The following is a 57,671-nucleotide window of genomic DNA, read 5'->3' as shown; positions in this document are numbered from 1 at the left end:
CCTGCGATAAGCCGTAACGCGAAAGCGACCGGGTTTGTTCCAGATGCGGCAAACCCGCCATAACGGTTTCGATGGGATAAGTAATCCGCTGTTCGGTTTCCAAAGGCGAATAACCCGGTGCCGTGGTATTGATTTGTACCTGAACGTTAGTGATGTCCGGCACGGCGTCAATGGGCAGAATCGAGTAATTAAAGATACCGAGCCCAGCCATACCGAGGATGGCCAGGATAACCAGCCAGCGATGCTCGATCGCTAAACGAATGATTCGTTCAAACATGATGCGAACTCCTGGAGATCAATGGGAATGCTCGGCACTACTTTTGCCTTGCTCGGATTTAAGGACGAAGCTGCCATTGGCAGCGTATTCGGTACCGGGCATGAGTCCTTTCACGATCTCGGTGACTTTGCCATCCGTTAGTCCGGTGGTCACCGGTTGAGCAATAAAGCCGCCGGGTACGCGAATAAAAATCGTCGGCTTGTTTTTGATCATCTGAATGGCATCGGCTGCAACCGCGACCGGCACTTCACTTTCCTTGGTGGGCAACTCTACCGTGATAAACAATCCAGGTCGCCAGGCCATCTGCGGATTGTCCAGCGTCACGCGAGCCGTAGCGGTGCGGGTTTGTTCGCCCATCAATGCGCCCACATAAGACAGCGTACCGGTTGCCGAAGAATCGAACGCCGTGGCCTTGATGTTGACCTGTTTGCCGACTTGCACGACATTGAGATCCTTCGCCGAGACGATAATTTCGGCCCATACGGAGGATAAATCAGTAATGGTGAAGATACTGGCATCTTCCTTGACCGCTTCTCCCATGGCGATGTGCTTCTCGACCACTATGCCATCGAACGGTGCGCGAATTTCGTAGCGGTTGAGTGCGTCGTTGCGGGCTGATACTGTCGGACTTGCGCCAAGTGCTATCAATTTCTGCTGGGCATTTTGAACGGCGATTTCCATTTCCCGCATCGCCTGTTGGGCTTGCAGGTAATCTTGCTCCGCAGAGATTTTCGCTTCCCACAAATGTTTTTCCCGAGCAAAAGTGGCACGCGCTAATTCCAAGCGCTTTTGTGCCGACAGTAACTCGCTACGCTGTTCGGACAGTGCGGTACTGGCAATCACCGCGATAACCTGACCTTGTTTGACTTGCTGGCCCAGGTTGGCGGAAATGTTCTCCACCACACCGGCTAAACGCGGTACCACATGAGACGTCTTATCTTCATTGAAGCGAATTTCACCCGGCAGGGTGACTGAGCTTATGATGCGCGCTACGTCTGCGCTCTGAATCGAGATACCGGTTTCGGCGATTTGCTGATCGGTCAAGGCTACTTTTCCTTCTGCTTTACTGAAAGAAAACTGAAACGTTTGACCATCATGCCTTGCCGTCACGTTCGCATCAAAGACATGGGGCTCGTCGATAGCCTGGATACTCTGCCAATAGGCTTTTTCAGGCTCGAACTCGATGCGCTGTTGCTCGCCGCTTGGGCGCTTCAGTTGCACGGAGAGTTGATTGGCATCTGGCTGAAGCGGTTTATCCTGATTGAATGGATAAACGCGAAAGTGCGGCTCACCACCTTCCTCGCTGAGCAGGATTTCCAATTTAAAGTCACCGGCGCTGTAAACATCGCCGCCGTGCGGGCCTTGGGCCTGCTTGGCTTCATTGGTATGTTTAGGGTCATCCTCGTCTTCAGCGCTATCGACTTTAGCCGCCGCATGGCTTTCTTCGCCATGTTCCTCGCCTTCGGGCATCGATTTATCGATGCTCAGAATAAATAAGCTGAGCAATAGGCCGATCACGATAATTGCAGCGATAGCGGTCCATTGTTTTTTGTTAATCGTGCTCATGGTGATACCTCGGGTTGGCTGTCCGCCACTGTCTCGTTCATATTACTGCCGACCAAACGTTCCACGCTGGCCACGGACTTGTGATATTCGGCCAAAGCCAGTAAATACTGATTTTTAGCGCCGAACAGGGTGCGCTGCGCATCCAGTACATCCAGAAAGCCGAACTTGCCCAGACGATAGCCTTCGCGAGCGGCGTCATAAGCACTTTGGGCGCCCGGTAAAATGTCTTGCTGCAAGGTGATAATTTCGGAATAAGCGGTATCCAGGGCTTGATAGGCAGTGTTCAATGCCGTGGTGATGCGTACCTCGGTGCTGCGCAATTCCTCTTCCGCTTTGGTCAACCGATGCTCGGCTTCTTGAATACGGCCTTGATTGCGGTCAAACACCGGCAATGGCACTGAAAATCCAACCACTAAGGCGTAATCATTGGGCATCAGATATTTACTGGCACCTACGGTCGCGGTGACATCCGGGATGGCTTTGGATTTTTCCATCGTAATGAGTGCCTGGCGTTGGGTAATTTCGGTGGCCCAACGGGCTAAATCCGGATTTTTGGAGAGGCGTTGCATCAATGAGTCCAGGGAAGCCGGTGCTTGTATGCTTTCCAAATTACCGCTCACCGCCTCAAAGCGCGGTGTTGTGCTGCCCCAGCCAGCGGCTAAACGCTTGCGAGCGGCTTCCAGTTCTTTCTGGGCACGCATCAGCTCAATTTGCACCGAAGCGCGAGCAACTTTAGCCTTGGTTTCTTCAACGGGCGATACTTTGCCGACCTGCACTCGCGCAGAGGTCGTGACCGTTGTCTGATTGGCTAATTCATGAATTTGCTGTGTTAGCGCCAAGCGCTGTTGGGCGGCTAGCACGTCAATGAAAGCCTGCGTAACTTGAGTGAGTACATCGGCTCGTTTGGTTTCGTAATCCCAATCGGCTAATTGCTTGGTCAGAGATGCCGCTTCCATGCGGGCGGTACGTTTACCGCCCAATTCAATCAATTGGCTGAGCTCCAAGGTAACGACATCGCCATCGAAGCCCTTGATGACCTGATTACCAAAGTTTGCTGCATTGGCATTGAAAGTGGGATTGGGAAACAAGCCCGCTTGGAGGGTGGCCGCTTCCTGTGCACGGCTCTCCCAGGAAAAGGCGGACAGTTCTGGGTTTTGGGTTAACGCTAAGGCCAAGGCTTGAGACAAAACCAGGGAGCCGGTCGGTTCCTCAGGAACTGACCGATTAGGATCGTTTGGAGTCAACTCGCTTAGCTGAGTGAGCGATAGCGTGCTGTTTGGCGGACTCGCGTCGACCTGACTGGTTGTGATCAATAAACACAGTGCAACGCCAAGTGGCCGCACATAATTTGAGAACATGGAAAATTTCTCCGTAGCATAGAAATAACGTCAGCACAGACACAAGTGAGTTTGTGCCATCGGCTAGTGAATTGCGGCTAGGAGAGGTGGCTAAATTAGTAAAACGGTACTGCGCAGGGCGAGCAGTCGGGAATCGGTAAACGGCGGGTCAAAAAATGCCGGCTGCCGAATAACGACTTTGGCATAAAGGACTAGCAGTGAGAGCAGGAAAAATACCGGCAAAAGTCCAATATCAATCGCTATTTTTGACAAATTTGTCAATTGTAGGGGAATGTGATCATCGCCATCGATAGGAATGTCAGTGCAAGGCGACGAGCAGGGATCAGCGTCATTGCTTGTAAAAGCATTGGTCTCATCGTTGAAACGAGTGACAGTATTTACGCTAGCGAATTGGTCTTTTCCGGTTTTCTCTACAGCAATATGACCATCAGCCCCAAAACACAGCACAAAGGCCGACACATCTCGATGGCCCAGACCAAAATGACCGAGCACAGCGAGTATCAGCACAATAGAAAGCCAAGTTTTAAAGCGGAGTAGGGTAACCATTCCTTATAAAGGATACTCGCCATCCAAAATAATTCAAGCATTTAGGAACAAACACCAGCGAGCATGACCTTGAAAGGCTGCTTGATTGTTTTAGCCGGACAGTTCTGTCGGGTTATTTCATTATTTATGGCATTAGTTTTTCAATAATTTGGCACACTTTTCATTTTTTATGTCACCCGACATGAGCCGGACTCTGAAAATGACACCACCTATATTAAATGGTAGCAAAAGTTGTGCAGTAGTCTTCTGACATTGGTGTCCAAAATCGACCGGTTTCGGACAGGGCTTAAAAAATATGTACTAAAGTAGTCAAAACGGATTTCGTACATGTGTTATAATTCGTACATCCCTTTCGGACGGAATTAGCGCATGTCACGCGTCTTTGCTTACTGCCGAGTGTCGACCACAGACCAGACTACCCAAAATCAAAGCTTGGAAATTCAATCCGCCGGTTTCGCCATTCAGTCGCATCGTTTGATTGAAGAAAGCATCAGTGGTTCAGTCGCGGCTAAAGAACGACCAGGTTTTAATAAACTGATCGAGCGGCTGGAAGCGGGCGATGTGTTGGTGGTGACCAAACTGGATCGACTCGGTCGTAACGCTATGGATGTCCGAGCCACGGTCGAGCACCTTTCTGATTCCGGAGTGCGGGTTCATTGTCTGGCGTTAGGTGGGGTTGATCTGACCAGTTCTGCCGGCAAGATGACCATGCAGGTGATCGCAGCGGTCGCTGAATTTGAGCGTGACCTGTTAATTGAGCGAACCCAAGCAGGCATTAGTCGCGCGAAGGCGGCGGGTAAACAGTTTGGTCGGCCGCCGGCACTTAATGCGGAAGCGCGTGCTGACGTTGTCAAACGCTTGGCCGCTGGCAGCAACGTCTCGGAATTGGCTCGGGAATTCAAAACCACTCGGCAAACCATTATGCGTATCCGGGAAGCGGCTTTGAAATCACCGCAATCTGAAAATACGGTCCACTCGCCTGGGGAGTAAGTAATGAATCATGTGTATTTGGAACGGCATGATGACAAAGACAACCTGCATCGTTTTTATCAGATATTTGTGGCACCCGGTCTATTTGACGATTAGTCGCTGATCAATGAGTGGGGCGGGGTGGTTCTCCGGGTACGGTGAAGAAGAAATGGTTCGATACCTGTTATAACCTGCAATCATCCAAATCGACTCAGCAATATTGGTCGCGCGTTCTGACAAAGCAGCTTAAACTACACGCTTGACTGATTCACCTTCACAGGAGTCTCTAGATGTCTCTGCCCATGTATCGCTTGCTTAATAGCACATTTCGAATGTCTAGATTCTCCGCTTTTATAATCGGAGCTACTAGTTAACTTTGAACAGATGCCAGACAAGGAAATCCATTGCAATTTCGATTAATCCCTGCATTTCTTGTCTTTCTGGGCTCTTACTTTCCGCTGGCCATCATTCTTGGTTTGCAGGACATAAAGCAAGAGTTTTGGGAAAAAGAGCTTTGCCATAGCTGGCGTAACTGCGTTCTTCCCTCTAGCAATCACCCTTATTTGTCGTTATCGACTATTGCAGTAACACTGCTATGCCTTGCTCTTACGATCATGATATTGCGCCGTTTACGGTACAAGTATCCGCTTACCGTCATTGAATCCAAGCCTATTCCAAGTGAGCTTATAAGCTATAGCTTTCCTTACATTGTTTCCTTCATGGGTGTCGATTATGGATCGGCAGGAAAGATTGCAGGATTGGCGGTTTTTTTGATTTGGCTTTTTCTGATTACTTATCGGGCGGGCCAAATCATAATGAATCCTATCCTTTTGGTCATGGGGTGGAATTTATATGAAGCCAAAGTTTCGATTAATCATCACGAAAGGATAATAAAGCTGTTAAGCACGGAGTCTCCGACTCCAGGCACATATTTTTGTCAAGAGGTTCAGGGGAGTTACATAAGTATGGGGAAAAGAAAGGAATGACTGATTTTTTAGATTGGAAGCAGTTCGATTACGACAACTCGACCGTTCAGCTTTGGGTTTTTAAGAAAAGCTCGACAGCAGTGAAGTTTCGGGCTTGGCACGTAAGAACCGACGAGCAGGTTGAAGACCTTTTTCGTAGCGCGATTAAATCGGCAACTTCGAGAATTTCTGAAACCGTGACTTACACCCACTTATCGCAAAATAACGAAAACAGTTGCTTGACGCATGCACTAGAAGAAAGCGATGGATTAATCGCGTTACTGCAAGTTGTAGATGTTCCCGAAGCCGAAAACACCGACGCGGCACTTAAGCAACTGAAAGGAGCAGTTGGCTATTTGGTCAAATTCCAGAATGGTGATGATACAGTTTACGCCATTAGAAAAACTGCTCCGACATGGCGACCCCGTGTTCGCAACACGATGATTAACGCCATTTTTGTAAACGGCGAGCTGTCTGTTGTACCCGAGGAAACTTTTACTTTCGATTCGTATTTTGACTTTTACTGTTTAAACGAGACGATTTTTGTAGCCTCAAAAAAAGCATATGAAAGCACCGTTTCAGATAAGGCTGTGTACAAAAAGAGCTTTGACGATCTAACTGTGGATCCACAATTTCTTTCACTGTTCAGCGACATTGAGCCCCTGAAACAATTTGTGGGTCAAAATGCGATACAACTCAGGAGAATGACGGTTATCCAACAAAAGGCACTGTATACTCGTCCAGATTTCCCTGAAAGCCTAAGGAGAGTAAACACAGGACGCAATTGGGGCATCAATTTCGATGGAAATGGAAAAATTGTTGTTTGCAATCAAACGGCAAGGGTTCTTATGCAAGTGCTGTTAGATCACCGTTTGTTAAGCGAAGTAACCGAAACCATTTATGATGTTCCTGATGCGGAAATTGTGTAGCCAGCATAGATGCATTAGGATCATAGAATGCGCTATCGCGTACCTTTTATGGTACTTGTAATATCAGAATTTAATTATCAGCAAAAAGAGAAAGAAAAATGCCACTTATAAATAAATCTGAACTCAATTACAGATATAGCTGGACTGCTATTCCTGGTGACAACCCTAAAGTTACTGGTGAACCTGACAGTACACGATTTAGCCGTAATGAGGGATACGAAGTACTTTATTTAATTAATAAACTTGCCGAAATATGGGACTTTAAAAAATTGGCTTCTGCACACAAAATCGAAAAAATGATTAAAAACGAACTTCCTTCTGATATTCAAACACAAAAAGGTGTTAAAGATTGGATCAAGGCAAATTGGTAAACAAGAATGGAACTGTGCATCACTGAAATTGTTGATGATGGATATTCTATCGATAAAGAGGTGGTATGGCTGAAATGCCGAACCTCTTCAAATAATATGGTCGCATTCTGGGGCGAGCTAGGCGGACCGAATCGAAACATAGGGTCGTTAAGGCATCAACAACTGCCAGTTTATTTGGAAATCTCGGCTCCGGAGGACTGTATTCCTACGCCATGGGAGAAGTCTGAATTTAATCTATCCCTGAGTGTCCCATCAAATGTCGGGATTTATATCGACCCCGAGCGCTAAACGCCCAGCCCGCGTGAGATGTCTGAATTTTAATTACATTTCATGAACCACTGGCTGGATGCATCGCAACGTAACCTCGTTCCGCTGAGTAAGTCTACGTCGTTTACTGAGGCGTTACGGGAGTGGCTCTTTACCGGAAACGTGTTTGACTACGATGACGAAGACATCGAGTGCGAGCTTTGCGAGCATCCCGATCTTTCACACCACTTCGAGATTCGTAATACTTTGAACGACAATCGTCTGCTTGTCGGTTCGAGCTGCATTCTCAAGTTTTCGGAAATCAATATTCACGACGCTCTTGGGCAAGAAGTTACGGACCCTGACGAACGTAAGTTCTATTTGGAGGATGCGCTTCGAAAAAAGTTGACGGAAATCATGCTTGAACCGCTGCGAGAGCTTTGGCTCAAGGATAAGGAGTACCGCGGGAATATTGAGTCGAAGGCAAGGTACCTGAAGGCCGGAAGCGGTATTTCGCCGCGAGAACTCCTGTTTCTCTTTCGGCGCATGGAGTTCTATAACATTCCTTACACAGCCAAGCGGTATAAAGTCTCCTTGCGTTCTTATTCTGAGCAAAGAGAGCTTCATCAAATGTCGCAGGAGGATCTGCATAAGATCAAACCAGCGTTATCGGCTACCCAAGTAAAGAAGTATGCGCATATCTTAGGGGCGTAGAACGCGTTGAGCGAAAGCGATAAGCATTAAACGAGAAAGATGCGATTCGTACCACATCTTATCCTTCGAAACACACCTAGTTGACAAAATCGCGATTTTGCACAATCATTAGGTTGACAAAATTGGAAATTTGCACAAAAGGTGCCCGATGAAACTTCCTATACACTATAAACCCGACTTAACCAACGAACGCCTTAATATCATTGCCGGCATTCTGTTAGAGGAATACAACAAAACGCTGGACGATCTTAATTCCGACTATGATGGTCCTTATACCTGGGGCTGCACTGCATTTGGCCGTCAGAGGAAGAGAATTATCGATTTAGTTATATCGCAGAAATATACTTGGTTGGAGCTTTCAAACAGCGCAAACGATCTGGTTTTTAAGATCGGCTCTGTTCCGTGCCGCTTTAGCACTGATAATCCTAATAATCCCAAAAAGAACGCAACGCTGATTCCTAACCGTTATCAACAATCGATGATTGATGAAACGGCAAACGACGAGCCGTGCCGGTTCTGTTTTATTTTAGACAAAGGTTATAACGACGACCAGGAACCCAGAGTGGTCTTTTTGGGTTTCGATGCGGCCGATGTCATTAAATGTGAATGGAAATCTGATATTGTCACTACGTTGCATAGCGTTGCTCCGGTTGTTACGCCGAATGCGGTTGAAATCGGTAAGCCTGCCGTTACGCCTAAACGTCCATCGACCGATGGCGATGTCGATCAGGCCGGGGAGAAATGAGCGCGGAGTTTTTGTCTCAAAACCTTCGGCTGGCTAGGCTATTCAATGAACTTTCGTTACAGGAATTGGCTGATGCGGTCGGTAAATCCCGACAATATTTGAGTCGGTTAGAGTCCGGAATTGAACAGCCGACTGAAGGTCTGGCACTGGGCTTAGCGGAAGCTTTGGATGTATTGCCGGGCTTTTTTACGGCGTTGGATGCAATGCCGATTGCCGACGAACAGTGCCATTTTCGTAAGCAACTGACAACGAAGGTGGCTTTACGGCAGGTTGCCCGTGCAAAAGGCGAGATGTTTAAGCGGCTGGTATCTGTCTTAGACCGGAATCTGGATTTTCCTACCTACGGCTTTCTGCATGAGGAGCCTGCTACTCCGGAAGACATCGAGAAAGTTGCCGATGCGTGCCGTGCCAAGTGGGGATTAGGGCTAGGGCCCATTGCTAATATGATCAGGGTGGCTGAGAATGCCGGCGCAGTGTTGATGCATATGGACGGGTTGTCCAACGAAATCGATGCGATTTCTTTTGCAACGCGAAGGCCGGTGATTACGCTGAATGCGGAAGGCAAATCGGCTTGCAGAATCCGGTTCGGCATCGCTCACGAGATTGGGCATTTAACGATGCATGTCGGTGTTCAAACCGGCGACCGTTTGACAGAAAGCCAAGCTAACCGGTTTGCGAGTGCTTTTTTAATGCCAAGAGCTTACTTCATTAAAGAATGTCAGCAGGCGTTTAGGGGCAGTCGTTTTAGCTGGTCTGCGATGTCCGATATCAAGCTAAAGTGGAAGGTTTCCAAAGCTGCCATTTTGTACCGAGGTCGGCAATTGGGTGTGTTTTCCGAAGATCAATACAGGTCTGGTGTTATTTATTTACGCCGGCACAGTCAGGCAATTAAGGAAGATGAAGATGATGCAATTGTTCCGGAGGTACCTGAGATTGTTTACGATGGTTTACTAGTGCTTGAACAGCAATGTGGTATGCCGCGTAGCGCCATTGCACGGGAAATGTTCATAAAACCAAAATTGCTTGATCAATTGTTAGGCGTACAGGAAACGGTGAGTGCGGAGAACGTTGTTAATCTTTTTGGCCAAATAGCTGGCAAAGCTAAACAACATTGTGAATCGTAAGTATCAAAATGTTAATTTTCTCGGCCTCAATCGTGAGGCAGAAAATCTACATGCGGTAGCCAAGTAGGGTATGCAATTCGTGGCCTACTTTATTTAAATAACAACCATTCTGCAAAACGGCATAAAAAATTTACCATTAAAATCGGCCATGTTTGCCAGTGTTAGCATTGCGTATGAATAGCTGGCACGCATTATTTTGTATTGTGGCTGGCAAAACACAGGCTCACAGTGGAAAAGTTGTAAGCTGTTTTGCAAGCTCGGCATCAGACTCAGCTTTTTGTTCATTGGCGCATGACCCTTCAAGCTACGACCGAACGATAGGAGCGGTATGAGTCGAGAGATTCACATGTCGTTGCGTGAGAGCGTGTGATTCCCACGCTCTACTCGACCACCTAGGCGACCCTTAACCGAAGGCTTGCTTTGCTATAGCCTTTCAGAACAGAGAAATATCAAAGGACTCTGTTGATGGATTCCCGTAATTCCGCTATTCTATATTTCAGGATTTTTATAAATTGATGCGCCGCCATATCGAATACCAGGAGACGACCTTGTTGAATAAAGTTTCAACTGACGAAAGCTCGGATACACCGGAAAACAGTCCAACTCAGGCATTGGTGGATTCTGAAAATACAGACGGACGCCAACCGCTTGTACCACTCAGTTTCAAAGTAACGAAAGAATTCAAAAAAAGATACCAGCAGGCAGCATTGAATGCTGATATGAAACTGATAGAGCTTTTATCGGAAATGTTGGATGACTGGGAAAAAAAGGGGAAAACAACACAATGAAGCAGTCATGATTTCAGGGATGGCTCTGAACTTCACAGATTTTGGAGCAGGCGCAATTTCACCACTCAGGGAAATGGGCGCTTATGAAGCGCTGTGGGATGAGAAAGGCGCAACCTTCAAAACTATTTCTGAGAAATTCTCAGCAGCTCCCGGCGCTGTGCCTTCAGATTTTGTCCCAGCACCCAAGGCCATTGAATATGCTGATTTTGTCATGAAGCGTTTTCAGAATGCCATGATCAAGAGCTTTGGGATTCGCGTTCATGGTGCTGGAGAATACCCTGAAAAACTTCGTGATGCCGTCTATCCGATTGAATTGTTGTATTACCAGGGCTGGTGGGATTTAGTACAATCCCGCAGCGTTGCAGTTGTTGGTACCCGCAAACCAACAAAAGAAGGCTTGGCAAGAACCCGTAAGCTGGTCCGCCATCTGGTAGAAGACGAATTCACAATCGTGTCCGGCCTGGCAATGGGCATTGATACCGAGGCTCACACCACAGCTATAAATGCTAACGGCCGCACTATAGCCGTGATCGGAACGCCACTGACACACAATTACCCGAAAGAGAATGCTGATCTGCAACGTCTTATTGCTGAGAAGTTTCTCCTTATCAGCCAGGTACCTTTGCGGCGCTATGAAAATCAGGATTATCGCTCTAACAGGACATTTTTCCCGGAACGAAACATCACGATGTCGGCGCTGACAGAAGCTACCATCATTGTCGAAGCGGGAGAAACATCCGGAACCTTGATTCAGGCGCGGGCCGCGTTGAAACAAGGCAGAAAACTATTCATTCTCGATAGCTGTTTTCAGAACAAGACGCTGACATGGCCGCAAAAATACGCTGAACAAGGTGCTATTCGGGTAAAGGATTACAATGACATCAAACAGCACCTTTCCACAAAGACTGACTGAAATCGATGATCTGACGCGGCCGGATCACTATTACCTTACTGCTGACGACACCTGTTATTTTCTTGGTGAATATACGGCAAGGGAAGGGTATGCGTTCAGCGCCACTAACAGCCTGATCATCAATTTCAAAAAATCGGTTGATAAACGCGGTACAACCCAATGGCGATATAAAGACCTCGCTATCCAACAGAGCGCGATAGCATTAAGGAATTCCATCAATCCCGAAGCCTTGAACAACGTAACACTGGTTCCAATCCCACCTTCCAAGGCAAAAGATGATCCTCTCTATGATGATCGTCTGCTTCGGATGCTGAAATTGATCAGACCCTTGCCGCCCCTCGATATCCGCGAATTGATTGTTCAAAACACAAGCACGCTGGCCGCGCATGACAGTGATAGCAGACCCAGGCCAGAAGACCTTGAAAATCTTTACGAGATTGATCAGTCCCTTGTCACCCCGCAACCACAGCTCATTGCTGTATTCGATGACGTACTGACAACTGGCTCTCATTTCAAAGCAGCTCAATCTCTGATACAGAAAACATTCCCTGGAGTTCGTATTATCGGGGTCTTTATAGCGAGGAGGGCGCCGGGAACTATGGACTTCAACGATATTTTTGGAAATATAGAATAATCCTGAATCAGCAATGAATTGTATAAAAATTATGGTTTTGTCACACAACACGGATTCGAGAAAATGACATCTGTGAATATCCGGGCGATCCGGCAGAAAATCACCCGCATTAATACAGGCGGTAAGCCGCGTGTACTTGATCTCTTTTCTGGTTGTGGAGGCCTTTCTGTAGGATTCAATGCAGCAGGATTTGTAATTGCTGCCGCCATTGAAAACGATCCTTATGCTGCTGCATCACATGGCCTCAATTTTCACGGAAAAGATGCAGCTCATTCTATGGCGCGGGACATAACCAGTACCAGCCCTGACGAATTAGTGCGTGAGCTTGATCTTGGATGCAAAAGCTCGGATGCCTTTGATGTCCTTATTGGTGGGCCTCCGTGCCAGGCATTTGCACGTGTCGGTCGTTCCAAATTGCGTGAGATTGACGAACATCCGGAAGCCTTCAAACATGATCCACGCGCGCGACTTTATATCGATTATCTGCGTTACGTTGAAGCCTGTGCGCCATTGGCAGTACTGGTAGAAAACGTTCCTGATGTACTGAACCACGGCGGACAAAATATCGCCGAAGAAATATGCGAGGCATTGCAACAGAGAGGATATGTGTGCGGCTACACACTGTTGAATGCTGCGTTCTATGGAGTGCCGCAGATGCGCGAACGTATGTTTCTGATTGCGTATCATCAGGAGATTGCGACAGAGGTAAATTTTCCTGAGCCAACACACTGGATCGATCTGCCACCAGGCTATGAAGGATCGCGGTCCGTCGCGCTTAAATTTCTTGATGATCGTCAGCCAGGTGATGCTCATTCATATGTTGAGCCTCCCAGACCGAATCGCAGCCTGAAACCAGCGGTAACGGCTGGAGACGCGCTTGGCGACCTTCCTCCGATATATGCCAGGGAACTGATAAAATCAGGTGCCTTGCGACGCGGTGCCAGGCGCTTCGATGATCCGATGCCTTATAGTGCGGCACCTTCCAATGCTTATACCAGGCTAATGCGCAGATGGCCAGGCTTTAAGGCTCCGGAATTCCTTACCGATCATGTGATTCGCTATCTTCCTCGTGATTACGATCTGTTTGCCAGAATGAATGCTGGTGACCAGTATCCTGAAGCCTACAGACATGCTCTTGATATGTTTGAAGAACGTATAGCAGAACTTATTAATCAAGGAATAAAAGTTCGAAACGGTTCCTCTGAGTATCAGCGTATTAAAGCATCGATTGTTCCGCCCTACGACGTCGGGAAGTTTCCGAATAAGTGGCGAAAGATGTGGCGTGACCAGCCGGCTCGTACCTTGATGGCTCATCTGGGTAAAGACAGCTATAGTCATATTCATTATGACAGCAGCCAGGCTCGCACAATATCAGTTCGTGAGGCGGCGCGGCTACAGTCATTCCCTGATGGATTTATGTTCTGTGGCACGATGAATCCGGCATTCCGTCAGATCGGAAATGCGGTTCCGCCACTCATGGCAAAAGCAATTGGCCTTCAGATCATGAAGGCACTCACAAAAGAATCAAAAGAGAGGATGGATGAAACTCGTCGAGAGACAACAGCAGTTTATTGAAGAGATTCAGAAATACTTCGGAACCTCGAAAGCAACGCGTCCCAACAAGCTGTTCGGCGTTTCCAATAGCGCTAAAATTGTCGAAGGAGGCATGCAGATCGGCGTTGTCAATCTCGAAAGTGCGAGAGACGATGCAGAGGCTTTTATATTCGCATGCGTAATGAAATTCCCACCAGAAGATGAAGTGTATTTTGCAGTTCTGGTGCGGAAAGACAAAGCCACGCTATTGGCGCGTCTCGCTGAGATGAAAAAACTAGGCGCCGCTGCCAAAACGGCCAGTGAGACTGTAGACTCTGGAGCCGAATCTGGCGAAGAGGACACAGAGGCTGAATCAGTGATGAAGTACAGTGCCCGCAATAATCTGACACCTATTTATATAGCCAGTGATGGCCGTCTGTGGTTAAGAAATAAAGGATTCTGGAACAGCCTGGCGATTGATCTTACTCCGTTTGGTCCAGCAGCAGAGCCTGATGAAATCGTTGTTGCGTTATATCCTCCAACGGCATCCGCAAGGCGAAGTCTTCTTGCTCGTGAGTTTATCGGCTGGCTGGGAAGTCTGATCGGTCGGGAGAAAATTCATGAGCTGGCCGTATGGACCGATACGGCAACAGTCAGACCAGAGATGCGGCGCATGCCGCATACAATTGAAATCAGCGAACTGGAATCCGGTGTTGCAGGACTGGGTGGCTACTATACGAATGGCGAAGTACGCCGCCTGCATGCGGCACTGAATTTTCTAAGTCATAAACATTTTGTTATCCTTTCCGGTCTGTCCGGGACAGGCAAGACGCAGCTAGCGCTGAAATATGCACGTGCCGTTCATGGCATTACGTCATCAGAGGCTGCTGACCCGTTCCTGTTTGTGTGCCCGGTCAGGCCAGAGTGGACCGATCCGACAGGGCTTACAGGATATTACGATGTGCTTTCGAACCGTTATGTCGTCCCAACATTTCTTGAAGCGGTCCTGGTCGCAACAGCCCATCGGGATTCGCCGGTCTTTGTAATTCTTGATGAATTGAATCTCGCACGGGTCGAATATTACCTGTCTGACGTTCTGTCCTGCATTGAAACTGGTAGTGCACTTCAGCTTCATTCAAACAGTGTTCCACTTGAAGGCACTACCGGAACCAGTATCCGTGCCGAACTGCCGCTACCATCCAATCTGTTCATTGTCGGCACGATCAATATTGATGAAACGACAAACCCTGTTAGCGATAAGGTACTTGACCGCGCGTCAGTAATCGACATGTCGGCAGTTGACGTACCAGGGTTTCTGGCTGATCTTGCTGCAAGAGCACCGGAACTGAAGGAAGCAAGTGACATTTGCGAAGCAAAGCTCACGGAAATTCATGGCATTATGGCGCAATATGGTGTTGGCTTCGGTTATCGGGTAGTGGAAGAGTTCATTCACTATCACGCATTCAATGCCAGACATCTGAAACAGGATGCCGACACTGTGACCGATGACCTTCTGATGCAGAAGGTCCTAGTAAAACTACGTGGCGCTGAGCGGCAGCGGCCGCTGCTGACCGGTATCGAAAAGGCCTGTAAACATCTGCCGCGTGCAAATGCGCTTATACTGCGACTGCTGAGCGATCTTGATGAGTTCGGCTCATTCCAGGCGATGCGGTGAGCCATGGAGGCTCTCTTTATTCAGGCGGAAGCCGGCGGACCATCCTGGCAGGTCTGGCCTGAACAGGACGCAATCCCGCCTGGCATTATCCAAGAAACCCGTTCCTATCTTTTCGAGCTGCGTGACAGTGATAACACCCTGGACGCCGACCTTCTGATTGATGACATACCAGCGGAAGCGCTGCGATCACGTCAACCACGTGTAGCCAGGTGGCGCTGGACTCCTGGATTTCATGCAGGGACAGTGGAGGCTGTACTCCGTATTCCGGCTGTGTCATCCCGTCGTTTTGAGATCATAACTGATCCCGATCTTCGCAAGCTCACACGAACTAGTTTCGACAGAATGGTGCGTGAACTGCTGGAGGATACTTTTGCATTGTTCTCACTGAGCGCGTTCCGCAAGAGCATTGCGCGTCAGTCCGGCAGCCGGCCACCAGCACTTGCACGGCTTGAATTTCTCAGATCAAGAGCGAATGAAATCACCGAAACTGTGGCTGCAATCGATCGGTCACCACGACATTTTCTGCGCGCCGAGGAAGTTACGGTGCCGGCCCACAAAGCTACCAGGGCCACAGGACCGGAAATAATTAAATCTTTTCGTTCCGGACATATTCTTTCCGAAACATCAAGTCCATCCCGGTTGCCTGTGGCATTGTGTGGAAGATTGCCGGCAAAAATTTCGCTCCGGAAGCGACGCAACAGCGTTGACATCCCAGAGCATCGCCAGATCAAGGCATGCCTTCGGTCCTGGGCTGCATGGCTGATGAACGTTGCTGATATATTAGATCGTACAGCAGTGGCTGACGATCCTGAGAACAGAACCACTGCCGCAACATGGGCTGTTCGAACGCGCCATATCGCACGGAAAATCAGTAATGCCTCAGCATCACCGTTTTTGAAAGATGTAGGAGAGGGGCCGGCAACATTGAGGATGTCATCGCTTTTCCGGCGTGATCCTGCCTATCAACGTTTCTACCGTCTATGGCAGGACATGAATCTTGGACTGGCCGCTCTCTTTGGTGATTTTCTTCAAATGCCCCTCGCGCGAACTTATGAATTATATGAGTTATGGTGTTTCCTGCGTCTGGTGAGGGCCGCAGCAGAAGAGTATGGGCCAGAAGATATTGATGTCAGCAATCTGTTTATCAGCGATGATACAGGTAGTGTAACGATAGCCGCAGGAGCCGTGATGGTCCCGGTTGGCGGCGGTAATATGTTGTGCTTCCAGAAGAAATATCGGGAATACTGGATCGAGCCAGGCAATCTGGGATCATTCAGCAGGACAATGGTACCTGATATTGTTTTCACCCGGCCGGCCACAGACATTACAGGAGCGCGGCTCATTGTACTGGATGCAAAATACCGGATAAATCAGGGGCTCAACGATGCCCTGAATTCAATACACACATATCGCGATGCTCTGGTACAGGAGGCCGAAAGCGGCCGTACTGAAGGCATTGTTACGGCGGCATATCTTCTGACTCCGTATATCCCTGAGCTTGGAGCTGACTTTCAGTCCACACAACTGCCTGGACGGCTTTTCCATCCACAGTATCGTGAGAAATTCCGCTTTGGTGCCGTAACATTACGCCCCGGAATGAGCCTGGATGACCTGAGGGTATGTCTGAAAACAATCGTAGCCGACGCAGTTGTCTAGGAAAAGCGTATGGCAGATGTCCTTACCCCCGAACAACGGCATCTTAACATGAGTCGTATCCGGGGCAGGGATACTGCCCCGGAACTGCTTGTGCGACGCGGTTTGCATGCAAAAGGGTTGAGGTTCCGCCTGCATGACAGGAAACTACCCGGTCGACCAGATCTTGTGCTGGCTTGTCATCGAACTGTGGTTTTTGTCCATGGCTGCTTCTGGCACGCACATGGATGCAGCCTGTCGAAGATACCGGCAACGAGGCCGGAGTTCTGGCAGAAAAAACTGGAAACAAACCGTGCGCGCGATCATAGGGCAATAGAAGCTCTGCAAACCGATGGGTGGCGAGTACTTATAATATGGGAATGTGCACTACGTGGCCAACGACGGTTGGAAGAGTCAGATATTTTTGAGCGCGCTGCCAGCTATATCAGGAACGGGCAATTCAGTCTGTTAGAAATAGGTGTAAACGGATCGGACTGAGTTACCAGTCCTATAAAATACATTATAGGACGTTATAAGGGCGCCGAGGAAGCAGGAGAGGTGTAGAATTTTTTCACCGGGACAATACCAGTTCCGTTAATTGCACTAACAAGCGTGACTTCGCATAAGAAGGATTATGTTAAATTATTGCAATTTCAAGGCACTTCCTATAATAAATACGATAGCTTAGTTAGGATTTGGTTTCACGTCTTGCCGAGCCATTGCTTCGACAACTATAAAGGGGTCACGTTTTCGGCTTGCGGACCTTTGGGCCTCGAAGTCACTTCCATGGCTGCGCGCTGGCCTTCCTTCAGGCTTTTCCGACCGCTGCCTTGAATCACACCAAAGAGTGCAAAGTCATCTCAACCGCGATTTGTTCAATGAAACCAAAGCCTTTGTCATCCTAGAAAGAGTTGGACGCTCATTTTGATCAAAAATTGGAATAATTTACACGCCGGTTAACACCGGTGGCGGTTTTAATCGGAATGTGTGGCTGGTTTGCGCCAGAACGGCGGGGTTTCCGCAGACTTCTAACATCGGCTTAGGGTTAAACATGAGAGGCAATAGCATTCATGGCCTCATGGATATACAATGTGCTGTGTATATCTTTTAATGAGTCGAGAGAGGCACATGCAAGTCGCAAAATGGGGTAATAGTTTAGCTATTCGTTTGCCCGCCACGGTAGTAGAAGCGTTAGAGTTAAAGGAAGGCGATGACATTGAAGTACATATCGCCGGCGAACGGGTGTTTGAACTAGAGAAAAAACCTTCGGCAAAGACGTTGTTAGCCAAATTGCATCAATTTCGTGGGCGCCTACCCGCTGATTTTAAGTTTGACCGCCTGGAAGCGAATGAAAACCGCTAAGCCGTTTCTCGATACCAACGTCTTGCTGTATTTACTGTCTGAGGACAATCAAAAAGCAGACCGCGCCGAAGAGATTATCGCCTTCGGCGGCGTAATTAATGTGCAGGTGCTGAATGAATTTGCGTCGGTAGCGTCGCGCAAGCTGAAGATGACGTTTGTCGAAATCCGCGAAACCTTGTCGATTATCCGAAGTATCTGTGAAACTCAAGCTTTGAGCGTCAGCATCCACGAACAAGGTTTGGCGATTGCCGAACAATTTGGTTTTTCGTTGTATGACAGCATGATTGTCAGCGCGGCGCTGGACGCCGGGTGCTCAATATTGTATTCGGAAGACATGCAACATGGTCAAGCTATTGGCTCGTTAGTCATTAACAATCCGTTTTTACCTTCTCTTCCTAACTAAAGAGCTTTCGCAGCCTCCCCCAAAGGAAGATGATTCGGTGGATTCCTAGGCCGACGCTTCAACCGCAAGCGAGGTTTCTGTAAAAGCTAGCCGCACGTCCCCAGCTCCGAATGACGCGTTTTTCGCGCCGTTGGTCTGTCGTGGTCCAGTCGATATTTACTGTTATCTTTTCAACTGTGCAAATACGTCTGTCGATCACCTGCCACTCTGCTGTCGACTTTGACTTGAGCCATTTCCTAACGCACAATTCAACACCGTTGTCGATTCCGTCGTCCGAAAATGCTTGTAATCGTAAAATCGGATATTCGCGTTTTCACTCAGCAAGAGTGAGCAGTCGGGAATAGTCCGGCCACCTGTTCTACTCGAAATCCGGGTTTTGAACTCCTCCAATTCGGATGTCCCGTAGACTTTCGCAATACTCGGATGTAGCGGGTTCAAATAATAATGAGCTTCGATCTGTTGGCTATTTAGAAACTCCACCAGCGATTTAAACTCGTCGAATCGCGTCATTATCCAAGGCGAAACAGACTTGGGCCCCCTACCCTGCTCGAATTGTTTGTTGACGAATTCAGTTTCGTTTCTCTGTATTTCCGTGTCGTACCGGACCAACTGATACCGGCCGGTATGGTCTATATCGTATCTAACGGAAATGGTGTGGTTTAAGGCGTCGAACAGGTAGCCTATCCCATCGCCAAGGCTGGGTTCGAACAGGTAATTAAAATAGAATTTCCAGCGCGATTCGCCGGTCACGACCGGATGCAATCGATTGGCTGGGCCGTCGTTTACCGGGTCGGAAAAGGCGAACGGCTCCAATCCGTAGACGATGTGCTTAAGCGGCAGTCCTTGCGCGATCAGCGCTTTTAACGTGGCTAGGATCTCACCCGGCCGCCCCGCCAAGAATGCCAGGTTGTAACACCGGCCTTCAGGGAAATACTGCGCCAAGAGCCGTGGGTCGAGCAAGCCCATCACCGATGACCCGACCAGAAGGCAATCAATCGGCTGCTCCGGGTCCGGCGCCGATATCTGATTCAACAGATGGCTCACTTTGCGGTAACGTTCGTTGGTCGCCGGCGACGTATAAGGTTCGCCGATACCTTGGTCGACATCGAACACTTGGTAGGGATTCACCAGCCAGTTCCACACCGGCATCGCCCCGCCAATCAACACGCTCACGGCCAAAGCGGCACACCAGAAATGGCCGAAATTAGAACGACCAGTAGATGAAGCTTTCATGGGCCGCCGATAGCCAGGTGCCGGCGAAGAATAAACCGGCAAAAGTCGCGAGTGCCTTCAGATCCGGGGTGAAAGTGTCGAGTTGTGCTTGCGCATTACGGTAGCGCAGACAAATGGCCAGTAGGAAGCCGATGGCGAGCAGGTCCAGGCCGTTGACCAGCCCCGATATCGGAACCGTCTCGGACCCGAACCAGCCGGCGAGCATGACCGGCACCGATATCCCGTTGAGTCCCAACATCGCCAGCCAGATCTGTAGTGCCTGGTCAATACTCGCCGCCCGGAATAGCACCCAGGCGAAAAACACTCCAAGCAAGGTCAAGGTTCGAGCCAGATAACCCGGCATCGTATAACCCGTCTTGGTCCATAGCCGATAAAGCGCGATCATGGCGCCGTGCATCGCTCCCCAGGCGACGAAGGTCCAGGCGGCACCGTGCCATAAGCCGCCTAGTAGCATTGTGATGGCCGCGGCCCACAATCCACGATAAAAGCCTTGCCGGTTACCGCCTAACGGGATGTACAGATAGTCGCGCAGAAACCGCGAGAGCGTGATATGCCAACGCTTCCAGAAGTCGGCGATCGTGCCGGCTTGATACGGCGAAGCGAAGTTTTGCGGGAGCACGAGTCCGAACATCAGTCCGATGCCGATGGCCATGTCGCAGTAGCCCGAGAAGTCGAAGTAGATTTGCAAGCCATACCCCACGGCCGCTACCCAGGCCTCGCACACGGTGAGCTGATCGCTGAGTCCAAACAAGGGATCCACCACGGCCGCTAAGCGGTCGGCGATCACGGTCTTTTTGCACAGTCCGGCCGCAAACAGGAACAAGCCTTTGGTCATGCGTTCCGGATCGAAGCGAATGCCTTGCCGGAGCTGCGGCATGATGTCGGAATAATGCAGGATCGGGCCGGCAATCAGATGCGGAAAAAACGAAATGGAAAACGCAAAACGGCCAAGATCGAAATCGTCGACCCGGCCTTTGGCACAATCGACTAAATAGGCAATCGCCTGAAAGGTGAAAAACGAGATTCCGAGCGGCAGGATCACCTGCAGCAATGGCCATTGGCTGCCGGTCAGCGCGTTGCTTGTCTTGATCAGAAAATCGGCGTATTTGAAGTAGGCCAGAAGCCCCAGGTTGTACACAACGCCCAAGACTAACCTGATTTTGGAGTGAGTGACGGCAATCCGTTTGCCCCAATAGAAATTCAGTAAGGCGTTGACGACCAAGAGCAAGGCGTACTCGGTGCTCCATGCTGCATAGAACAGAACCGAGCAGCCAACGATGAACCATTGTGCGATCGCTCCGTAGTGTCGCGACATGAGCCACCACCACAACAGCACGGTCGCCGGCAGAAACAGGTACATGAATTCGGGGGCAGTAAACAGCACGTCGACGTCGCTCTGGGTTATTCTCTGCCGTCCGACGCAGACTTGGCCATTGCCGCCAGTGCGGCTAGCGTGTCGGGGTGATGCTCCAATGTGCTGGCGGTGGGGTCCACGACCTTGTTTGTCGGATCCAGCAACACGGTCATTCCCATGACGACGCGGAATAAGGACGCGCTACGTGCCAAACGAATCAGGTATGCGCACACACGCCGGCAATTCTCACTGTCATCAACAGAAAAGGGTTCGGTGTCGTCTTCACCGCCTTGCGGCTTGGCGATTTTCTCGGGCATGGTGCCGCCGTAACGGCTGCTGATGGCCTCCAACGCGTACGCCAGTTCAAGGGCCATGTCGAGGTCTGCCGGATTCGCTTTCGCCATCTTCATCTTGCATCCTCGGTGTGTCTAAAGTCCCAAGGGGCAATAGGATTTGGATCTTGCCATAACCCGAGGTGACTGGCTTGAGCGGTGCGCTCGGCTTGAATAAATACCGGATCATTGCTGTATTGCCGATACACCCAGGCCAAGCCCTTGGCTACTTGTGCCAAGTTAACGTCCTGACCACCCACGTCGACGTGACCGATGAGGCGACCGTAGCGATCTTGTTGGGCATATTCGACCGTAACCCTGCGATGGTAGGCGACATCGGATAATTCGCGTTTGGCGGCCTGACCATAGGCTTGACTGAGTTCAGGTGCATCGATCTTGGCCAAGCGCACTTTTAAGGTCTGCCGGTCGTCGGTGAGCAATGTCAGCGTGTCGCCGTCGTGCACGCCTATTACGACACCAACCAGTCTCTGTGCCTGGGCGGTATCTGCGAGCAGAAACAGACTTAACAGGACTGCTAAGCGGCCGGTCAGTCCGGATGGATTCATACAGGTTCTCCTGGCTATACCCGTTTCTGGGTGTGAGCAAAATAGACGTTCATCGCAAAGGCGATGCCGACACAGGCCATCGGCATCGCCTGCGGTGGGATCGGAAATGGGAAGGTCAAGCCGAGCAGCAGCAAGTAGACAATGCCGATGACGGCGTAGAAGCTATACCGGTGCGCCAACGGGCTGGAATAATCGAAGTTGGATTGCTTGATTTTGCGTTGCACCAAGCCGTCCACCGCGCTGGGTATGGCGACGGCGATTAAAAACGGCCACCAGGACAACAGTAAGAAAAAGCGCCGCAACGATTGGTAAAACGTCCCGAATAGCACGTCCAGTTTACTTTGGACGAGGGGGAAATAATCGGTCTGCCCGAAATGTTCAAACCCAACCGATTTCTCGCGCTCGGCAACGGTAGGGATGAAAAAATGGTACACGTTACGTTGAATGTCGGTTTCCACCAGTAGGACGTTGAATACCGCATTGGCTTCATCCCGAATCCGCCGATCGTTGTCAGCGCCCAGATATTCGATGATCATCCGGTCTTCGGCATCTTGCATATTGGTTAACCATTGGTCAGACACCAATACCGCAATCAAAAATACTTCGGCGATCCACAAGATCAAGGTGACGATGAGGCTCTTGGTCATAATTACGCCGCTGCTCGCTGGATCAAGGCGACGACCTTGGGGTTAGCCACCAAGGTCTCAATCGGTATGTCCGTTGCGTACCTGTGGAACAAAAAACGCTGAATCGATTCGACCGTACGGTGCAGCCGGTAAGCATCGTCCGTATGATGCTGTTGGGAGGCCTGCGCGTAACCGCTCAGTACCTGAGACATCAACTGCGTGATCACATCCTCCAACTGATCTGCCCTAGGGTGGTGATCGGTCATGATCTTGACCGCCGCTTGGAGAATGTCGATCGCAACCGGCCAATCCAATTCCAGTATTTGCAAATCTCGATTCTCGGTTGGGTTTAATTTGCGCCATCGATTCAGCATGATTTCTTCCGCGGTTTGTTTGGGTTTAGGCATTTTTTTGCGAGGCATGGGTTTTTTCCTTGTCCAAGTCAGAGATCAGTATCGGCAGACGGCCCTTGACGATGCGGCCGCCAGACAATTTGGCGATGTAATGTAGATCAGGCAATTGGCCTAATAACTGCGGGGCGAATAAGTCGCCCTCTTCCTCCATTAATCGCTCGCCGATATTTCCGGAAAATACCGCTGGATTCGCTGAATGGGTAGAAACTCCCTGGGTTCTCATGATGTACTTCAATCGGGTTTTGGGCAGGTTGTCGGTGATATAGGTCTGAGTCTCGGCGTCCATCACCCGGAGCGCGATCAAGTTGTTGAGGTTGGCCAGTATTTGTCTGGCCTTGGCTTCGGAACCCAGTCTGGCCGAAAAGTCCGCAAAGGTTTGGGTGGCAATAAACAACCGGAATTGTGCGCCGCGACCTTTGTTCAAGAGCTGGATGCACGGGTCGTTAATCACTTCGGCCGCTTCGTCGACAAAAATATTGACCGGCCGATTATCGACGCCGTGGTTGTACCGGTCGCCGGCGACAGCCGCCAGATCGGCCAACAGAATGGAGCCGATAGCACTGCCGACCATGCTGTCCGATAAGGAATCCAGACCGATGTATGCGACTTTAGCGCCTTTAATGATTTCGGCCGCGTCGGTAATTGCCCGTGTATCGTTCGAGTCGCTTTGGTCCGGCGACAACAATGCGCCCAAGCTTCCGGAGGTCAGCATATTCATCAGCGGCAATAAGGAGGCGATCATTTTGCTGAAATGCGTGCGGTCGTGTTCGAACATGGAAATCAGCCCCTCCAGGTCGGTGTTCTGCCGTTCCTGCTGGACTCGCTCCCGGTAAAATTTGACCAGCAACTGTGCGGTTTTATCGTTCAGATCCATTCTTTTAATTCCGATACTACTGCGCCAATCGAATTGGAGCACCTTGTCGAAATAACGCACCAAGGCTTTAATCACCAACGGCACCGAGCCGCCTTCCAGGTAAGTCCGTAACTTCACCAGGGACGGTTGCTCTTCGGCCGCAAACAGGCCTTGGACGATGTTATCCAAGGCTTTTTGCCCAAAAGCCTTGAACGGATCCGAACCGGATTCACCAGGACTGACCGCGGCAATTCGGCTGGCCAACTCGGACGAGCGGTTGAAATTCTTTAACGGATCGATACGGACGCTTTCGTCCGGAAAAGCCGGATGGAAGTAGACAAACCGGTCCGGGTTCCGCGAAAGTCGGCACGCGCGTTCGGCGCACCATTTCAGATCTTTGTCGCCTTTGGGATCGATGATAATCACGGCTTCGTTACGCAACACCGCCTGTGTCACCAAGATGTCGAACAAGCGGGTCTTTCCGGCACCAGTGGTGCCAACGATCAAGGTGTGGCCGGCGCTGTGCGAGATCGCTTGCCGAATGTAATCCTCGGTTAACCCTAACCCATGGATCCATGTCGCCCCCATCCGATCATGATTGACCGGGATTAATCCGGTTAAATCGCGCTTCTGGATGTCGTAAGCCAATTGGGCGTGCTTTTGGTTCCACTCGAATCCCCAGCCCAACCACCATTGATCCGGGTGGCGCCGAACAATACCGGCCAGACTGGCGACATTGAACCGCTGAAATTTGAAGTAATTGAGCCGGTGCTTTCGATACCACACCCCGGCCGAGGCCGGCACGCGCTTGACCGCCATAAAGACGCACGCCACCATGAGTCCGTTAAAAGGTTCGCTCGGTAATTCCGAAAACCGATACATCAAATACGCCACAAGACCAAAGGCGATCCAGACCACAATGGCCGTAATCTCGTAATTGGGCCGCCAGGGTAATTGATAGTCGTATTCGTCTTTCATTACTTTTTAACGATGAATTTTTTATTGGTGTTATCGATCGAAATATCCGGTCGTTCGAAGGCATATCGCAATAACTGTTTCATTTCGAATAACTGCCGTTCCTCGATATAACCTCTCAGTAACACCATATCCACGATCAAGCTATCATCCGTTTGATCGACTGCAAGCGGCAGTTCGAAGGCTTTAATCGCTTGTATGAGTTGATCAATCTCATGGGTCGCATTGCGTTGCGCTGTATGCGCTCTCTGGGGTTGTCCGCGACTTGGTGTTGGGCGGTTGGTACCCGGAGGGGTGGCGGCGATTTGAGGCGGTGTTGGGGGAACCGGCGGCGTTTCCGCGTTTTGGATCAATACCGTTAGGTATCGGCTGGTTTCTTTGTTCAGCAGTACGCCCTTGACGCCGCCCAGTTCGGTAACCTTGACCATGGGTTTGCGCGGATCGACTTCGATCATGCCGGCGGCGTCTATTGTCGTGATGATATGGATGGGCTTTTGGTCCAATGCCGCTGCGATATTCAGATGCAACATCAAGACGCGGCCATTCGGTTGTATTTGAAAATATTCCGCGGATATCGCGTCAAGACTTTGCATCAACAAGGCGCCGGCCGCGTGCTTTGAGGCCAACCACTGTCTGGCGGCTTTGGCCTCCGCGGTATTGACCTTGCTATTGTCATCTGCGTTCAGCGCAGGACTGGCCGGACTCGGTTGGGAATGATTTGTTGGCGCCGGGGGCGGCGTTGCTGGTTGAGCCTTTATCGAGGTCTCTATTTCCACGACGCCTCCGGACGGTATTTCCGGTTCAGATTCCGGGTTCGCCTGCTCCGCGTCGGTTGAATTCTCGCTGTCGTGATTTGTTGGGGTTACGGCCGCTTCACCATCCTGTGCTACCGCATCGGATTGACCGTCGGTCTCGGTCTCGATGTGAATCACATGTCCGTCGACGATCAAAGGCAGTGCGTCGGTATACACGTTCATCGGATCCACCAACTTGAGCACCCTAAGCGGCAGGTCCATGCTGCCAGGCTTAATGGTCCAGTAGCGCCTGACGGTTTGCGGATTCAAGCGATATGGGACGGCAAGCTGGCGATCGATCAGAATATCGGCTAGCGTATCCGGGTGTTTTGGTATTCCAGGAATATTGCTTTTCGTTATCAAACGGCTAATATCTTCGGCCGCTTCATTCCACAGGATAAAGGTGCCTTCTTTTAGACGCCAAACCACCGCCCCTTTGGCATTATCGGTCCACGTTCCCTTTTTAATCTGTTGCCGCATGGCGTCTAATATGAACCATTCGATCGGTGCGCCTATCGACGGGTCAATGGGGATGCAGTTATTTTTAAGGTCTTTCTCTACGCTGAGGTAGTCGGCATCCATTACCAGTGAGTACATCTTTGAGTTGTGTGAGGTGCCGGCAATTGTGAGCAGCATTTCTTTGTAGATAGCCGGCCCGTATTCGTTTAAATACTCCTGAACTTCGGGTGTGATGACCTTATTGATTAAAGTCGGTGAAACAATTTCATGGTCGCCATTCCGGTTGACTCGCCAACTCAGATAATACCGTTGGATTTTGCGCTTCCTCGCCCAGGTTTCAATATCGTCCCCCACTATATTGCAGGTATGAGCGCCATCCTCGGATTTAATTTCAACGTCGGTGACCGGCTTGCCTAAATCATGCAACATACCGGCAATGAATATCGCCAATCGCCAGCGTGGCGTCAGTTGTTTTCGTCTACCTGGGTTTTCATCCATGCCGTACAGCACGCCATGGGATTTATAAACAGCTTCAAAACCGACCTCTAGGCCATGACGGAATAACCCGCCGGCGCCCCGGTGGTGATGCTTTTCAGACGCAGGCAGCAAATGCACAAATCGCGCATAATTGAATATTAAGGGGTATACACGCCCTTGATATTCCTGGTCGGTGACACCTAAATAGTGTTTGATTTTTTTAATTAATTCTTCTTGAGACTCTAGGATTTTAATTGCGGGGATCACCGGCAGCCCTTTGGCGAATGGTGGATATCGAGGCACCTCTTCATCCGGCTCGGCAATCCGCAATATCGTATTGAGCAATTTCGCTAACATCGCCGATAAACCCGTTTATTTCTTCAAGCTTTTTGGATTGCATGACTCTTTCAGTCTGGCCGGCATGGTGGTGGTGCGAATAATCTCGTGATCGCGATCGGTCATGTCCAGCTTATGCCGGCAGTATTTCCGCCAGGCTCTTTCGATTTCGTCGCCACTCGGCTGAAAACCGGGTTGCGCTAAGGCTGCGTCCGCTTCGGCCAATGGCAGAGTTACGAATCCACTCGCATCTGCCAAGGTACCGGCTGCGGCATGCGGTTTACGGGTGACCACATGCTCCACGGACGATTGCCGTACCGCCGCCCCGCCAGTTTCGGAGGCAAAGGCATCCATTCCAAGCTGCCAGTTGTGGCGAGGTCCGGCGTCGGTTATCGATGTGATGACTTGCTGAGAAGTTGCTGGATCGATCAGCGCCTGGGCGCAACCGGCCATAAAAGGTAAAAGTAAGAATATGGATGTCCGCATTGGCCTGTCCTCTGGTTAGGGTCAGGTCAGCATATCGCATTCCGAATTTTGAACCCGCTGGCTAGATGCATCTGTAATGCACTTTGCCAGCGGGTCTTCCCGTCACTTGTTGGATCGCGCGCGCAATTACTGTTGCGGTCTACCCCGCCACCATAAGTCAACGGGCTATTCAAATTTTCAATTGACCCACGCCTCTGCCACATTATATTTTTCCACCTGCTTGCCCCATTTTATAAATATGGGTCTTCATGGTGGAAAACTATAATGGTGCAACTCGATATTTATGATCGATTTTGCGATGGTTCTGCCTTGAAAACACCAGAGATTATTGGAGCGAGAACAATATCATTTCTTGCTTAGTGATTGATATATCGATGGATTTATTAATGGTGCACGCTTGTGAACAAATTAATGTGGCAGCGCAGTTGATTAATTATTGCGTTTTGCGCGTCGAATTTTTACGTCGTTCCTTTTCAATTCAATAGGTTCGCGGCGATGCCACATTGTATTTTTTCCACTACGCAATGACGTTAAACAGAGCCGCCTAACAAGCCCTATCTGAGCAATGGGTACTACGTCATTCTGATATCGGCAGTCGTTTGCACGAATATCTCGTTTCATGGGATGCGCTTTGCTAATGCCTAGCGTCAACCGGCCGACGGACTCAAGGTAACTGTAATGCCCTTTCTTCCTATCGAAAGATTAATAAACCTTTGAATCAACAGAATACAGCCCTTACAACGACTCATTTCGCCTGTATGTCGACAAATGATCGACTGAGTTCGCTATTTTCATAATTCACATGCTGTCGAGGCAACTTGTCGATCATTCGTTGCTCACCAGTCTACTCGCTGAACCAGGAAGATTTGACAATCTAGGCATTCCGATCAAAAACAGCCACATGATCCGGTCGAAAACCCTCCACGATTTTCAAGATGAGTACACCGATAGCAGATCTCAGCTTTTGGAAGTGACGAATTAACACAACCGACCCATTTTACCTGTCGCATTTCTCTAAGCCGGTGAGCCGGCCAAGTCTAGATTTTGCAACGGAAGGGCTCAAAGCAGCCCCTGGGGAACTCACACAACCGGCCAAAGCGGCCACTGAGGATACTTGCGAAATTTTCCATCCCTAAACTCAGCGAATGGCAGCTTCTCGGCAAGCAACCTTGCGTCCTCTTTGGCTGGATCTGTTAAGGGTTGTCGGATGCCTGCCCTTCACCGCGTAACGGTACTGCTGTGACAAACCGCCGAGGGCAGGCGTCGGACAAGCCCCGAGGGAGGAAACCGCGGGCCACATAGCAGGGAGTTAGCAGGGATGAACGGCTATGGGGATTTGAATGGTGAGTCTGGTTTTATTCTGATTAAGCCATGGATTTGCAAGATCATGATAGGGCTTCAAGCGTGGTTGGCGAAGACGATAATGACCAATCGGATTGCTTTTTTGTGACGTTAGAAGGTGATCATTAAGGATTTTCAGCCCTCTGGCCAAGCGTTTCCGTATCGGCTTTGGCCGACGAAGTTTGGGTGGGTAGCTCCAGCTTGGGCAGGCGTGTTGGCTCATGGCACAGGACCCTGTGGCGGTGGCGCCCGAATCAACGGTTTGCGCGCCAAGATTTCGATGATCATCATGGCCGCCCCGCAATCCGGACAGACGAAGGTTGGCGGGGGTGTTCTTTCCAGTGCGTCCGCTTTCGTTTCCGTGGGTTCTGGTACCACCTGCAGCAACTCACGGGCTCTGGCTAGATGATCTCTCCGCCCGCCATTGGCCAGCAAGCCCACATGGCGAATGCGGTGAAAACCGCTGGGCAGGACATGCAGCAAAAATCGCCGGATAAACTCGTCCGGACTGAGGGTCATGGTTTTCTGCCGCGTCCTACCTTTGGCCCGATAGTCTTTCCAACGAAAGGTAACGCCACGTTCATCCATCGCGAGCAGTCGTGAATTGGCAATGGCCACACGATGGGTATAGCGTGATAGATAAGCCAATACCGCTTCGGGGCCTGCAAACGGACGTTTGGCATAAACCACCCATTCGCATTTTCGCAGCGGTGCGAGCCAGTCGGCAAAGGCCGCCACGTCCGTTAGATGGGCGTATTCACCGAAGAACTGCAATTGTCCTGCCGCATGTGCTTGGCTCAGTGCTTCCAGAAATCGGCGTCGAAACAGTCGAGACAGCACTCTTACCGATAAAAAGAAGCCGCGCTTGCAGCTGACCCAGCGTTCACCGTCCAGTGACAAGCCACCACCAGGGACAATGCCATGCACGTGCGGATGATGGGTTAAGGCTGATCCCCAAGTATGCAGCACCAGGGTGGCGCCGATCTGTGCGCCCAGATGTTTCGGATCGGCGGCAATGGTGCGTAAGATTTCCGCCGCGATCTCGAACAACAAGCCATAGAGGATGGTTTTATTGTAATAGGCGATGGCGCTGATCGGTGCCGGCACCGTAAATACCACATGGTAATACTCGACCGGCAGCAGATCGGCCTGCCGGGCGTCGAGCCAGCGTTTGGCCGCGCTGGTCTGGCACTTCGGGCAATGCCGGTTACGGCAGGAGTTGTAGGCGATGTCTTGATGCTGGCAAGCCGGACAGCACAACACATGCCCACCCAATGTCGCGGTGCGGCACTGTTCAATGGCGGACATGACTTTCAGCTGGCCCAGACTTAAGTGAGCCTGCTGAGCTTGTCGCCAAGCGGGACCGTGGGCGCGGAAAATATCCGCGACCTCAAGCGCAAGCCGCCTCATGGGCGTGCTCGACTACATTAACGGCAAAGTCTCGATCGGACTGACGACCTCCCGCAGAATATCGGTGGCCACCTGCGCATACAATGCCGTGGTCTCCAGTTTCTTGTGGCCGAGCAATACCTGGATGACGCGAATATCGACCTTCTGCTCCAGCAAGTGAGTCGCAAAGCTATGCCGCAGCGTATGCATCGATACCCGCTTGTCTATCCCCGCGGCCTCGGCGGCGGCATGGACAGCGCGGGTGAGTTGACGGGTGCTGAGCGGGTCGATAGGGTCCAGGCCCGGAAACAGCCAACCGCCTGGCAACATTTTGCCTTGGGCGTGCGCGAACTTCCACCAGGCGCGCAAACGCTCCAGTAACACCGGTGACAACATCGCATAGCGATCCTTGCGGCCTTTACCCTGTTCGACGCGTAAAGTCATGCGCTGGCTATCGACGTCGCTGACCTTCAATGCCACCACCTCGCTGGCCCGTAAGCCGGCGCCGTACGCCACCGATAAGGCCGTTTGATGTTTGAGATTATCGGCGGCGGCGAGCAAGCGAGCCACCTCTTCGCGACTCAAGACCACCGGCAATTTACGTGGCTCATGCACTGCATGCATCTTGGCCATTAACTCTGGATGATCTAGCGTGTTGTCGAATAGAAACTTCAATCCCGTGAGATTGGCATTTAGGGAAATCGCCGAAATGCCGGAATCGACCAAGTACAACTGATAACGGCGTAAATCTTCGGCACTCGCGGTATCCGGCGAACGCCCCAGAAACCTCGCAAATCGCTTCACAACGCGAATATAACTGGCTTGGGTTTTGGGTGACAGTTTGCGCATCCGCATATCGTCGATCATGCGTTGACGCAAGGGGCTGACGGGTTTATCTGTCGAGGTCATGACACGACTCCTATCCTGTACAAGGCGGATTGCCTCGTCGCTTGGATAGGAAAAACACAGGATATGCTGCCGATTATCCTCTGGCTTGGCTACACAGACTCCCTACCGCGTAGCGGTTTAGTCCTTTGGCCGATAGTTTGGTGTCGCCAACGGCGGCTTTTTAGATTTACCGTCGCAATATCTGGATTTGGCTGACTGACCGCTATGGAGAAACGCGACAGGCTCTTTTGGGTGACAGGCGACCGCCCACTCTTCACACACATCGCCTGAAAGCTGTCATTAAATTTCGATTTCTGTTTGCGGGCAGTCGCCACTGTGTCCAACCCACCCTAGCTGCCGGTCGCGCTTTTCCAAAGTTGACCACTACAAACCAAAATCGGTTTCTACAGGCTAGAAGTCTACAAAGCAGCCTTTGACGGCCCAATCCAATCGGCCGAAAGGATTTATTCGCAATTGTTCAATTTACGGTAAGCAATCTAGCGGATGAGGTACCAACCGCTAGTCAGGAGAATTTGGTCTTTGCAATGAAAAAAGACGTGTTTGTGAGCGGCGAAATATACCCATCCAACTTCTTTAAGCACACACCAACCGCTCAATCCTTAAACGATCATTCGCAACCCGGCAAAGTGATTATTTCCTGCTTGATTGCATTGACGATCAGACCGTCTGTTACACCAATTGGAAAATCGACACCGATGGGCTGATTCGCCTGGCTATCCCATCCGCAGCTTTCAAAGCGACCATTCGATTTATTAAACGATTGCGTCAAACTGACTTTGGACTTGGTTAAATTAGCCACGTCGTAACAGCTAAAACCTGCTGGCGCCAGAGGATGTCCGACGTAATTGGGCCCGGGATTGACAAACCACACCGGACAGGTTTTTTCGCCGTCGAACTGCAAGGTTTTCTGTTGCAACATCTGTATCGCCAATGCGTCACCGGCCTTGATGGCAAAGTCGCCAGCACTCGCGTAACTGCATTGCTCGACCTTCTGGCTGGCTGTATTGAAGCGGCTGATATTTGCCACCACCGTTGCATCGCCCAAACTGTTCAACAACCCGAGACAGGTTTGATGTTGAGCGGCCACTTGTACCGGATAAGTAAAAATGTTGAATCCAGCTTCAAAAGACACCTCGTAATTGGCAGTTGCCACCGGCGCGTCAATAACAGTAATTTTGGCCGTACGCTGCGCTTTCAGCGCGCCGTCCGATGCGGTAAAGGTAATGTAATACACACCTGCCTGATCATGGTTTGGCGTCCAACTAAATAAACCGACTCCGTCGCGGCGATCCGCGAACACAGCACCGGCGGGCAATTGCGCCACCGTCAAAACCGGCACCGTACCGTCAGCATCGCTTGCCTCAACGATAAAGCCCACCGATTTGCCTTCGCTGACCGTTTTATCCGCAATAAATTGCAATACCGGCGCATGCGGTGCCACCGGGAAATCATCCATCGTCAAACTATAGTGTCCACCACCATTTTGGTCGAACACGTTGATGAAGTAATTCCAGCCGTGGTTAGCAGCGCGGGTTTTGGAGAGCCACACGTTGGCCTTGTTTAAAGCCTTGCCATCCGCCCGCAGTAAACGCGTCACGTCTTTCTTGCCGGCCTGGGGATCCGGAATCCGCGCGTAAAAGAACCCGGCCGTTACCGGCAGATTCAACTGGTAACTGGCCGAGCCGCCCTGCTGTCCGCTGACAGCAATACTGGCAAATGCCGATTGATCAGTCACCTGGGTATCGACACCATTCGATTCATAGACTCGCAAAGTGCTACCGTCGCTCGCCAGAAAATCCTTGATTGCATCGCGCCCCGGCAAATCGACAAGCACGTCGCGCAGAAGTTGATGGGTATTGACCGCCGTCATCAACGAGGTCAACTCGCCTCCCAATTCGTCGGCATGCGAATAGTCAGCCGTAAATTCGATGAATTTGCCGGACAACGTCGTCTCCATTTGCCAGCGACCCATCTTGGCCGAATTCGCGGCAATGTCGCCGAAATCCAGCAATAAACTGGGCGCAACCGCCGCATCGTTAACAAAGCCGCCATTGATGCGAAAATTTATCAACAAACCTAGCTCGTTCTCGACGATGCGCGGCTGCGCGGAATTGATTTTCAAGGCCGGCGCCATGCTCCGGCCTTTGTTGCTGACACGGACGCCCAAGGTAAACGGCTCCGGCGGTTCGATACTGGGGGTGAAGGCATCGTCACCAAACACGTCGGAAGGTAAAAAGTAATCCAATGTCAACTGCGGCATCGGTTTGACGTAGATAAAATCAGGCGTAATTTCGGTGGTTTTGGCTTCGCCGTTCAGCGTGTATTGCAAGGTGGCACCGACAAAATACAACTTGCCGCCCGCCAGTTGTCCGGCGGCACCGGGGGCCGGAATGATCAACCAATGGATATCGGCGGACGATGCCGGCGCGACCACGCCGGTCCCGGTCACATTTTCGATACCGCTCAAACTGTCTTGACGGATAAAAAACTTGGCTTGGGTGTTATCCGGGTCAAAACTGCCGATTACCGGATTGCCGTCTTCATCGGCAAATTTAACATCCACCCGCACGTTTTCTACCGGGAAACCTTGGGCGCCGTTGTTGATCCGCATGTGCGCATCGAAAGCCTGGCGTTCCAGCGTTAATTCCTGTTTGATTTCGATACTTACTTTGGCGCAAAACGTGTCCTCGGCCGCCGCGACGCCTGAAACTGCCAACCAAAACAGCCCAAATATCCAGAACACGGCTCGATAGTTCTCTAGGTTAGCGGTGCGACTCATCTCAGGTATTCCTTCTCGGTTCAAAGCAGGCGAACGGGGCAGACAAACATCTATTCCATATCCACTTCCAAACCCTCGCCGTTAAATTGATAACGGGAGAATTTGAAAGTCGCATCCGGTCGGTTATCGACCAACCGCATCCCCACATAACTACTGTAGCGGTCATCGTAATTGCGTTTTTGCGGATCGGCGATTCGCCAAATGCCGCCGTCATCGAATTCGGCCCACTCGTGGTAAGCCGCAGCCCGCAATAAGCCGTTGTCATCCAGCACATAGCCGGCCACCGCACGAGCCGGCACCGAATTGGCTCTTGCCAACGCGGTAAATAAATAGGCGTTCTCGGTACAGTCGCCCTGGCGTTGCTGCAAAGCATACAGAGCCCCCCGCTCGTCCCGAACGTAACCTATGTCGCGCACGTTATTCACCACCCAGTCATAGATGCCACGCAACGTTTGCGCCGGTTCGCCAGCCAACAGGTTGGCGGCGGCCGCTTGGACGGCCGGGTGATCGCTTTCGATCAACGGCTCAGGTTGTAAATACCGATCCGGTAAAAATCTCCAAAACTTATTCGGCTGGGAATTCATCCGTAATTGCGCGGTAACCCGGATCAATTTCACCCCGTAAGGCGGCATACGATCGAAGCCAAAACGCAACACCTGATTACCCAAATCATCGCTTTCCAATGTGTAAGGCTGCGACACCTCCACCCGTTCGCAGCAGGCTTGTGCCGCGGTCTGCCTGACCGGCAGATACGTGCGAAACTCGGCATGCTCCAAAACCCGATTCGAGGCATTTCGCAACACAAAACTGTAACTCACCGTTTTACTGCTATCGTATTGCGGCGCCGTTACCCACTGCCAGCCATACCAAACCGCACCCGACAACACCAAAGCGGCAAACGCCGCTAACAAACGCTTTCTATGATTCATCGCCGCCTTCTACCGCATGTAACAATTTTTCCCTGTTTTTCGGCTGGCCGATTCCACACGGCCAATTGCCGTTGCAAATAGGTCCGATAGCCTTGTTTGCCGCCTTGCAGAAAATACAGCGGGGGTAGCCCTGCTTTATCGGCAATTCGGCGGAACCGATCGTAGTCGAGGCCGGCATCGGTCATCAGTAAAACCCGCGCTGCCGCAACTTGGCGTTCTCCCGGCCCGGCAACGGCTTGCCGCAACACGCGGCGCAAATCGTCATCGGATTTTTTATCCGGCGCCTGCCGGGAAAAATCCAGGAGTTTGATGTCGCTGAATTCGCGCTCGGCATAGAACTGCGCCGGGCTGACCTGGTCCAGCGTGGCATGGATTAACGAATCGCCGCTCACAACCCCGCCCGCATGGCGCCATGCGTTCAAGCCGCCAGCCAACACCCGGACGTTATTAAAGCCCGCCGCTTGCAATTGCCCGAGCAAATCCAGGTTGCGGGCCGCGGCAAAGCCGTTGTCGAACAGCAGCAGCGCCTTATTCCGCAAAAACATCTTACCCGCTAAATCTCTGGCGGGAATATGGATACTATTAGGTATCGTCGCACCTGCGTCTGGTTTGTCTTCGCGAATATCCACCCAGAGCAAATCGGCCGATGCCGGCAAACTTTTGACTTGCTCGGCACTAACAAAAGCCGGATTTTCCAGCCTGACGGTTCCCGGCTTAAAACGGCCTTGGTCCAAATCCTCCAAGGCCGGCAATCCGAACTTTTCTAAGCTCTGCGGACGCACTTCAATTTCGGAACAGGATTCCGAAGTTGCGTGGGTCGCATGATACGAGCTCGCGGCCACAAAAGCCGGTAGGGCTAACAAAGATGTAATTAACCAAAACAGCCGTAGCCGTACTTTCACTATTCGCATTGAATATGGCTCGAATCTCACAATTGTTTGATAACGCTTTCCAATATAACGATTAACCAGGCCCTTAATACCGTTCGCCTTTACGCCCTTGAGGGTGCTGAGCTTGTCGAAAGGCACTCCACCATAGGGGTAGGAAAGACCAAAGCCTCCCCTCCCTCCGAACCGTGCAGGCGGTTCTCCCGCACACGGCTCTCCAGTCAGTTGTTTCCTCATCGGGATTGGCTAGCCATCACGTAGGCTTCGTGTAACGAGAAAAGCCCGCGCTCGGCAAAGTAGGCATTCTTCCAACGAAACGACGCGCTTTTGCTATTGGCGCAGCCCTGCTTCTTGTTCTGTTTCAGCAGGATCGCGCGCAGTCGCCGCCTCACAAAGGCATCCAAGGTGTTGAAGGTGTATTTGTGCGCGTGCTTGAAATAGCCGAACCAGCCTTTCAGTACCGGATTGAGCTTCTGTATCGTCCGCTCAATCGACTCGCCGGACGTCCGCCGGGTTCGCAACCGAATCGCATCCCTTACCTTGTTCAGACTTTTACGTCTGACCGTCCGCCGCCCCGCTTCGAATCGGTAGCCCAGGAATTCGAACCCCTGGCCCGGTTCCCGACAGTCGCCAATGTGCGTCTTGTCAGGATGCAAGTTCAAGTCGTTTTCGGCCATCCAGACGCGGACACTTTCCAACGCGCGTTCGGCCTCTTCCCGACTTTGACAGAGAATCACGAAGTCGTCGGCGTAGCGTACCAGCCGAAAACCTTCCCCCGTCAGCTTCTCGTCCAAAGGATGCAGATAAAGGTTCGCCAACAGCGGACTGAGCACCGCTCCTTGGGGCGTACCTTTCATCGGCGTCCAGCGTCTCGCTTCCAGCAGAATGTCTTGTTCGAGAAATTGCCGGATCAACGTCAGAACGTTGCCGTCGCTTATCGATGCTTCGACCCGTTTCATCAGCCTTTCATGCGCAATGTTGTCGAAGTAGCCTTGTATGTCGGCATCAACTACCCAGCAATAGCCCTCTTTCAGACCTTGATCCACCACTCTGAGCTCGTCTTTGCATCCGCGCCCAGGCCGGAATCCATAGCTCGTATCCAGAAATTGCCGTTCGAAGATCGGTTCGATGACGCTTTTCAGCGCCGCTTGTACCACTCGGTCCTTGACCGTCGGAATGCCCAGCGGGCGCGTTTTACCGTCGCCTTTCGGGATTTCGATCCGTTTGACCGCTTGCGGTCGGTATTGCCCCGTTTTCAGGGTTTGATGCAGCTCCTCCAAGCACTGCGCCGCCTGTGCGTCGAAGCGATCGATACTGACTCGATCGACGCCCGCCGCTCCCCGGTTGCGCTTTACCCGTTGCCAGGCCGCCATCAATACCTCAGGCCGGTAAACTTTGTCGTACAAACTGAACCATTTGCCGCCTTTGACACCGTTTGCCAGTGCCGCCAACATGCGTTCCGTCCAGACAGCCGTTTCCACCCACGACTTTTGCGGTCCTTGGGTCTCTGTCGCTTGTTTAGTCGCTTCCGACACTCGGTGACTCCTCTCGGTACGTTGTCTGTCTTTCTCGCATCAACTTTCCTACCTCCCTTCCCTCGACGCGGGTTGTGTTGTCCCGCGCTTTTCCGGCGATGTCATTGTGTTTAGGTTCAGGAGGCCGCGCCTCGGTTCTAATGACCCGGTTTCCCAGATCGGGCTGACCTTGGACAACTTCATCGCTTTACAGTACTACGAAGGCTCTGACTCCTGCCGGTGTTCTCTCCCTCCGACAGGTCTCCCTGCTTATCTCGCGTAAACTTCCGACCATTCCATCCCCAACCACTTGATGCGCTCCTTGATCGTTTTAGCCGCCATCGCAACGTCAAGGTCGATTTTCGGGCTTCGCCATACCCAAGCAGGCTCGCCGCCACATCCCGCCGAATCGGGTTCGTCTCCTACGGACTGGTCGTTCATCGCCAGTTGCTCTCCACCCCACCTCGCGGTGACGCAGTTACTTTTGATTACGGAGTCATGGCTTTCTCCGACACGGACTTTCACCGTGCTGTTTACGCGCCTTCGCAGGCGCACTCAGGCTTCGACAGGCTCAGCCCGAACGTAATACCAGTAATAAATAGGGCCGGGTTAGTAACAATTCTTCCGGCATTCGATCAATTTCCAGAAAATATAAAACCTACGTTCAGAAATATTCATTTTAATTGGCTTTGTTCGCAATCATCTATTTCAAAGTCGATGCCGCCGAGCCAATTTACAGGATAAACACCTTGCTTAACATAACGGTGAAAACTCGAATAAGGCAAATCGATAATCATTTTAACCAAGCCAGGTTTTACCGGATTGAAGTGTAAATAATCCATGTGCTTTTCGTAATCATGTTCGTCCCAGATCGAATGTTCCCAAAAAGGAACTCCGTCAAATACCGCATCCACCTCTTTTAATTCGGATCTTGAAAGGTCTTTCAGCGTTTGGACAAATGCCTTACGTGTTAAATGAAAGGTAATAACAAATACTCACCTGCTTCCAGCCCTAACTCTCTTGCTTTATCAAACTCTTCATATCCTTCCAATATTGGCGGCGGCAGAAATTTAGGTAAATATTTCGGGAGGAAATACCCCAAAGGATCATTAAATGGCTGTAAAAAACAATCTGGTAAACAATCACCTTTATTGCACGACGAATTAAACACATCAGCTACATAATTAAAAGTTTTACATTTTAAATAACACTTACCTGCATCTTCTAAATAGTCTTTTCCTAAAATCAAAGCCCCTCGGCCTAACACTCCAAGTACAAGAGGCACAAACTCCCCTGTGGGGTCGTAGTATTTTATTGGATTTACAAACGAATATTGATACAAATTGGCTTGAATAGCTTTTCTGTCAGAATCTTCCGAAATATATCGACTTAGTTTTGCATCATAATAACGCTGTAGGTTATAAAATAGGGTTGTTTCTTGATCATAATACTGCCCTGGAAACCGCAAATTATTCTCCACCGCAGCCAGCGAAACGTGCATATTGCCGAACGCTTCCTGCCGGGCGCTCCAGACCACCAAACCATTACTGTCGACCATTTTCTGCGGCGTCATCAAATGGTCGTGCTGATACCAGTAATACTGGCCATTCACCCACTGGAATAAAGGGCCAGTGCTCCACAGCGAATCCGGCTGATAGCCATAAGACTTAATCAATCCGCCCTGCCCATCAAATTCACCAACCAAACCTTCTTCGGCATAAGCAAAGTGCGTGCGCACCCCAGCCACATCTTTCCACAAACGCCGACCGAACGGATCGTAGTAATACTCGGCTACCGCCGAGCCGTCGGTCCGTTCGACGCGAGTCAGGCGGTTGGCAATATCGTGCCGATAGACGCGCTGGCTACCCAGCGCGGTTTTGGTTTGCAGATTGCCGTTGGCATCGTAGGCAAAGTTATTGCCCGGATAAGACAACAAGCGGTTGTTGGCATCGTACTGCCATTCACCGACGGTATTGGCCGCGGTTTTACGGTTACCCAATGCATCGTAGGTATAGGCTTCGTCGGTCAGGGTCGGGTTGTCCACGCCGGACAAACGATCCAAGACATCGTATTGATAGGCATAGTCGCCGTGCTCGGTCAGTTTGCCGGTAATATTGCCGCCAGCCGAACGCTGGTAGCGGTAATTCAGTAAGGTATTTTGCAGCGGGTCCTTGCTGTGAATTTGGTTCACCCGCTGCAAGGCGTCGTAGGTGTAATCGGTAGTGACGCCGCCGGGCAAGGTGACCCGGTTCGGGCTGTTCCAGGTGTAACCGTTGTAGGTCACCCGCTTGCCGTCCGGCAGTTCCAGTGCGATCAAACGGTTGGCCGCATCGTACAGGTAGCGGTAGGTGACGCCGTCCGGCCCGGTGAAACTTTCCTTCTGGCCGTTGGCGTAGTAGCTGTAGGCCGTGGTCAGCGTAAAGCTGCCGTAATCGGTGGCGGTGGAGGTCAAGCGCCCCAAGGCATCGTAGCTGTAGGTGGCCGAGGTGGTGCCGTCGTCGTAACCGGTGAGTCGACCGAGCTTGTCGTAGCTGTAATGAATGGTTTTGACCGGCGTCTGACTCTGGCTGTCGGCAAAGTGCTGCTCGCTCAGCAAGCGGTTGGCGGGACTGTATTGATAACGAATCGCCTGGCCTTTGGCATCCAGCAGCGCGATGCGGTTACCGGCTGCATCGTATTGGTAGTGCGTGGTTTCGCCCATCGGCCGGATTTCGGCGGTGACTCTACCGTTACGGTCATGCTCGAAGCGGGTCACGCCGCCGTTAGGATCGGTCAACGCAATCAGCTTGCCCAAATCGTTGTAGGCAAACCGGGTTACGCCGCCGGCCGGATCGGTGGTTTGCCGCAAGCGGTTTAACGCATCGTATTCATGGTAGGTGGTGCGGCCTTCTTGATCGGTTTCCGCAGTTACGTTACCGCTGGCGTCGTATTCGCGGCTGACGCTTTGTTGAGTATCGGCATCCAATTGATCGGTGTTACGAACCACGCGTTGCAGTCGGTCGTAATACAGGCGGGTGCTGTATGTTGGATAGTCGATTTGTACCGGTTTGGATGAGTCGGCAAATACCGTACCAGTGTCGTCGTATTGATAGCGGATTTGATAGCCGTTATTTTCCGGGCCGACCTTGGTTGCCAACAAGCGCTGTTCGTTGTCAAAGTCATTGACCAGAAGACTACCGATTTCGTCGGTCACCAGTACTGGCAGACCATCGCTGTTATAGGAAACAGTTTTTGCATGACCCAGCGGATCGGTGACGCGCACGACTTGTTTGCGCTGATTGTAAGCGAACTCGCGGCGCTGACTATTTGCATCAACGGTGGCTACCCGATTGCCGTTTCCATCGAACTCAAAGACAGTTATATTGCCTTCCGGGTCTGTTCTACCGATCAAGCGGCCTTTGGCATCGTAAGTTAAGTTCCATTCGTTGCCACGGGCATCTTTTACTTTTATCGGGTTGCCGGACGGGTCGTAAGCCAGGAACTGGGTTCTATTGCCTTCTGGATCTGTCAAACTTGCCAGATTTCCATCGGCTTCGAAACTAAAACGAGTGGTTGCACTAGAGGTGTCGTCGTCGCCGAGCAAAGTCATTTCGTTCAAATGACTATCCGCGTCGTAGGCATAAATCGTTACCCGTTCGGCGGGTGTACCCTTGGCTTCGACCCGGCGGATTAGATTGCCTTTGGCGTCGTAGCTGTATTCTGTGACGTTACCGCGCTGATCGATCTGGCGCTTGATTTGATGATATACATTTTCGTACTCGAACTTGGCTTCGCTGTCGTCTGGATAGACGATACGAGTAATTTTGTCCCATTCGTCGCGGGTAATCCGGATGACGTTACCTTTTTCGTCGGTGCTGATGTCTGTGCGGCCGTCGGTTTCCTCGGTTTTAACGCGCCGACCGTTAACCGCTGAGCGCAACACGTCGCCGTCGTCACTGTACCAGATTTCAGTAATCTTTCCGGCCGCAGTTTTGATTTGGGCATAGCGTTCCTTGACGGCTTTGTCGTAACCGAACTCGAAATAGGTAGCCCGACCTTCGTCATCGACAACCGACGCCACGTCGCCGTTGCGGTGGTAGCCAATTTGCACGGCTCTGCCCAAGGCATCGACTTTACTCACCAAGCGATTTTTGTCGTCGTATTCGTAAGCTAATTCTGCACCGGTTGGGTCAATCACTTTGGTAAGCAGATCGCCGTTATAACGGTATTGGACTTTGCGGCCGGCTTTATCGGTCACACTCAATAGAAGTCCGTCAGTATTATATTCAAACCATAAAATTTGGTTACTGTTGCGGTCTGTTAGACCAGATGGATGCTTGGTTTCCGAATCGTTGTAGGTCAATTTCCATGATTGAGAAGCTTTACTACCACGCGCTTGTATTCGGCCAATAGCATCGTATTGTTCCCAATTGCCGTCAGTGTCTTCCCATGTAAAACCAGTCTCGCTTTTTACAATACGATATTTATGATTACGGAAAACTGCTTCCGAGCCAAATATAGCGGGCTTGTAAATAACGCTGCCCCTATCAATAGACACTATGAGCCCTGTGTAGACATCTTTAGTCAATTTAAGGCGAGTTCGTTCGTGCTCCCAATGCCATTTATTGTCATAGAAACGGCGTTCAACTGAAACATATCCGTCAAGAGACTTAATTTTTAAATCTTCGACAAAATCTTGATATTCCCGCAGAACACCGTGCACTGAACTACCTGTCGGAATGTTCTTTAGGCCACCACGAGGCTTTAACCCTCGCGGACACGGCTTTTGTGGCTCATCTGGATTAGCAGCGGGTATACAGTCATCCGGGTTTAGTGGATTTGCTGGTGGTCTATAAGAAGGCTGAGTTCCTGAACCTCCCGAGCCGCCACCAATACTTATTGTTCCGCCAGAACTGCTGCCATAGCCTCCACCTGCGGGCACTCTCAAGCCTCCGGCAGTGCCAGGCCCGCTTTTACCAATTCCGCCATACAAAGTCGGTTTACTGCATTTACCACGCGCATAATAAATGTAGTGGTAAACAGCAGATGAACGTATCTGACCGTTAATACACTTATAAATGTACGACACCCTGACTTCATATCCCTTAACAATACAGTGATTGGTGCTTGGCCTCTCGTTTCCTGGATCACTTGGATCACTTGGATCATTTGGATCATTTGGAAAAGCTCGTATTTTATTAAGAGCCACAATTCTATAAGGTACCGTTACCCTTTCTTTGGCTTCCAACGTAGTCGGTAATGCGCCCATTAGCTCTATTCGAAACCCGTTATCGCCAGACGGTACCTGGAAGTTCAACTCCTCCGCACGAATTAGCCCATAATTTGTTAAAGTCAGCTCACCGTAATGTACTTCGCCCGGATTCATATCCGGAATATTGATCGACGCAGGCTCCATTACCACTACCGGCGCCGGCACGTCGGTTTCGTAGGTGGCATTTAGCGTGATCTCGTAGCGGTCCTGCAGCGGCACCTCGGTGACGCTCCATTCCACGCTGACCAAATCGTAATCCAGGAACACTTCCTGAACCTGAGTCAGACCGGGTTTGACGGTCAAACGGCCTATGACTTCCTGGTGGTTGGCGGCCGTGGCTTTAAATTTGTAACGGCCCGCCGGCAAGTCGGTAAACAAGGATTCGCCGGCTTGATCGCTGGTCTGGGTGCGGTCGATCGAGGTAACCGCCTCGTTTTGCAGGCGAATCTGCGCGCCCGCCAGGCCGGGAATCGCGACGCCGTTACGATCCAGTGTTGCGGTATAGATATTCGATAGATGGAATTTGACCTGGCCGATACCGGACTGGGTGACTGCGGCATAGACATTTACATCGACCGGATCGGTATCGGCGCTGGACAAGCGCAGACGGAACTCCTGCAAGCCTTCGGCTACCGCTTGATTGGGCGAGAAGGCCAAGGTAACCGCTGTCGTCTGGCCAACGGCCAAAGTATCGATGCGAGCCGGCGACACCAGGGACACCCAGGACGGTGCCGGATTGCCGCTTGGCGTCATTAAATCCAAGCGCAAGTCGTGTAAATCGGCCAGACCTCGATTGTCCAGCGTCAGGGTTTCCGTCGCCGAGGCGCCACGCGCCACGCCGGTTTCCAGATAACCGGGGCTAAACGCCAATACCGGCTTGGCTTCGCTGAGCGTGTAATCGACGCGGACCTTGGCCAATGTTTGGCTGCCGGCTTCGTGACTCTTGATCGACAACACCACTACGCCGCTGGCTGGAGCCGTGCCATCCGCGCGGAAATTAACCGTTACCGGTACGGTGTCTCCGGGCGCCAGGTCGACCGCCGGCGGCAGGCTCAATTGAATACCGGCCGGCAGTGCGCCGAGCGGTTGGTCGGCCGCTTCGAACGCCACTCTGACCCCGGTCGCCGCCGCCCCGCTGCCTGCGCTCAGTCGCAACGGGATATTTTGATCGACATTGCGCGGACTGGTCAGTTTGATTTGCGACAAGTCGGTTAAAACCCGGCCAATGCTGAATTCGCTCTGGAGCGGACGGTCCTGCAAATCCGGATGAATCGCTGCCACTTGGTAGCGGCCGGATTCTCCCGGCAGCGGTTTGAAGCGGTAACTAAACTGGCCAAGCCGGTCGCTCACCACATCAACCACCCGCTCGAATCCGTTGACGCTGATGACCAACTTCAGCGGCGCCCAAGCCAAAGCCTGGTTGCTGCCATTGTCCATCGCACGGCCGCTGATCACGACATCTTCATTGCCGAACGAATGCGCCGGGCTGATCGAACTAATCTCGCCACGGTAGGCAACATCCACCAATTTCAGCGGACGCTGCGTCTTGTTACCCGCGATCGCGGCCTCGCCGCTCCGGCCCAGATGGTAGTAAAAGTGGTCTATTTCGCCATAAAGGTAGACGTTGTCCGGCGCCGCCAGCGGAACTGAAATGGTGACGGGTTCGGAAACGAAGGTCTCGCCGGGCGGGATACGGATTACGGTTCTACCATCCGGCAAGGTGACGGCTTTTGCATCCAACGACTGGCGGAATGCGCGAGTGGCCAGGACATTGCCGTCCTGGTCGCGTAACTGGAAGCGAATTTCGTCGGAATCGGCACCGCCGCGGCCCAATGCCGTGACAATTTCGATTTCGGCGGAGCTGCTGTTGAACAAACTGAAGCGAACTTGGCCATTGGCACCACGGACAAAATCCGCACTCAGCAAGTTTGCGACCAGTGCGCCTTCGCCTACCGATATTTTGGAGTTACTGATAATCCGCGAAACTTCCCCGGTTTCGGCTGCCACTTCGACGGTACTGGTCAAATCGGCGGTATCGGCCAGATCGGCATGGCCGGCGAAAATGACCGGAATCACGCGCGACTCGCCGGCCGCCAATGTCAGGCCTTCGGAACTGTAATGGTAAGCGCCGATTTGCGCATTGACGCGCAAAACGGACAACGGCCGGTCACTGCCATTGGTGACGGTGTAATCCAGGCGATTCATCAGTCCTCGCGCCAGACCGCCGGTTGGCGCCGTCACGCTCACTTTAGGCAACAAAACTTCGCGGCGCGGACCTTCCGCGCCATTGGCATCGACTTGGGCTACTGCATAGTGCCGCTGGGTTTCCGCATAACCGGTATCGGTATACGTCGGCGCATTCAACGGATTTTGATTCAACTTCAACCACAATCCGTTGTCGCGCAGGTAAACGTTAAAGCCGTTATCGCCTCCGCTGGTTTGCCAGTTCAATTCAGGCAGGCTTTGATCGGTCTGCGCGACCACTAACTCGCTGACCGGCAACAAGGTGAAGTTCAGATATTGCGAAGCGGCCGGCAACGATTCGTTACCCGCGGCATCGACTGCGGTAACGCTGTAATAGTGGTCTGCGGGCGACGGCGATTGATCCAAAGCAAACAATTTGCTTATATCGCTGTGGATGGCCGTCAAATTCGCCACCGACTGAATCGCAGCGGCGCTGCGGTAATAGCGGTAACTCAAACCCTGTTCGTTCGCGGGCGCCTGCCAATCGGCGCGGATACCCGAGCCGGTCAAGACCAACGCCAGCCCGGTTGGCGGTGTCGGCGGCGTGGCATCCGCGTTGACCTCTACGATCTCGCCGTAACCGCTGACCGCTTCCTGGGCATTGGCGCTGCGCACCGATGCAATTGCGTAACGGTGAGCGCCATCGACACTGGTCTGGTCGGTCCATTCAGTCATCGAACCGGTACGCCGATACGGCGTCAGTTCGTTTTCGCCGGGCGCAGCCCGGAATAGTTGGTAATCGACCGCTCCGTTCACCGGTAACCACTGCAATTTTACCCGGCCACCCGCCAAACCTTGGCCGGATAATCCGGACGGCGGATCCAAAGGTTGCAATTGGCCTTGATAGACCTGAAAGCGATTGCCGCCGACAATCGGCTGACTGGGGTTGCCGAGATCGTCTTCGGCCTGAAGCGAGAGGGTTAAGGTTTCGATTTCGGCCAAGCCGGCATCGGCGGGCAATGTGAAACTGGCGGTCCAGACCTTGGCCGATTGCCGAGTCAGGGCAGCCTTTTGTTCAGTCCTGGCCGGCCCGGAAAGCTGGTAGGTCAACTCGGGCGTTGCGTTGTGGGCCAATTCGGCATCCAGTTCCAATTCGACTTGCAAAGCTGCCGGTTGCGGATCGTTTTTAATCGGATCGCCCGGCAACACATTCAAGCGGACCACTTTGGGACCGTCGGTATCGATCTGGATCGTCGCACCGGCATCGATTTCGGTTCCGCGATTACCGTAACGGTCGCGGGCGGAAAACACGGCATAGGCGGTACCTGTCAAAGTCTCATCGCTGATATCGAAGACGCCGTGGTAACGGGTATCGCTTAATTTGGCCAGTTCCACGGCAACCGGCGCACCACCGTCCGGGGTCAAGGTCAGGAACGGTTTTTCCGACAGTGTCTCGCTGACATCGACATCCACGGCAACCCGACCGAGCCCCATGCGCCCAGAATTGGCATCGAAGGCTCCTGACGGGGTATAGCTGATCGCGGTCGCACGCGGCGGAGTGGCATCGGCTGAAGCATTCGCCTGATTCGATACCGCACTTGCGGTGCCGGCATTGTTCACCACAACCAAACGGTAATAATACTGCCCGTCGATGCCGGGAAAATCGTCGAAGCTGGTCGCCATCAATAGCTGATTATTGACTCGTGTGGCTTGTGCAATCGATTCGAAGGGGCTTGCGGAACGGTACAAAGCGTACCCAGCCACGCCGTTGGCCTGAACTGCGTTCCAGTTCAGCCGGATCACGCCCGATTCGCGACTGACGGCTGTCAGACCGGCCGGTGTGGGCGGTATCGACGCATCCACAGTCACTAACACTGCATTGCTCAAAGCACTGCGCCCGCCTCGGTTTTCAGCGGCCGCCTGCAGCGAATTGCTACCGAGTTGCAACGCTATCGAACCTAGAAAGCGGTTATTGCTATCCAGTGCCAGCGGCCCGGCAATTTGCACACCATTACCGAACAGCACGATCTGGCTGCCTTTTTCGGCAACGCCGCTAACCGTGGTCTGCAACTGGTTGGTCAACAAACCATTGGTCGGGGCCGCGATTGTGGGTGCGGCAGGCGCACTCAATGCGATAGTGAGATTGACGGTGGTTGTGGCTTTGTTACCCAAGGTATCGTAGGCGTCGATTTGCAAGACATGGGCGCCGTCGCTGAAGCTGGCGATGTCCCAAAACGCCGAGAAACTATTGGAGCCGATGCTGTCCGTCGCAAACAACTGGCCGTCGACGCTGAATTCGACCCGGCCGATCCCGTTGTTGTCGTCTGCGTTGATAGCCAGGGTTCCGGGCTTGCCCAAGGACGCTCCGCTGGTTAACGGTTGATTGTTGAAGCGGATATTCGAAATCACCGGCGCCGATTGCGGCAAGTCGGCGCCATCGATCACTGTAAAAATTGTCGACACTAAGCCGCTATTGCCCAGTCCGTCCTTGACCAAGGTACTGACGCTATAGACATCCTTGGCTAAGGGCGAATTGGCAGTAAATATCAATTCGTTGCCGGAACGGCTCCATTGGCCGCCGATTAAGCCTTGGGCCTGGCCGGCCACTCGGGCAGAAGCCAATGCCTGAGTGTAATCGATAGCACCTTGACTATCAGACAGGCGGATGCGGACTTCGGACAAAGGACCGGTCACTCGCGCACCGTTGGCCGGCGTGCTGCCGGAGATGGTCGGCGCCGATGTATCGCGAACGACTCTTAGCATCACGCTATCACTGCGGTGGCCTTGCTCGTCCACCGCATAAAGGGTCAGTAAATTGATGCCAGAAACCAGGGGAACCGGTACTGACCAAGCGGTCTGGGCATCGGGCGCCACCACGACCACACCATTAACAGCGATGCCGGTTGCAGCCGATTTCAGCCCGGATAGGGTAATTTCCGTTTCGGCGGTGGGCGAAGCCACCGGCGTCACCGACGGCATCGGCAATATCATCCTGCCGCCGTATGCGCCGAGTTCGGTGCCGTCACTGCTGGCGGCTTTGGAGGGTGAATTTGCGGCAAGGTGCCGGTCGTTATCGGAATATTGCGGGTCAATCGATTGTTCGGTGGTTTTCGGGGTGGCTATGTAGGTGTAACTGCCGTGCCCATAGGTCCGGTCGGTACCATTGCCCCAGACGTTGTTGTAGCCGCGCGTGAAGTCGCTGCCGGCATACGCATATAGCCCCGTCCTGTTGCGCGTCACAATGTTGTTTTCGAACACCAGACTCGCTGACGGAAAATAAAAATACACCCCGTCGTCGCCGTTCAGATCAATGGTGTTGTAGCGTATCCTCGGTGCCGCAGAACTGTTCGAATAGATGCCGTAACCGCTGTTATCCACAATCAGGTTGTTCTCGATGCGTGGCGAACCGTCGTAAACCATTACACCGTTAGCGCAGCCGCTAATCAGATTGCGGCTGATTTCGTGCACTGGGCCGTACACGGAAATACACGTGCTTGCACCGCTCATTCGCGCGTGTTTGATCGCGCTGCCGGAGGCACTCGCACTTAGGACGATTCCGTTCCACTGGCTACCGGCAAATAATGCTTCGAACACAATCGGCTGCTGCGCGGTACCGACGATGCTGGAGACGCTATCGACGGTCAGGCTGGCGTTGGCCGGCACTTTGATGACCGTGCCGGGCTCGATGTCCAAGCGCCACGGCCGCGCCACGGTAACGCTGCCGGTCAACACCACCTCGCCGCTCCAGCGTTCGTTTTGTGTCAGGCTGCCGCTGGTAGTCGGCGTGGTGCTGTAGACCGGATCAAAGACCGGGGCTTCGCCGCCATTGCCATAGGCGCCAAGCTCGCCACCGGTCGCAGAGGCAGTTTTCGATGGTGAACTCGCCGTCAGGCGGCGGTCGCCTAGGTACGGATCAAGGTATTGCGGGTCGCTGGAAATCTCGCTGGCTTTCGGGGTCGCGATGTAGGTGTAACTACTATGCCCATAGGTCCGGTCGGTACCGTTGCCCCAGACGTTGTTGTAGCCGCGCGTGAAGTCGCTGCCGGCATAGGCATAAAGCCCGGTCCTGTTGCGCGTCACGATGTTGTTTTCGAACACCAGACTCGCTGACGGAAAATGAAAATACACCCCGTCGTCGCCGTTCAAATCGATGGTGTTGTAGCGTATCTTCGGCGCCGCCGAACTGTTCGAAAAGATGCCGTAACCGCTGTTCTCCACAATCAGGTTGTTCTCGATGCGGGGACCTCCCGAGTTCACCATGATCCCGCTGCCGCAACCGTTGAAGATGTTGTGGTTGATTTCGTGGGCGGTGCCGGATAGGCTCAAACAGGTGTTGGCGCCGGTGATCTGTACATGCCGCACCACGCTCGCCGCCGCATCGTTGCCAATCGTCAAGCCGCTCCAGCGCCCGCCTGCCGAGGGCTCGAAAATGATCGGCGACTCCGCCGTGCCCACCAAGCTGGCCAGACTGTTGACCGTCAAACTGGCATTGGCCGGCAGCTTGATCCGCGTGCCCGGTTCGATCACCAGCCGCCACGGCCAATTCACCGTCACGTCGCCGGTCAATACCACGTCGCCGCTCCAGCGCTCGTTCTGCGTCAAAATGCCGCTCGTGGTCGGCGTCGTGCTATAGCCGGGATTGTAAACCGCGACGTTGCCGCCATTGCCGTAGGCACCGATCTCGCCGCCCGCGCTGGACGCGGTCCTGGAGGGCGAACCGGCGTTCAACCGCCAATCGCCCAGGTAAGGGCTTTGGTATTGCGGGTCGCTGGAAATCTCGCTGGCTTTCGGGGTCGCGATGTAGGTGTAACTACTATGCCCATAGGTCCGGTCGGTACCGTTGCCCCAGACGTTGTTGTAGCCGCGCGTGAAGTCGCTGCCGGCGTAGGCATAAAGCCCGGTCCTGTTGCGCGTCACGATGTTGTTTTCGAACACCAGACTCGCTGACGGAAAATAAAAATACACCCCGTCGTCGCCGTTCAAATCGATGGTGTTGTAGCGTATCTTCGGCGCCGCCGAACTGTTCGAAAAGATGCCGTAACCGCTGTTCTCCACAATTAGGTTGTTCTCGATCTTCGGACTGCCGCTATCGACATATACCCCGGTTGCATTCTGCACAATATGGCTATTGGCAAGAATGACATTGGTTGCCGACGAAAGATAAACGCCATTGCCGGTACATTCGCTGATCACACTGTTGGCGATATCCTGAGTACCGCCATTAACGGTGACACATGTCGCTGCGCCGCGAATCCGGGCTTGGCGAAGATTGGAGCTTGATCCGGCATTGAGGACGATTCCACCCCAAGCCTGGGCCGGATCATCGCGACGAAATTCGACATTTTGTTCGGCCAAGCCTTGCACCGATAAACTACCGTTGACCGTTAACGCAGCACTCGGCGCAAAAGCCAGCTCGGTTCCGGCTGCAACCGTCAGGGTCGCGCCGGAGGCAACGGTGATGTTGCCGGCAACGTGATAAGGAACACCAATGTTAGGCCAAGTGGTGTTGGCGGTAATGGTTTGGGCCGGAATTTCCTGGGCAGGTGGATTCCCGGCAGCGGCAAGTGTTGCCTGAATCGATAGCATCAAAAAAGCAACAAACATCCAAACTGTGAGCTGAACTCTTCCCATTACCATGTGAGTGTTCCTTCGGTGGAGAAACCGGCATGCGTATGAGCCCCAGACTGTGTCTTAAGGCTTAGTGGTTAATCAAATGTTCTAACGTGCGTGGCTATCTGATCCTGACGCTGTGCCGCCGGCATCGGGGATGTTACGGGACGGCACAGCCCAATCGAAGATCAGCTCTGGATCGGTGTCGATTTAGTGCGTAATCGCGATTTACCCGTTATCCAGGCACATCCGGTTGCAAAGAGCAAGAATGTGGGGGGCAGAGGAACTGGAGCAAGGTAAACATTGCCATTTTGGGTATCAAAGCTGGCGATACTCGCGGCGAGCGAGTCCGACAAAACCACAGACGACAACGTCAGATTGCTGGAACCCGGACCGATCGCCTTAAAATTGATGGTTGCCAGTATCGCAGGCGAAGTAATATCCAAACCAGCCGCAAAGGTGGTCTCGGAAAAGCTGATCGAATTCGCATTGATTTGGCTGGTTATCGGCCAGGTGTCGGCGCCGAAAAGATTGCCGCTGGTGATGGAATCCGCGGAAATAAGCCCACCATCAAAATCAAGATTGAATTCAAAGCCGGCCAGATCGCTGATATCCGATATCAGGATGTCCACGCTAAAGGTTGGATTATCCGTGATGACAAGATTCTGATCGACGCCGCCTCCGGGAACCATGTCTACCGACAGTTTGGCGGCAGAGGCGTTGAAAGCTGTTAATGCCAGCGCTATTGCGGACGCGGTTATCATCGAAAGTCTTGACATGTAATCTCCTGTCTTTTCTGAGTCATCAAATTAAATGGAAAGCTGCTTGCCGGCTCACTGTGTTGCGCACTTGGGCCTTGTGCATAGTAACGTTGCGGCGCGGTAATCGAGTACGTTGATCACGCCGTCCTTATTGATGTCGGTCGGCGAGTTTTTGAAGAGGTTTAAATCGTTGGTATCGACATCGTTGTCGAAATCCAGATCGCCAGCCAATCTGACATTCAGTAGCACTTGATCGAAGTCAACATTGCCGTTGGGGTCGGCAATATCCAGGCGGAAAAGGTAGTCGCCCACCAAATCGGGGGTAAGATTCAACTCGCCACTGTGGGCAATAGCCTGGAGCACATTAGCTACATTGCTTCCTGTCGGAGCTCTAACCAATGCCCAATTAAACGACAAGCGATTTGCGGCATCGTCAGCGTCGTAGCTATCCAGTCCCCGAACCAGTACCGGCGAACCTTTGGAAACGACTTGGTCATTTCCGGCATCGGCGACGGGAGCGACGTTAGCGGAAGATGCGTAGAACTTTGCTTGCGAGGTGGATTGTTTGGCACCGTCAGACACCGACAATTCCAAGGTGTACTCGCCTTCCACATCCGGAATCAAACCACTTTGAACCTGATTATTGGAGTTTATTTTGGAGGAGCTGCCCGAAGGGGTTGTTATGATTTTCCACGCGAATCCCAGTTGCGGATTGGGTGAGCTATCCGGATCGAAGCTGGGCGATCCATCCAAGTCGAGCAAGGTGTTAACCGGTACCTGTTTCGGCAATGACGCGATAAGCGCATTAGGGGCGATATTGCCTTGCAACGGGTCTGCCGCGTTAAATGACGATTCAGCGGAGTTGCTGGTACCGTTGGCATCGGTCACGACCAGCTTGAGCCGATAATCGCCCGGTAGGTCTGGCGTCAGTAATGGTGAAACCGTGTTCTGCAGATTCAGCTTGGCCTTACTTCCAGTCGGTGGTGTCAACGTCCACTGGAAACTCAAGGCATCCTTATCGACATCAAACGACTCCGTTCCATCGACGATGATCGCTTGATTGATTTCTTGGTGTTTAGGTACCCGGATCACGGCGACAGGGGCATCGTTCAGCGGCGTCACCGTTACCGAAACATTGGCTTGAGCCATTCCCCCGTGTCCATCCGAAACGGTATATTGGAAACTATCGTTACCAAAGAAATCGCCGTCTGGACGATAAGTCAACTGGCCACCGGAAATTTCTACGCTACCGTGGCTGCCTTGAGTTACTGCCGTAATGCCCAGTAGGTCATTGTCGACATCCGAGTCGTTACCAAGCACGGAAACCGTTACAGGCTGATCCTCACTGGTACTGGCTTGATCCGGCGTGGCTAAAGGCAAATCGTTCACCGAGACAACAGTGATCTGAACCGTAGCGGAACTGACGCCGCCTCTTCCATCGTTTACGGTATAACTGAAGCTGTCAACGCCGTGATAATTCGGCTTTGGCGTATAGGTTACAGTCCCGCCATTGACCGAGAGCGAACCGTTACTGACTGAACCGATCGACTCCAGAGCCAACCCATCTTGATCAGGATCCTCATCGTTAGCCAATAGTGCCACTGACACCGCCGAATCTTCTTGCGTGCTGACTTGATCGTCAGTGGCCCGCGGAGGGCTGTTTATCGCACCGACGTGGACTTGTACCGTAGCCGTGTTGGATTCGAGGCCTTGGCTATCTTTTACCGCATAGGTAAAACTGTCGCGGCCTTTGAAGGTTGTATTCGGTACATAGCGAATCTGACGATTAATGACGCTAACGCTACCGTTGCCGGGAGACGACTTCACCAACAATTCCCCAGCAGGAATGCCGTCTTCGGTATCGGTATCGTTGGCCACCACGTCTATGTTCAAAGTTTCGCCAACGCGAGAGTTAAGCTCATCATTGTGGGCGACGGGAGCGCTTCCTATGTCCGCCAAACGGATCACTCCATCAACGAGATTACTATCAATCGGACTCCCCTGCCCGAACAGGAAAAGAGCGCCTGCGTTACCGGGAATTAACTTAGGAGTCACCGTGATTTGCCCATTATTGGGAAAGTTCGTGCCTGCCATGCAACGAAACTCTATGAGCGATCCAGCACCCGTCTTTGGCGAGATAGTCGACAAGTCCCCTCCCAGACCGAAGGCATATCGAGCACTGCTACCGCCAAACTCATTTTTTAGCGCCAATAAGGTCCCAGCGCCTTTGCCGCCGAGGAAAAAGTCACCCAAGCCGGATTGAAGCTGCGTAAGCACATTGGGGACGATAGTCTCGCTGGGCGCTCCGGGATTCAAAGACGCAGAGCACGTAATTTTGTCGGCAGGAATTGGTAATGACGGAAGATTTTGTAGAGTTTGAACAAGATTTATCGGACCAGAAAATGCCAAGTCGAGGGCAAATGAGGATAGCCCGGGCAAAGGTACATTGTTAACCCCGACCGCAAAACGTATTACTCGATTGGCGTCCGGCTTTATTGTGGTGGGCGTTACCAGAATTTCTGACTTGACTGCGGCTGTGTCCGCTACAACCAGGCTGGAGAAACCTGTTGTTATGATCAGAGCCAGCAGTTTTTTGTATTCACTGCGAGTTAAATCAGCCATGTATTTTGCCTTGTCCTCAATCTACTAAGGTTGAGCAGCGGAATTCTCTACCTTGCCAAATACCGATAAAAATAAATTGAAATCGCCGAAATCCACAATCTTGTCGTTATTTAAATCGAAATCAATATTGAAACTACAGTTCGGCGATTGGCTAGTTTTGCTGCTGCCGAATTTTCCGATAAACAAATTGAAATCTCCAAATCCGATATTGCCATCGCAATTAAAGTCGCTGCCCTTGCCTTCCGGTGAGAAACACGACTCCAGTGCTTCAATTTTCGCCAGAGGCGGGTTATCGAATTGCTTTACCAACCTTCGAACCTTTAGTGGAATTTGAGTATTAGCCTCGCAAGATAAACCATCGAGTTGACTGATTTCGACACTTTCCCCACCAACAAGATTGAGACTTTTTAGCGTGGATTTCGAATAGAGATTATTTAGATCAACTAAAACAGTAGAAGAACTTTGCTCCTGAACGGCAAATGACGAAACAGGATATTTTGACTTGCCTGGTATAGAAAAAAATACCAAAACGCCAGGTGCGGCAGAAACTCCATCCGGCTCAAACACTGTCTGCTTTATCAGGTCGTTGGCGATAGGCTTTCCATCATCACCGATGCGGGTAGTTTCCAATGTTGTGTGAACTTGGGAATAGATATCAGCCTCTGGAAATGTACTGCTATTACCGGATTTACTGAAGGTTTCACCAGCCACAAAATAGTCGGTATCGGCTAACAAACCTTTTACGTCAATTTTTACAATTCCACGTTGCAAAGCATCTAGAGGGCTTACGGTGGAAATCGTCAAATTGTTGGTTATCTCATATTGCCCTTGGCTGTCAGCATAAACGTGCAACTTTGCCGAATCGACCGCTTCACTAGAAACCCAAACAACCGAAAATGCGCGCGGCGTTACATCGCTGAAACTTATATTATATATTTCAGCAAAACAAAACGAGGGCAATCCGTAAAAAGTAAACAGTATGATCGCTTGAAAAGCACAGATGTTTCTCTGCCGAGCTGTTTTGCATATCGAACCTGAATATCTTTTAGCGGCGGAATAACGCATATTTGTCCGTTGGAGAAAAACCATTACCAAAGCAAGTCATTACAGAGCAACCGATTGGTCTGCAATCCGGAAAAGCAACTAAAAACACTACTCTAATTTTGTAACTAAATTAAATATCAACGAAACTGCGTAAATTTGTATTTTTAAACTACGCTTCATTCCTCTTTATCCCATCCATTGGTTTAGTTATTGATATAAGGTCGTAAAATTAAACTATTTCAGACTTGGCGTTACAGTTTTTCGTGATTAAACCCTGCTTGGAAAATGGGTAGCATAGACACATCGGTTGCCAATCTTTTTCCAAGAACTAACTAGCTCCTAGGCTGCTGTGGCACCTAGGAGCTTTCAGCAAAATCTGCACCATATTATCTATTTTTATGATTTCATTTATATCTTCTTAAAAGAACCATGTTTACAATCTTAGTTTTGTAAAAAATTCTGACACTTTTGTTCGTCCGTGAGGACAAAGCAATGGAGCTGAAGATGTCAAAAAATCCGAGAAGAAAACATTCACCGGCCTTCACAGCGGATCTGTGTACAGTACCTGTAAAAATAAGGCGCGTAGGGGCTTTTCGGAGACAGTCGATGGGTGACCGGTGTGGGAGTAACATTCGGCAAAGACGGCATCCATCGACACAAATACGCCATCAACTATCGCTTACGAGCAGTCAATATTTTGGTAATTCAATAATGTTTCTTTTATGCCGGATAGAATGCAAATCATTTTCCTGATTCGAACCAATTCTTCTTCTGTGTCCCGAACAAGTTGTGCAAACCATTCCGGCTCAGACATAATTATTTTTTCTAAAATTGTATAAGTATTAATGTTTCGCGGCTTTTTGAACCGTTTTTTTTCGAATACCCTTTTCCCAACAAATTTGGCCTCAAACCACTCTATGCTAATCGAGTTGCTGCGATTGTTTTTTATCCTAAGTCCAAGCGAAATTGACGGATATTCTAAGGCGACGCTCTTTCGATTGTTGCTCCAATAATAAGTCACGTAATATTCTGCCTCTTTATGAAGAATTGCTCTCTGATTGATAATCCATTTATTAACTTCATTACATGATTGCCTGTCACTTTGATTCAATGGCATGCATATATTTTCAGAACCTTGCCCCCTCTCTTTTAAGATCGACTGGGTTATATCATCATTACCATAAGAAGAGGTTGACTCATATCTAACAATATGAGCAATAATTTTTAGCAAATAATGCTGCAGCTTTCTGATGCGCTCGATTTTATTTTCCGTCTCATTCGCCAAGCTCTTTAACTCTATGGGTGCTTCGACCAAATAATCATCTATATAATAAATACGAAATCGATTACTTTGTAGATTGAATTTCCTCGTTTGAACGAATTTGTTTTGTTCCCACTTACCGATACCCCATGTAACAGCGAATCTATCGTTTGTCATTGGCTCTAGCTTAATACCCAATGGATAACGATCGACGCCCACAATTGTTCTAACCAAACCAGAATAGTTGTCCGTATATTGTTCGATGATTAAACTGGCCTGTTCACGCAACTGGTCAAGCTGCTTGAATATCCACGCGCATACTTCGGGCGGAGTTTTATAATGATGGTATGCAACCGTCCCGGTCAAGTTACAGGATCCCGTCTCGACCATGGCCTCACCTTCCTTGCCTGAGTTGAAAACTGCCATGCTAGCGTATTTGAAAATCTAAACCCGTTGGCAAAGTGCATTTCAGATGCATTTAGCCAGCGGGTTCCTTTGATCGATCTTGGTAAGATCGACGCGCGTCTATCATCAGTCGCCAGACCTTTCCATTACGTAATCAGGACTATATTCATGTTTGTACTCGGTTTAGATATTGGTTATTCGAACGTTAAGCTCGCATTCGGTGATCAACTTGCACCACCAACCACAAAATTATTTCCCGCCGGGGCTGCACCCGTTGAACACTTGCCCCAAGCAATCGATCGGGCGAGCGATACTTTACGTGTCACGCTCGACGGCGTCGCGTGGGGCGCTGGCATAAGTGTCAGCAAACTGAGCAATTGGAACCGTGCTCTACATCAGGACTATACAAACACCTCCTCTTACAAAGCGCTGTTTTATGCCGCCTTACTATCATCCGAACGTTCTGTTATCGACGTCTTGGTTACAGGTCTCCCAGTATCACAATGGCAAGACAGGTCAGCGCGGCAAGCATTGGCCAATCAGCTCAAAGGTGTTCACCAAATTACCCCGAAACGGCAAGTCGCTGTAGAACAGGTTCACGTCGTTCCGCAGCCAACCGGCGCCTTCGTCGAACAACTATTTACGACGCAAGACAGACGTTTAAGCGATGGCCGGGTATTAGTGATCGACCCAGGTTATTTTTCGGTGGATTGGGTGCTATTGAACGAAGGTGAAATTGTTTCTGCGTCGTCCGGAACCAGCTTAGAAGCTATGTCAGTGTTGCTAGACAAGACAAGTGAATTGATTTGCGACGACCATGGAGGCAAATTGACCCCTGAAAAAATTGAGGATGCTTTGAGATCCGGAAGCAGTAATGTGCTATTGCTGGGCCAAGAGATTATTCTCCAGGATTATTTGGCCGCGGCTGCACAATCGATCTCGATGATCGCATTAGAAGCCATGAAACAATCTCTCCGCCGAGAGAAGGGTTCTGTTGATATCGTCTTACTGGGCGGTGGTGGCGCATCCCTTTACCAGAACGCAACTAAAGAATTTTTCCCCTTGAACCCCATCTTTACGCCATCGCAGCCAACACTTGCCAACGCGTTAGGCTTTTTCTATTTCGGGAGG

Annotated in this window: 44 protein-coding genes and 1 pseudogene (1 of these 45 running past the window's edge); 18 read left to right on the top strand and 27 right to left on the bottom strand. The window is 51.3% G+C overall.

Annotation, left to right across the window (positions count from 1 at the left end; all coding sequences use genetic code 11):
- The 4 genes from NP603_RS16155 to NP603_RS16140 form a co-directional block, all read right to left on the bottom strand.
- Positions 1-277: the start of a CusA/CzcA family heavy metal efflux RND transporter gene (locus NP603_RS16155; RefSeq protein WP_256611981.1), read on the bottom strand. 2,906 nt of this gene lie to the left of the window's left edge; the window shows 277 of its 3,183 coding nt (coding positions 1-277); its start codon is at positions 275-277; its stop codon lies off the left edge, out of view.
- Between the two features lie 18 nt (positions 278-295).
- Positions 296-1,843 (bottom strand): efflux RND transporter periplasmic adaptor subunit, encoded by a 1,548-nt coding sequence (locus NP603_RS16150; RefSeq protein WP_256611980.1) that lies wholly within the window; start codon positions 1,841-1,843, stop codon positions 296-298.
- Entirely contained in the window at positions 1,840-3,201 is a 1,362-nt protein-coding gene (locus tag NP603_RS16145; RefSeq protein WP_256611979.1) for a TolC family protein, read from the bottom strand. Before NP603_RS16145 ends, NP603_RS16150 begins: the two co-directional genes overlap by 4 nt.
- A 90-nt stretch (positions 3,202-3,291) precedes the next feature.
- Entirely contained in the window at positions 3,292-3,708 is a 417-nt protein-coding gene (locus NP603_RS16140; protein WP_256611978.1) for a hypothetical protein, read from the bottom strand.
- Positions 3,709-4,116: 408 nt separating this feature from the next.
- Here NP603_RS16140 and NP603_RS16135 point away from each other — a divergent pair, with 408 nt between their 5' ends.
- From NP603_RS16135 to NP603_RS22055, 15 genes are all read left to right on the top strand, one after another.
- Positions 4,117-4,737 (top strand): recombinase family protein, encoded by a 621-nt coding sequence (locus tag NP603_RS16135; RefSeq protein WP_256611977.1) that lies wholly within the window; start codon positions 4,117-4,119, stop codon positions 4,735-4,737.
- Between the two features lie 383 nt (positions 4,738-5,120).
- Positions 5,121-5,702, top strand: a complete 582-nt coding sequence (locus NP603_RS16130; RefSeq protein WP_256611976.1) for a KwaA family protein — start codon at positions 5,121-5,123, stop codon at positions 5,700-5,702.
- A complete protein-coding gene (locus tag NP603_RS16125) occupies positions 5,699-6,610 on the top strand; it encodes a Kiwa anti-phage protein KwaB-like domain-containing protein (RefSeq protein WP_256611975.1) in 912 nt (303 codons plus the stop codon). The genes NP603_RS16130 and NP603_RS16125 overlap by 4 nt, the downstream gene beginning before the upstream one ends.
- 98 nt (positions 6,611-6,708) lie before the next feature.
- Positions 6,709-6,981, top strand: coding sequence for a hypothetical protein (locus NP603_RS16120; protein WP_256611974.1), 273 nt, complete (start codon positions 6,709-6,711; stop codon positions 6,979-6,981).
- Positions 6,982-6,987: 6 nt separating this feature from the next.
- The gene (locus NP603_RS16115; protein WP_256611973.1) at positions 6,988-7,269 is read left to right on the top strand and encodes a hypothetical protein; all 282 of its coding nucleotides are present in this window, start codon (positions 6,988-6,990) and stop codon (positions 7,267-7,269) included.
- A gap of 42 nt (positions 7,270-7,311) precedes the next feature.
- Entirely contained in the window at positions 7,312-7,941 is a 630-nt protein-coding gene (locus tag NP603_RS16110; RefSeq protein ID WP_256611972.1) for a hypothetical protein, read from the top strand.
- A 148-nt stretch (positions 7,942-8,089) separates the two neighbouring features.
- Positions 8,090-8,686, top strand: a complete 597-nt coding sequence (locus NP603_RS16105) for a hypothetical protein (protein WP_256611971.1) — start codon at positions 8,090-8,092, stop codon at positions 8,684-8,686.
- A complete protein-coding gene (locus tag NP603_RS16100; RefSeq protein ID WP_256611970.1) occupies positions 8,683-9,810 on the top strand; it encodes an XRE family transcriptional regulator in 1,128 nt (375 codons plus the stop codon). Before NP603_RS16105 ends, NP603_RS16100 begins: the two co-directional genes overlap by 4 nt.
- 551 nt (positions 9,811-10,361) lie before the next feature.
- Entirely contained in the window at positions 10,362-10,598 is a 237-nt protein-coding gene (locus NP603_RS16095; RefSeq protein WP_256611969.1) for a hypothetical protein, read from the top strand.
- The gene (locus tag NP603_RS16090) at positions 10,564-11,511 is read left to right on the top strand and encodes a DNA-processing protein DprA (RefSeq protein ID WP_256611968.1); all 948 of its coding nucleotides are present in this window, start codon (positions 10,564-10,566) and stop codon (positions 11,509-11,511) included. The genes NP603_RS16095 and NP603_RS16090 overlap by 35 nt, the downstream gene beginning before the upstream one ends.
- On the top strand, positions 11,474-12,145 hold the full coding sequence (locus NP603_RS16085; protein WP_256611967.1) for a hypothetical protein: 672 nt from the start codon (positions 11,474-11,476) through the stop codon (positions 12,143-12,145). Before NP603_RS16090 ends, NP603_RS16085 begins: the two co-directional genes overlap by 38 nt.
- A gap of 63 nt (positions 12,146-12,208) precedes the next feature.
- Positions 12,209-13,720: a DNA cytosine methyltransferase gene (locus tag NP603_RS16080; RefSeq protein ID WP_256611966.1), complete on the top strand. Its 1,512-nt coding sequence runs from the start codon at positions 12,209-12,211 to the stop codon at positions 13,718-13,720.
- Positions 13,686-15,353: an McrB family protein gene (locus tag NP603_RS16075; protein ID WP_256611965.1), complete on the top strand. Its 1,668-nt coding sequence runs from the start codon at positions 13,686-13,688 to the stop codon at positions 15,351-15,353. Before NP603_RS16080 ends, NP603_RS16075 begins: the two co-directional genes overlap by 35 nt.
- 3 nt (positions 15,354-15,356) lie before the next feature.
- The gene (locus NP603_RS16070; protein ID WP_256611964.1) at positions 15,357-17,009 is read left to right on the top strand and encodes a DUF2357 domain-containing protein; all 1,653 of its coding nucleotides are present in this window, start codon (positions 15,357-15,359) and stop codon (positions 17,007-17,009) included.
- Between the two features lie 9 nt (positions 17,010-17,018).
- Positions 17,019-17,483, top strand: coding sequence for a very short patch repair endonuclease (locus tag NP603_RS22055; RefSeq protein ID WP_371928886.1), 465 nt, complete (start codon positions 17,019-17,021; stop codon positions 17,481-17,483).
- Positions 17,484-17,716: 233 nt separating this feature from the next.
- On the opposite strand, the pseudogene NP603_RS16065 reads toward NP603_RS22055, so the two are convergent.
- Positions 17,717-17,865: pseudogene (locus tag NP603_RS16065) on the bottom strand (cold shock domain-containing protein).
- A 248-nt stretch (positions 17,866-18,113) separates the two neighbouring features.
- Between NP603_RS16065 and NP603_RS16060 the strand changes: the two are divergent.
- Both NP603_RS16060 and NP603_RS16055 read left to right on the top strand, forming a co-directional pair.
- On the top strand, positions 18,114-18,347 hold the full coding sequence (locus NP603_RS16060) for an AbrB/MazE/SpoVT family DNA-binding domain-containing protein (protein WP_064023836.1): 234 nt from the start codon (positions 18,114-18,116) through the stop codon (positions 18,345-18,347).
- Complete coding sequence (locus NP603_RS16055; protein ID WP_256611963.1) at positions 18,334-18,750, top strand: PIN domain-containing protein; 417 nt, start codon at positions 18,334-18,336, stop codon at positions 18,748-18,750. The genes NP603_RS16060 and NP603_RS16055 overlap by 14 nt, the downstream gene beginning before the upstream one ends.
- A gap of 195 nt (positions 18,751-18,945) precedes the next feature.
- On the opposite strand, the gene NP603_RS16050 is transcribed toward NP603_RS16055, so the two are convergent.
- From NP603_RS16050 to mobI, 22 genes are all read right to left on the bottom strand, one after another.
- Positions 18,946-19,983 carry a DUF1574 domain-containing protein gene (locus NP603_RS16050; RefSeq protein ID WP_256611962.1) on the bottom strand — a complete coding sequence of 346 codons (1,038 nt, stop codon included), beginning with the start codon at positions 19,981-19,983 and terminating at the stop codon, positions 18,946-18,948.
- A complete protein-coding gene (locus NP603_RS16045; RefSeq protein WP_256611961.1) occupies positions 19,955-21,367 on the bottom strand; it encodes an MBOAT family O-acyltransferase in 1,413 nt (470 codons plus the stop codon). The genes NP603_RS16050 and NP603_RS16045 overlap by 29 nt, the downstream gene beginning before the upstream one ends.
- A gap of 17 nt (positions 21,368-21,384) precedes the next feature.
- Positions 21,385-21,747 carry a hypothetical protein gene (locus NP603_RS16040; RefSeq protein ID WP_256611960.1) on the bottom strand — a complete coding sequence of 121 codons (363 nt, stop codon included), beginning with the start codon at positions 21,745-21,747 and terminating at the stop codon, positions 21,385-21,387.
- Positions 21,744-22,235, bottom strand: a complete 492-nt coding sequence (locus NP603_RS16035; RefSeq protein WP_256611959.1) for a thermonuclease family protein — start codon at positions 22,233-22,235, stop codon at positions 21,744-21,746. Before NP603_RS16035 ends, NP603_RS16040 begins: the two co-directional genes overlap by 4 nt.
- A 14-nt stretch (positions 22,236-22,249) precedes the next feature.
- Positions 22,250-22,882 (bottom strand): IncC plasmid conjugative DNA transfer DtrJ family protein, encoded by a 633-nt coding sequence (locus NP603_RS16030; RefSeq protein ID WP_256611958.1) that lies wholly within the window; start codon positions 22,880-22,882, stop codon positions 22,250-22,252.
- A gap of 2 nt (positions 22,883-22,884) precedes the next feature.
- Complete coding sequence (locus NP603_RS16025) at positions 22,885-23,283, bottom strand: hypothetical protein (protein WP_256611957.1); 399 nt, start codon at positions 23,281-23,283, stop codon at positions 22,885-22,887.
- A complete protein-coding gene (gene traD, locus NP603_RS16020; protein WP_256611956.1) occupies positions 23,261-25,105 on the bottom strand; it encodes a conjugative transfer system coupling protein TraD in 1,845 nt (614 codons plus the stop codon). The genes NP603_RS16025 and traD overlap by 23 nt, the downstream gene beginning before the upstream one ends.
- Positions 25,105-27,189: a MobH family relaxase gene (mobH, locus tag NP603_RS16015; protein WP_256611955.1), complete on the bottom strand. Its 2,085-nt coding sequence runs from the start codon at positions 27,187-27,189 to the stop codon at positions 25,105-25,107. Before mobH ends, traD begins: the two co-directional genes overlap by 1 nt.
- 15 nt (positions 27,190-27,204) lie before the next feature.
- A complete protein-coding gene (locus NP603_RS16010; protein ID WP_256611954.1) occupies positions 27,205-27,654 on the bottom strand; it encodes a hypothetical protein in 450 nt (149 codons plus the stop codon).
- Positions 27,655-29,214: 1,560 nt separating this feature from the next.
- On the bottom strand, positions 29,215-30,405 hold the full coding sequence (locus NP603_RS16005) for an IS91 family transposase (protein ID WP_256611953.1): 1,191 nt from the start codon (positions 30,403-30,405) through the stop codon (positions 29,215-29,217).
- Positions 30,406-30,417: 12 nt separating this feature from the next.
- Entirely contained in the window at positions 30,418-31,293 is an 876-nt protein-coding gene (locus NP603_RS16000; protein ID WP_064041122.1) for a tyrosine-type recombinase/integrase, read from the bottom strand.
- A gap of 607 nt (positions 31,294-31,900) precedes the next feature.
- Positions 31,901-34,072, bottom strand: coding sequence for a putative Ig domain-containing protein (locus tag NP603_RS15995; RefSeq protein ID WP_256611952.1), 2,172 nt, complete (start codon positions 34,070-34,072; stop codon positions 31,901-31,903).
- A 50-nt stretch (positions 34,073-34,122) separates the two neighbouring features.
- A complete protein-coding gene (locus NP603_RS15990) occupies positions 34,123-35,001 on the bottom strand; it encodes a transglutaminase-like domain-containing protein (protein WP_256611951.1) in 879 nt (292 codons plus the stop codon).
- Positions 34,998-35,783, bottom strand: a complete 786-nt coding sequence (locus NP603_RS15985) for a rhodanese-like domain-containing protein (protein WP_256611950.1) — start codon at positions 35,781-35,783, stop codon at positions 34,998-35,000. The genes NP603_RS15990 and NP603_RS15985 overlap by 4 nt, the downstream gene beginning before the upstream one ends.
- A 338-nt stretch (positions 35,784-36,121) precedes the next feature.
- A complete protein-coding gene (ltrA, locus tag NP603_RS15980) occupies positions 36,122-37,423 on the bottom strand; it encodes a group II intron reverse transcriptase/maturase (protein WP_256611949.1) in 1,302 nt (433 codons plus the stop codon).
- A gap of 249 nt (positions 37,424-37,672) precedes the next feature.
- On the bottom strand, positions 37,673-37,843 hold the full coding sequence (locus tag NP603_RS15975; RefSeq protein ID WP_256611948.1) for a hypothetical protein: 171 nt from the start codon (positions 37,841-37,843) through the stop codon (positions 37,673-37,675).
- A gap of 233 nt (positions 37,844-38,076) precedes the next feature.
- A complete protein-coding gene (locus tag NP603_RS15970; RefSeq protein WP_371928885.1) occupies positions 38,077-38,316 on the bottom strand; it encodes a hypothetical protein in 240 nt (79 codons plus the stop codon).
- Between the two features lie 56 nt (positions 38,317-38,372).
- On the bottom strand, positions 38,373-50,441 hold the full coding sequence (locus NP603_RS15965) for a right-handed parallel beta-helix repeat-containing protein (protein WP_256611947.1): 12,069 nt from the start codon (positions 50,439-50,441) through the stop codon (positions 38,373-38,375).
- Positions 50,442-50,635: 194 nt separating this feature from the next.
- Positions 50,636-51,226, bottom strand: a complete 591-nt coding sequence (locus NP603_RS15960) for a cohesin domain-containing protein (RefSeq protein WP_256611946.1) — start codon at positions 51,224-51,226, stop codon at positions 50,636-50,638.
- 54 nt (positions 51,227-51,280) lie between these two features.
- Positions 51,281-53,830 (bottom strand): Ig-like domain-containing protein, encoded by a 2,550-nt coding sequence (locus NP603_RS15955; RefSeq protein WP_256611945.1) that lies wholly within the window; start codon positions 53,828-53,830, stop codon positions 51,281-51,283.
- 24 nt (positions 53,831-53,854) lie between these two features.
- Entirely contained in the window at positions 53,855-54,895 is a 1,041-nt protein-coding gene (locus NP603_RS15950; protein ID WP_256611944.1) for a hypothetical protein, read from the bottom strand.
- A 658-nt stretch (positions 54,896-55,553) separates the two neighbouring features.
- Entirely contained in the window at positions 55,554-56,561 is a 1,008-nt protein-coding gene (mobI, locus tag NP603_RS15945; RefSeq protein WP_140911939.1) for a conjugative transfer protein MobI(A/C), read from the bottom strand.
- A 147-nt stretch (positions 56,562-56,708) separates the two neighbouring features.
- On the opposite strand from mobI, the gene NP603_RS15940 reads away from it, so the two are divergent.
- Positions 56,709-57,671, top strand: a 963-nt coding sequence (locus NP603_RS15940) for a ParM/StbA family protein (protein WP_256611943.1), incomplete at its 3' end; no start/stop codon positions are given.

The organism is Methylomonas aurea, from assembly GCF_024505045.1.
Classification (GTDB): domain Bacteria; phylum Pseudomonadota; class Gammaproteobacteria; order Methylococcales; family Methylomonadaceae; genus Methylomonas; species Methylomonas aurea.
This window is presented reverse-complemented; position numbering and strand designations above follow the sequence as displayed.

Excerpts from the sequence above, each read along its gene's own strand:
- NP603_RS15960 (WP_256611946.1), bottom strand. The coding sequence starts at position 51,226 with ATGTCAAGACTTTCGATGATAACCGCGTCCGCAATAGCGCTGGCATTA.
- mobH (WP_256611955.1), bottom strand. The coding sequence starts at position 27,189 with ATGTTAGCGAAATTGCTCAATACGATATTGCGGATTGCCGAGCCGGAT.
- NP603_RS16075 (WP_256611965.1), top strand. The coding sequence starts at position 13,686 with ATGAAACTCGTCGAGAGACAACAGCAGTTTATTGAAGAGATTCAGAAA.
- NP603_RS16050 (WP_256611962.1), bottom strand. The coding sequence starts at position 19,983 with ATGAAAGCTTCATCTACTGGTCGTTCTAATTTCGGCCATTTCTGGTGT.
- NP603_RS15950 (WP_256611944.1), bottom strand. The coding sequence starts at position 54,895 with ATGCGTTATTCCGCCGCTAAAAGATATTCAGGTTCGATATGCAAAACA.
- NP603_RS16105 (WP_256611971.1), top strand. The coding sequence starts at position 8,090 with ATGAAACTTCCTATACACTATAAACCCGACTTAACCAACGAACGCCTT.
- NP603_RS15955 (WP_256611945.1), bottom strand. The coding sequence starts at position 53,830 with ATGGCTGATTTAACTCGCAGTGAATACAAAAAACTGCTGGCTCTGATC.
- mobI (WP_140911939.1), bottom strand. The coding sequence starts at position 56,561 with ATGGCAGTTTTCAACTCAGGCAAGGAAGGTGAGGCCATGGTCGAGACG.
- NP603_RS16000 (WP_064041122.1), bottom strand. The coding sequence starts at position 31,293 with ATGACCTCGACAGATAAACCCGTCAGCCCCTTGCGTCAACGCATGATC.
- NP603_RS15995 (WP_256611952.1), bottom strand. The coding sequence starts at position 34,072 with ATGAGTCGCACCGCTAACCTAGAGAACTATCGAGCCGTGTTCTGGATA.
- NP603_RS16150 (WP_256611980.1), bottom strand. The coding sequence starts at position 1,843 with ATGAGCACGATTAACAAAAAACAATGGACCGCTATCGCTGCAATTATC.
- NP603_RS16145 (WP_256611979.1), bottom strand. The coding sequence starts at position 3,201 with ATGTTCTCAAATTATGTGCGGCCACTTGGCGTTGCACTGTGTTTATTG.
- NP603_RS16135 (WP_256611977.1), top strand. The coding sequence starts at position 4,117 with ATGTCACGCGTCTTTGCTTACTGCCGAGTGTCGACCACAGACCAGACT.
- NP603_RS15965 (WP_256611947.1), bottom strand. The coding sequence starts at position 50,441 with ATGTTTGTTGCTTTTTTGATGCTATCGATTCAGGCAACACTTGCCGCT.
- NP603_RS15975 (WP_256611948.1), bottom strand. The coding sequence starts at position 37,843 with ATGAACGACCAGTCCGTAGGAGACGAACCCGATTCGGCGGGATGTGGC.
- NP603_RS15990 (WP_256611951.1), bottom strand. The coding sequence starts at position 35,001 with ATGAATCATAGAAAGCGTTTGTTAGCGGCGTTTGCCGCTTTGGTGTTG.
- NP603_RS16035 (WP_256611959.1), bottom strand. The coding sequence starts at position 22,235 with ATGAATCCATCCGGACTGACCGGCCGCTTAGCAGTCCTGTTAAGTCTG.
- NP603_RS16005 (WP_256611953.1), bottom strand. The coding sequence starts at position 30,405 with ATGAGGCGGCTTGCGCTTGAGGTCGCGGATATTTTCCGCGCCCACGGT.
- NP603_RS16010 (WP_256611954.1), bottom strand. The coding sequence starts at position 27,654 with ATGCGGACATCCATATTCTTACTTTTACCTTTTATGGCCGGTTGCGCC.
- NP603_RS16080 (WP_256611966.1), top strand. The coding sequence starts at position 12,209 with ATGACATCTGTGAATATCCGGGCGATCCGGCAGAAAATCACCCGCATT.
- NP603_RS16025 (WP_256611957.1), bottom strand. The coding sequence starts at position 23,283 with ATGCCTCGCAAAAAAATGCCTAAACCCAAACAAACCGCGGAAGAAATC.
- NP603_RS16055 (WP_256611963.1), top strand. The coding sequence starts at position 18,334 with ATGAAAACCGCTAAGCCGTTTCTCGATACCAACGTCTTGCTGTATTTA.
- NP603_RS16070 (WP_256611964.1), top strand. The coding sequence starts at position 15,357 with ATGGAGGCTCTCTTTATTCAGGCGGAAGCCGGCGGACCATCCTGGCAG.
- NP603_RS16120 (WP_256611974.1), top strand. The coding sequence starts at position 6,709 with ATGCCACTTATAAATAAATCTGAACTCAATTACAGATATAGCTGGACT.
- NP603_RS16125 (WP_256611975.1), top strand. The coding sequence starts at position 5,699 with ATGACTGATTTTTTAGATTGGAAGCAGTTCGATTACGACAACTCGACC.
- NP603_RS16110 (WP_256611972.1), top strand. The coding sequence starts at position 7,312 with ATGAACCACTGGCTGGATGCATCGCAACGTAACCTCGTTCCGCTGAGT.
- NP603_RS16115 (WP_256611973.1), top strand. The coding sequence starts at position 6,988 with ATGGAACTGTGCATCACTGAAATTGTTGATGATGGATATTCTATCGAT.
- traD (WP_256611956.1), bottom strand. The coding sequence starts at position 25,105 with ATGAAAGACGAATACGACTATCAATTACCCTGGCGGCCCAATTACGAG.
- NP603_RS22055 (WP_371928886.1), top strand. The coding sequence starts at position 17,019 with ATGGCAGATGTCCTTACCCCCGAACAACGGCATCTTAACATGAGTCGT.
- NP603_RS16060 (WP_064023836.1), top strand. The coding sequence starts at position 18,114 with ATGCAAGTCGCAAAATGGGGTAATAGTTTAGCTATTCGTTTGCCCGCC.
- NP603_RS16090 (WP_256611968.1), top strand. The coding sequence starts at position 10,564 with ATGACTGGGAAAAAAAGGGGAAAACAACACAATGAAGCAGTCATGATT.
- NP603_RS16100 (WP_256611970.1), top strand. The coding sequence starts at position 8,683 with ATGAGCGCGGAGTTTTTGTCTCAAAACCTTCGGCTGGCTAGGCTATTC.
- NP603_RS16030 (WP_256611958.1), bottom strand. The coding sequence starts at position 22,882 with ATGACCAAGAGCCTCATCGTCACCTTGATCTTGTGGATCGCCGAAGTA.
- NP603_RS16085 (WP_256611967.1), top strand. The coding sequence starts at position 11,474 with ATGACATCAAACAGCACCTTTCCACAAAGACTGACTGAAATCGATGAT.
- NP603_RS16040 (WP_256611960.1), bottom strand. The coding sequence starts at position 21,747 with ATGAAGATGGCGAAAGCGAATCCGGCAGACCTCGACATGGCCCTTGAA.